Below are 40,925 nucleotides of genomic sequence, written 5' to 3'. Positions count from 1 at the left end.
CTCGTGCTGCTTGCCCACGTCCGATCCGCCTTCACGCTCTCGCACGAGACGTATGGCAGCCCGCGCATGACCCACGAGTTGCGCGAGCAGGGCCTGGCGGCAGGCCGGCGGCGCGTGGCCCGGCTGATGCGGGAGAACGGGCTCAAAGCCCGCCAGCCGCGCCGCTTCCGGCGCACGACGGACAGCGGCCACGCCTTTCCGGTCGCGCCCAACCACCTCGACCAGGACTTCACGGCGGCCGGGCCGGACCGCAAGTGGGGAAGCGACATCTCCTACATCTGGACGCGGGAGGGCTGGTTGTACCTGGCGGTGGTCCTCGATCTGTACTCCCGACGGGTCGTGGGCCGGGCGGCGGGCGACCGGCTTCACAAGGAGCTCGCGCTGACCGCGCTGCGACGTGCCCTTGTCGTCCGACGGCCCGGACCAGGTTTATTGCATCATTCCGACCGCGGCAGTCAGTACTGTTCGAATGAGTATCAGGCGGAACTACGAGGACATGGCATCGTGATCTCGATGTCCGGCAAGGGAAATTGTTATGACAACGCGATGGTCGAGACGTTCTTCAAGACGCTGAAGAGCGAGTTGGTCTGGCGCACCGCGTTCCAGACGCGAGCCGAGGCCACCATCGCGCTGGCCCGTTACATCGATGGCTTTTACAATCCCTGCCGCCGTCACTCGGCGCTGGGCTTCACAAGCCCCACCCAGTTCGAGAGGGGTATCAACCACCAAGCTGCTCTCCACTGAACTGAAGCAAGTCCATCGAGCGCCTCGCGCTTTGTTCTGTGCGCTGCTGGCGCGGCCGGTGGCGGTCGGTCTCGCAGACGCAGCGAGCTGTCCGTTGCCGATCACGCGGAGCGATCTCGCGGTCGCGATGGGCCAGACCAGCGTGCACATCAACCGCACGCCCCAAGAGCTGCGCGGCCAAGGTCCGATTACCCTGCGCAGTCGCCGTCTGACCATCCACGATCCAGAGGCCCCGGCTCGGCCCGCACATTTCGATCGGCCTCTCTTCACCTGGCGGCACACGTTGAGCCTGCTGTTCCAAGGCCCGCATGAACCGCACGCACGCGTTCTGACTTAGCAGAGATACCCGGCATCGACGTAGGCGCGGCATGACAGATCCCGATGACGCGGCGGACCAGCTCGCCGCCCTGCGCGCCGACAATGTGCGCCTGCGCCGGCTGCTCGATGAGGCGGGTATGCCCGATAGCCTGCGCCACGGCGTGCGCAACACCATGGCGATGCTGCGTACGATCATGCATCGGTCCGCGGAGAGCGCTGAGGAGATCGACACCTACGTCGCCCACCTGGACGGACGCCTGGGCGCCATCGCCCGGGTGCACGCCATCACGGATGCGTTCGGCGAGGCCAGCCTGCACACGCTCGTCTCGGACGAGCTCATGGTCCACCTCGTGCGCGAAGGCGAGCGGGCCACGATCGCCGGCCCCCCTGTAAGACTTCGGCCTAAAGCAGCGCAGGTGCTGGCGATGGCGCTGCACGAGCTGACGAGCAACGGGATCGAACACGGATCCCTCGCGCTCCCGCAAGGGCGGGTGACGGTGGCATGGCAGATCAGACCGAGTGAGCCGGAGCCGATCCTCGCGCTGATGTGGAACGAGACGGGCGGGAGAGAGGTGGCGCGGCCCACACGTCGCGGCTTCGGCACGACCGTGATCGAGGACGTGCTCGCCTACGAACTCGAAGCCCGGTCGGCCCTCAATTACGAATTGGATGGCCTGCACTGCAGCCTGCTCATCCCGTTCACCGACCAAGTCGGACGCATGGTCATCACGGAGGCCTGGCGGGATGCAGGCGATGGACGCGACTGAGAACACCCGGAGAACTTCATCCCCGGCACCCCCGGCACCGCGCGCGCGGTGCTCGGACGAACTGGGCCGAGCGCGGCCCTCGATGCTCCAACGAGATCGGTCATGATGAACCGCGACATCATCGTCATCGGGGGCTCCTCCGGCGCGACCGCACCACTCAAAGCGATCCTCGGGGCGCTACCGGGAGACCTGCCGGCGGCGGTCTTCGTCGTCGTGCACATCCCGGCCCGCAGCCTCGGCCTGCTCGCGACGGTCACAGCCGCGGCCGCGCATATGCCGGTCCACGCCGCGCGGGACGGCATGGCTATCGCGCCCGGCAACATCTACCTCGGCGTGCCCGACCATCACCTGATCGTTCGCGACGGCCAGATGAGGCTCGGTCGCGGCCCCCGCGAGAACATGGCCCGCCCATCCATCGACCCGCTGTTCCGCTCCGCCGCCGCGGCCTACGGCTCGCGGGTCATCGGCGTGCTGCTCAGCGGACTGCTCAACGATGGCGCCGCCGGGCTGGAGGCGATCAAGCGCTGCGGCGGGATCGCGATCGTGCAGGACCCGGCGGACGCGATCGCCGACGAGATGCCGCTCAGCGGGATGGCTGCGGCCAGCGTCGACCTCGCCCTTCCGAGCGCCCGCCTCGGCGACGTTCTATCCGAACTCGTGCGGGAGCCGGCCGGACCGCGGCTGCCGGTGCCGCCCGAGATCCGCCTGGAAATCGACATCGCCGCGGGCGAGCGCATCGACAGCGCTATGCTGCGCCGGATCGCCGATCCCGCGGCGCTCACCTGTCCGCACTGCAGCGGCGTCCTGTCCAAAGTCCGCGACGCCAAGCCGCTGCGTTTCCGCTGCCAAGTGGGTCACGCCTACACGGCGGAGGTGGTCGCCAAAGAGCAGGAGAACGCCGTCGACGAGGCCCTGCGCGTCGCGCTGCGCATCATCGAGGAGCGGGCCGAACTCGTCGCCCGCATGGCGCAGGATGGCCGAAATTCCGGACGCCCGGCGGTGGCGGATATGTACGACGATCGCGCCGCCGAGTACCGAGGCTACGCGGAGACGATCCGGCGCGCGGCCCTGCTGTCCCTACCCGAGCCCGAATCGTCCGGAAGCGAGGGCGCGCAGGAGGAGTAAGGCATCCAGCCTCGGTCACGTTGCGGCCCCGCCGTGGTACACGGGCCCGACATTTCACGCACGAGCTGCTCGCAGCGGGACCGCCGCTGTCACCGGGCCTCGCATCACGGCGATCCAGCATGACCGAACCCGATGTGAGCTCGCCGAGGACGACCGCCTACCTCGCCCTGAGCGCGTCGGCCGCGAGCACCGGATCGCTGCAGCACATTCTCACCCGGATGCCGCGACTGGATGGCGTGGCGGTGATCGTGGCCCTGCAGCACCGGGACGCCCTCGACGAGGAGGGGTTCCGGCGCGCCCTGGCGGCGGCCGGGCTCGAACTGGCGGATGTCCGGGACGACGCCCTCATCGAGGCCGGACGCACCTACCTGATCGGCGCCGACCTCGTCGTGGACGTCCAGAACGGACGCTTCCGCACGCGTCCAGCGGACGAGGTCGGCGGACGGGGCATCATCGACAGCTTCCTCGTCTCACTCGCCCGCGACGAGGACGGCCGCAGCATCGCGGTCGCGCTGGCGGGAACTGCCGGGGACGGGACACTCGGCTTCAAGGCGATCAAGGAGGCGGGTGGCCTCACGCTCGCCGAGGAGACCGCCGAGTCCAGGGCCGGCGAGCTGACCTCGAGCGATACCCCGGCGGCGCTGGCCGACGCCGTCCTGTCCCTCGACGACCTCATCGAGCGCGTGGCGTCCGCCGCCCGCCAGCTCGCCGCCGAGGGCGTTGCCACCCCGGCCGTCGCCAAGGCGGCGCTCACGGCGATCGCAGGGGTGCTGCGCAACAGGACCGGTCACGACTTCCACGGCTACAAGCCGGGAACCTTCCTGCGCCGGGTCCAGCGCCGAATGCAGGTTCTCTCGGTGGTGACGGTCGAGGGCTACGTCGAGGCGCTGCGCAACCAGCCGGACGAGGCCCAGGAGCTCTTCAACGATCTCCTGATCGGCGTCACCCAGTTCTTCCGTGACCCAAAGGAGTTCGAGATCCTGGAGCGGGACGTGATCCCGAAGCTGTTCGCCGACAAGGGACGGGACGATCAGATCCGGGTCTGGGTGATCGGCTGCTCGACCGGCGAGGAGGCGTACTCGCTGGCAATCCTGCTGCGCGAGCACATGGCCACCCTCGACGTCGTTCCCCAGGTCCAGATCTTCGCGACCGATCTCGACGGTCGAGCCCTGGCTTCGGCACGGGCCGCCCGCTTCGCCAGCACGATCAGCGAGGCCCTGTCGCCCGAGCGGTTGGCCCGCTGGTTCGTGAAGGAGGGCAACACCTACTGCCTCGTGAAGGAGCTGCGCGAGATGTGCATCTTCTCGCAGCACTCGATCATCAAGGACCCGCCGTTCTCACGACTCGACCTGATCTCGTGCCGCAACCTGCTCATCTACCTCGACGCGGAGTTGCAGGGCCGGGTCATCCCGCTGTTCCACTTCGCCCTGAAGTCCGAGGGCGCCCTGTTCCTGGGCAACTCCGAGAACGTCTCGCGCCACACCGAGCTGTTCGCGCCCATCGACGGTCGCTCGCGCATCTTCCGTCGCCGGGAGACCGGCTCCCGCATCTTGCCGGACTTCCCGTTCGCGGCGCCGGATCGCCGGATCGGCGTGTCCGCCACCGCCGAGGAGCGGGTCCGGCCGAACGGGGTGACGCTGACGCGGCGCGCGGAGCGGCTGGCGGAACGCTACGCCCCCGCCTACGTGATCACCGACGCCTCGTACAACGTTCTGCACTTCTCCGGGCGGAGCGGGCGCTACATCGAGCCCGCCGGTGGCACAGCCAGCCTGAACCTACTGCAGCTCGCTCATCCGGACCTGCGCCTCCACCTGCGCGCCGCGCTGGCGAAGGCCGATGAGACCGCTCAGAGGGTGCAGATCGATGGCTTGCAGATCGGCCGGAACGGCGCGAGCCTGTCGGTCGACCTCGTCGTCGAGCCCATGCGAGACGATCCGGCCGCGCGCGGCTACTTCGTGCTGTTCAAGGAGGGCGGTCCGAAGGCGGTCGCCGGCGGCGACAGCGCCGCAGGTGGCTCAGGCGCGTTCGAGCACACCCGACGCCTCGAGGCCGAGCTCGGAGCCACGCGCGAGCGCCTGCAGGCCACCATCGAGGAGCTGGAGAGCACCAACGAGGAGCTGAAATCCTCGAACGAGGAGTATCAGTCCCTCAACGAGGAGCTGCAATCGACCAATGAGGAGCTGCAAACCTCGAAGGAAGAGCAGCAATCCGTCAACGAAGAACTGACCACGGTCAACGGCGAGCTCGGCCATCGGGTTCAGGAGCTGGGTCGAGCCAACAGCGATCTGAAGAATTTTCTCGAGAGCACGCAGATCGCGACGATCTTCCTCGACAACGAGCTGCGGGTGACCAAGCACACGCCCGCCGTCACCGAGATCTTCCATCTCATCGAGACGGACGCTGGCCGCCCGATCGGTCATATCAAGTCGCGCATCGCCTATGAGAAATTGCAGGACGATGCCCGACGCGTTCTTCGCACCTTGAGCGTGGTCGAGCGCGAGATCACCAACTCGACAACGGGCGCGCAGTACCTCGTCCGGGTCCTGCCCTACCGCAGCGTCGACAACTTCATCGCCGGTGTCGTGATCACCTTCGTCGACATCACCGAGCGCAAGCGGGCCGAGGAGCGTCAGCGCGCGAGCGAGCGGCGGCTCCTCGCCCTGATCGAGGGTATCCCGCAGCTGGTCTGGCGGGCGGCAGAGGATGGAAAGTGGACTTGGGCGAGCCCGCAATGGTCCGCCTATACCGGACAGACGGACGCGCAGAGCCGGAATCACGGCTGGCTCGACGCCCTGCACCAGGACGACCGTGGTCCAGCTATCGAGGCTTGGCGCGATGCCACGCGAACCGGCGTCCTGCAGATGGAAGGCCGTCTGCGCAACGCCGGCAATGGCAGCTACCGGTGGTTCCAGACGCGCGCGATGCCGGTCCGCGGCGAGCGCGGGGAGGTGGTCGAGTGGCTCGGCACGTCGACCGACATCGACGATCTGCGCCGAATGCAGGAGCAGCAGCACGTCATGGTCGCCGAGTTGCAGCATCGCACCCGGAACCTGCTCGGCGTGGTGCAGTCGATCGCGCAGCAGACCGTCGCGGCGAGTGACACGCTAGAGGCGTTCGATTCGGCGTTCAACGAGCGGTTGGCCGCCCTCTCGCGCGTTCAGGGACTGCTCTCGCGCGCCGGCGAGGAGCCGATCACGCTATCGGCACTGATCCGGAGCGAACTCGACGCGCTCGCCGCCGCGAACCTGCAGGAGCGGATCGTGCTCGACGGACCCGACGTTCGCGTCCGCAAGGGGGCGGTGCAGACCGTCGCGCTGGCCCTGCACGAACTGGCCACCAACGCGCGCAAGTACGGCGCGTTCTCCAACGCACATGGCCAGCTCAGCGTGAGGTGGCGGATCCGCGAGAGCGACGGGCAGATGCCGCGGCTCGTGCTCGAATGGGTCGAGACCGGCATTGACCGCCGACACGGGACAGGGAGCGGTGCGCCGAAGAACGGCTACGGCCGGGAGCTGATCGAGAACGCGCTTCCGTACGCGCTCGATGCCACGACGCGCTATGAACTCGGGGAGGCTGAGGTACGTTGTCTGATCGAGCTTCCATTGGCCTGAGGCTTCCAGAGGCGTAGATGACGATGGGCACACCGAGCGATGATCTGGACGCTCTGTCAGGCCACAAGGTGCTCTTGGTCGAGGACGATTACTTCATCGCCGACGCGATGCGGCGGATGCTGTCGAGGACCGGCGCAGAGGTGCTCGGTCCCGTGGCAACGGTCGATAGAGCCTTGGCGCTGATCGCGGCGAGTTCCAAGATAGACGTGGCCGTCCTCGACATCAATCTGCGCGACGTGATGGTCTTCCCCGTCGCGGACGCTCTGGAGACCCGCGGCGTGCCGTTCGTCTTCGCCACGGGCTATGAGGGCACCGGTATTCCCGCGCGCTACGCGCACGTTCAACGCTGTGAGAAGCCGGTGGGGATGGCCGCCCTCGCGAACGTCTTGTCGAACGAGATCAACACGGGCCGAGGGGCGCTCCTCTGAGCGCAGCGGCGTTCCTGGCGGTGGCACAGCCCGCTCCGAACGTGTCAGCCTGCCTGTCGCGCGCGAGATCTCCACAAAACCGCTCGGCACATGCCGGCGAGGGGAGATGATAGCTGAACTGGAGCCAGGACAGGGATGGGGTGAAGCGGACGACCGCTCGCGCCCAACGCGGCCGCCCAGCTGGTTCCGGCGAAATCACGTAAGCGGGCGCGTGTCGTCTCCATCGGCCCTCCCCGTGGAGGAGAGAGGCTCACTGGTCGGTGATCGTGATGCTGATGCGGGCACACATCACGCGCCGCCCAAGCTCGTCGCGCGCGCTCGCGGCGAACTCGTCGATACCTCGCTCTTCGCCTTCGTCGCGGAGGATTTCCGTCAGGGCGGTGCGAAGCAGGCAGCGCAGTGCCGCCCTGTCCGGGAGCACGGTCCCCTCCTCGTCGATCGCATCCACGTGGTCGAACGTGTCGATGAAGTAGCGCGGCACCCACGCCTCCCTGATCGGATGCTCTTCTCCAAGCTAACCGAGGTTAGAAGGGATGGTTCGCCCCGTCTGTGCTGATGTGGCCTGGAGGCGGTGATGACGCTTCCCAACCTGACTAGTCGTACCGATCTCGATCGATGCCGCAGAACGCTGGAGATCGTCGGGGCGCGACGCTCCTCCGGCAGGACCAGCCTGAGCCGGCTTCGGATCGTGTCGCCGTCTGATGTAGCCTGTAGCCGGAGGGCAGGCCGTCGATCCGCTCGAGAGCGGAACCGACGGACGCGAGACGCAGCGTCTCGGCGTCCCGGATCCACAGAACGTTCGACGAAGCGCCTGCGAACTGACGGAAGCGCTCCTCACTCCCGCGCCGCGCTTCCTCCGTCTGGCGCCGCTCGGTGATCGAGTCCCGCTGGAACGAGCCAGCGCCGATGTATTTCGCGGCGCCGGAACAGCATATGGAGTCTATCTCAACGACGGGCCAGGCGCCTCCCGCAGGAGCGCCGGGACAATCCTCGGGATGGGGCAGCTTCCCGAGCGGGCCCACGATCGGCACCTCGGTACGACCCGCAGCAATCCGCGATCGCGCGAGGACGAGAGCACCGGCGGGCCGGGTTCGGGGCCGCTGAATGACGCCCTTCGACGCCTCGGCCGTGATGCCGGATTGCGAAGCCCGCGATACGGCAGGCGACGTGGTCACAGGTGTCCAGGACCGGCCCGTCACGGCGGCAATCCACCCTGCGTGATCGGGCGCCGGACCATTCACAAGCCACAGGCGGGGGCCGTTGGAACCGCTGACCGTTGGTCAGTTTAACCTGGGTAAGAAATGCGTAGGACCGGTCGGATGAGCTTCACTGTTGTGAACGGCAGAGACGACCACGAGCTGGAGGACGCGGTCCGTCGAGGTGTCGCCGACGGGTTAGCCCGGTTGCTGCGGGTGCCCGGACACCCCGACAGCGTCCAGGCGATGCTCGACAACGACGCGCGCGCCGAGAGAGACGGCCCGACGCCTTGTCTTCGAGCCCCCGCGGACTCGGATCAAAACGCCTGACGCGCCGTCTCGCCCGGTTCTCAGCATTGCCGCCCGAGAGCGGACGGGCAGAAACCTCGCCGTTTCCACCACCCTGCCTCACCGAGCCTCCCGCGAGCGGACGCTCCCGGGTTCTGCAAGGGGGCTCGCGAGGCCGGGACGGCGACGCCCGCTCGGCGAGCCCAGGGAAGCGGCCAGCGGAACATCAACCCTGGGCGGCCTGCGAGATTTGAGTCGGTCGACAGCGCGTCGGCGCCCAAATCCGACCTGAGGCTTCTTAACCGGATCGCGGCCCACGGATCATCGCAATCGCGGAGAAGCATGGGGCACGAATGAGCGAGGCGGCGGCATCGCGATCCATCCACCGTGGGCGCTCGTGAACTTGAGCGACACGAGCCACCGAAGCTGGGCCAGTTGTGGGCCCGGCCCTTCACCGGGGATTCGAGCCACGCTCCGACGGGCGCCCCGGGGCCACCCGTAGCCGCACGATCGGCGCGCGAAAGGCGGCTCGCGATCGCGCGGCGCGTCAGTGCCGCATCGGCCGGGTCATGGGCATCGCGGGCTGGGACGATTGCGGACTGGATGACGGGGGCGTCGCCGGCATCATGTTGGAATTCATGTTGCTCATGATCCAGACCGAGCCGCCGATCAGCAGCACCACGAACAGGACGCCGAAGGCCAGTGCCATGACGTTGTTGATGTTGTCCGGCCCGGTCGTGATGTGGAGGAAGAACACGAGATGCACGCCCATCTGGGCGATGGCGAAGACGATCACGGCCACGGGGACCGCCGGCGCCCACACGAACTTGGCGTGCACGACGGCAAAGGAGCAGACCGTCAGCAGGGTCGCGAGCGCGAGGCCGATGAGATAGCCCCGGATGCCCTTGCCGATATCCTCCTCGGCAAACTCCTCCCCCGATGCGACCTCGGTCTGGTGCCGATCGAGATCCCGGAGGTGGATCGGCGCCCGCTCCCGCAGCGCCCGGGCGATGCCGATGCGCTGGCGCTGGTCGCCCGAGAGGCGGGCGCCGCGCTCGCCCACGATGGTGTCGTAGCCGTTCAGCAGCCGGCGCACGAAACCGTCGCAGGCCGCCGCCCGCGCGGCCGCGACGATCGCCGCCGCGTCGGCGTCGGGCCGATCCCCTCACCCACACTCCGGCCTTGAGAGACCAGCATCCACCTGCCGCCGCTCGGCGACGGCGTCCTCTGGCTCGCGCCGCTTCGTTCCCCCGTGTCCGCCCCCGTCCCGGCTCGGAAGCCATACGTCGGGGCGGACCACCTCATCGGGAGCGGATCAGGCGGGGCTGAACATCGCCCCGCACCGTCGGGATCCCGCCAACGGGGGATCGGCATCCTGCGCCTCGGGCCGCGTCGCGTACGGGCCCTGCCCGCAACGCACGGCACCGAGCCCCGTCGGCCCGCGGGCAGATCGGGCGCCGCGGCTGGCCGCCGTCACCGCGGCATCGACCGGACCGCCTGCTGCGGAACGCGCTCTCCGGCCTCGGCCATTCGGCCCGATCGCGACTGGCCGAAGCGTCCGCCGTTCCAGACCAGATAGCCGAGACCGGCGGCCACTCCGGCGAGCGTCGCGATAAGGGCGAACTCGCTCGACATGCCGCCCGCCACGGTGCCTCGCCGCCGCGACTGAAGGGCGCTCGTCTTGGCTCGCACGAACGCCCGTGTGGCAGCGGCAACCTCCTCGGGCGCGAGAAGCATCTGCGCGGCGGGGATCAGTTCATGCACGTGACGGTGTAGGTGCTGATCCACCAGGAACGTGACATCTTCGAAGGTGTCGAGCCAGCCGGCGGAGGCCGTCTTGCGGCGACGGGCGAGTTGCTGGAGCTGTCGCCTGAACTCCGCGTGGCCGCGGTTCAAATCTTCGATCAGCGTGCGCGTCCGGCCCTCCCGGCTCAAGGGTCCGTACAAGCTTGCACCGAGCCCGGTCGCGTGCAGATCAAGCTCGTCCATGAGGTCAGCCAGCATCTGCTCGCGGCTGCCGACCGCTCTGGGGTCGTTGAGAGCGTATGGTATCTCACGGATCAGGCCACCGATGTTCTCGTGGTCGCGCTCAATGAGTTGCCAAACGTCCATGCACGTCTTCCTCACCGGTGAAACTACCAGTTCTGAACACCGTGTGCCCGCTGAGCGTTCCTGATCGAGGTCGTACCGACCCAGGCCACCCCTCAGATGCGTGCCCGAGGATAGGGCGACGGCGTGCCGGAGTACCGCTTCGGGTCCCGCGGACAGCCGGTATGCACCCTGCGATGGCTGAACTTCCGATTGCCGTTCGCGGCGTACGATCCCGAGAGCACCGAGGCGCTGGGGCAGGACGGGCAGCGCGTCGGCGCCATCACGGGGGCGCTCCCGGCCTCAGCGACGCTGATCTGGCGCCAGACACCCGCGATCTTCGCTTCACAGGTCCGATCATCGAGCGTCGCCACGCTCGCGGGGTGCCAGGCCGGGACGGATTGCGCCAGCCCGCGATCGTACGAACCGGCGCGACGGAATGCCGGCGCTCAGGTCATCCGCGGAGGTCGTTCCCACACGTCCCGCAGGGCGAGCTCGCGTCGGACCGCGCGGCGCCGCTGCCTGCCGGCGCATCCTGTCCGAAGGGGCGGCAGAGGCGTTCGACGCTCGTGCGAGCGGCCGCAGGGCGGCCCCGGCTTGTCCGAGCGCCGGTGGGTGGGTGCAAGACCGCCCTCACCCGTGCAAGGCAACCCCGCTTCTGGCCGCATGGCCCAACGGTCACGCTTGCCGTAGCCCGTGGGATGGCTTCCAGTTTCGCACCCACCATGCTCCCCGACGCCGCCGCCCTGTGGCGCAGCGCTATCGAGGACCTGTCTCCGCACGTCTCGCCGTGCCGGTATCTCGTCCCGGCCCGCTGGGCGCCGATACGTGAGGCCGCCATCGATTTCTGCGACCGTCTCGGCGCCGAGGCGCACGCGCTCGGCTGGACGGCGGCCGAACTGTTCGCGCTTCACCCCGAGCACGGGACGCTGCGGATCGAGGTCTGCGGGGTGATGATGATCACCGGCAACCGGGCTCAGGCTGTCGAACCGACGCGGGTGGTGTTCGAGCGCGGCTCGGCCTACCGGACCAAGCAGGGGCAGGTCTGGGGCATTCCGGTCTGGGAGTTCGCGAAGAAGGGCCGCTAACGCGCGACGCAGGGAGCGCTCCGCGGGCCCGATCGTTGCACCCGGATGCGCACAGCCCTCGTCGTCCTGATCATGCTCGTTCGCTTCGGCCCCGACCTCGTGTACGCGGCGAACGCCACGCTTCCGCAGCCGGACCCGTCGCACCAGGCGGCAGCGCAGAAGTGGATTGTCAGCCCGCCCGCGGTGGTGGTGATCCGGCCACCGCAGCGAGTGCGCTGATCCCGGTCAGTCGCGCCTCGCCTCGGCGCTCGCGCGTTCGACCACGGCCCGCAACGCTGCGCTGCCTTCCACAGCGAACCAAGCGCGCAGCATGCTGGAGGTTTCGGGTGTGTCGTCCGACCGCTCGCGAAAGAGGTCGGCGTAGCGGGCCAGCTCGCGCTGCACGAACATGTCGAGGTAGGCGGCACCGCGCGTCCTGGCGAGATCTGCCAGGGCGTCTTCCAGAACGCGCTGCATCATCTCACCGACCATGGCGGAGACGTAGATCGCCGCCTCGCTACCCTGTTCGAGCTCTTTCAACCAAGCCTCCTACTCCCGTGGCAGCCCGGTCCTAAGCTTGACCGGAGGCACGATGCAATGCTGGCTGAACGGACCGGCGGTGAAGCGGGCCGTCGGCAGCGGCACCCTCAGGCCCGCCCCGCGGGTTTCCAGTTCGAAGAGCGTGCGTGAAGCCCATGACCTACACCGTCGAACAACTCGCGCCCGGCAGCTATGACGTGCTGCTGGATGGCGTCGTGATCGCAGCGCTGGTTCGGGTCGTCTCCGGCACGGAGCCGAGCGATGCGTGGCAGATCGAGTTGCTCGATGAGGTGCCACAGGCAGACCGGCCGGCGCCGTTCACATCACAGGGGCACACCTTCAGATCGCGGGCGGCCGCGCTGGAGTGGCTCGGCACCGGCGAGCGTCCCGGAGATCGGACCCGCGGCTCCTGATCGCGGGTGCCTCTGGAACAGCCGGCCGCGGCGACCCGTTCAGGCGTCACGGCCCGTCACGTGGGCGAGCCGGTGACGACCAGGATACAGCCATGGCTACAGGCACCGTGAAGTGGTTCAACGAGACCAAGGGCTACGGATTCATCCAACCCGACGATGGCGGCAAGGACGTGTTCGTTCACATCTCGGCCGTCGAGCGTGCGGGCCTTCGCTCCCTCAACGAGGGTCAGAAGATCGCCTATGACGTCGAGGCGGACCGCCGCAGCGGCAAGGAGAGCGCCGCCAACCTGAAGGCGGGCTGATCACCGCGCGACGAGTGGCCTGTGCAGGGGCCGCTCGTCACAGATCGGGCTTCGAGCTGGGAGCCGGAGACCGCATCAGGCGCTCGATCTCGCGCTTCGGCCTTCCCGATTTGCGGGCAATCTCCTCTTCCTGCTCGCCGATGAGGACGCGCGCCGGCTCATCGCCGTCGAGGCCACCCAGGATCTCGGCCGGCACGCGTCGATTCGAGGCGCGGCTGCCGTCGGCGTAGGTGACGTCGAACAGCACGAACCCCTGCACCTTCGGCAGAGACTTGGTACGCTTGGCCATGGGAGGTGATACCGGCTTCTCGGACGAGGCGAACGCCGTCGCGGCCCGTGCTCGATGCGAGCGCGGCGCGCGGTCAGGAGCGCGTCTCATAACTCATCCTTCCCGTTTGCCGGAATAATCGAAGCGCCGGCCCACAGAGGGACGCCCGTGACATCGTGGATGCATATCGACACCGGCATCGTTCCCGGCGGCACGCCGTTGCACCTGATGCGGCGGGGCCAAGAGTTCTCGATCGTCGCCGACACGATCGAGTTGATGAACAGCACCCGAGGCGCCTCCGAAGAGGCGCTGGCGATTCTCGCCTGCGGCCGTGTGCGCGGCCGGGGTGCGGCGCGCGTGCTGGTCGGCGGTCTCGGAATGGGGTTCACCCTGCGCGCGGCCCTGCGCAACCTCGGGCCCGAGGCGAGCGTCACGGTCGCCGAGCTGGTGCCGACGGTAGCGGCTTGGGCACGCGGACCGCTCGCGGGCGTCTTTGCCGGCTGCCTCGACGACGCGCGCGTCGACCTGCGCGAGGCCGATGTCGACGACCTCATCCAGTCCGGTCCGGCCGCGTGGGACGCGATCCTGCTCGACGTCGACAACGGACCAGAAGGATTCGTGCGCCCGGAGAACGATCGCCTCTATGGCGGCCCCGGCTTGGCGTTGGCGCGGCGGGCGCTGCGACCGGGCGGCGTGCTCGGCGTCTGGTCGGCGACGCCCGACCGCAAGTTCAAGGCGCGCCTCCAGCGCTCGGGTTTCGTCGTCGAGGAGGTTCGGCCCCACGCGAACGGGCACAGCGGCCCGCGGCACGTGGTGTGGATCGCGACGTCCGTCGGCCCAACAGCCTGACCATTCCGCCTCTGCGCCTGAATGAGCGCGCATTGCGGCGCTGACGGCACGGCCTCGGCAGGGGGCCTGCGTCTTCCGCACGCGATCCTTCGCGTCCGCCTGCACCGGTTCGCCGCGGACGGCAGCGACCGCGGCACGGCCCTCATCCGGGTCCGAGACGACGCGGAGGCACGGGATCGGGCCGACAGCCTGGCCGAAGGGTTGCTGGCCGAGCTGTGGTCAGGGGATCGGCTTCTGGATCACCTCGCACCGGCCGGCCACCCCGTCGCAGATCGCATCCGTCCAACCCGCGATGGCCCTCGAGCCCGCGGACGCGCTGGCCTGCCGGCGATGAGGGCAAGATCCTGTTACATTATTGCATGCCCTCGCGAGAGGTGCGATACGCCGCGGATGTCAGTCGAGGCCACGCTCTGGGATCTGGTGACCGCCGAGCGTATCGCCATTGAAGATGTCGGCGCCGCAATCGACGCCTATCTGGCCGAACCGACCACCCAGGATCACTCGATCGGTCCAGACCACGTGCTCGATCTTGCGGCGGCTGTCGCGGCCCACCCCTCCGCGCCCGCGATCGTGGTTGACGCCGAGGCCAACGAGCCGTCGCGCCGCATGGCGGTACGGGCGGCCCTGCTCATGAGCCGCCCCACCACCCGCTCGAACAGCGACGAAGACCGCACCGACGATCAGCTGTCCACCCAATGACCGGCGGCGCAAGCGCGGCTATTGATCGTCATCGTCATCGTTGACTTCGACGAGATCGCTGGTGTCGTCATCGTCCTCATCGACGACGAGGTTGTCATCGTCGACTTGCTCACCGTCGTCTTCGATATCGAGAGCGTCATCGTCTTCAGCATTGCTGTCCGTGTCTTTCTCGGCCTCTTCAGCCTCGACCTCGTCCAGCGATACGAGCTCGGGGCCCTCCGTCTCATCCTCTTCGTCGCTCGGCGCCTCTTTGCGGGCGACAACGGGAGCGCTCCCCCGCGAGTACGATGTCGCCGCAGCGATCGGCACGACCTCGCCTGAATAGGGCGAGATCACAGGATTCTTGCCGAGGTCGTAGAACTTCCTACCCGTCGTCGGGCAAACACGCTTCGTACCGAGGTCCGGACGCGCCACTGCAACTCTCCCTGAGGGCCATGAGACGCTGGATCGCCAGCGCGCATGCGGTGAAGTCTACCACAGTCAGCGGCCCACCGCCCGGCATCTTCACGCCGGCCGAGGCGTGTCTGAGCGTCGGAGGCGTCGAGCCGCGCTGGATCGACTCACCGGCTCCGGATGGCGGCGCCGCGCGCCTCGACCATGTCGCGCGTTCGCGGGGCAGCCGACCTGCGACGGGCGGTGGGGAAGCGCTGGGCGGGGCCGTATTCCGCAGGTGCCGAGAACGGTCGCCCGACCGCGAGGGGACGGGCGGCGCTCGGTCGCGTCTCGACAGTTCAGCCGTGCCTCATCGAGGGTGGACGGGCGCTGCCCGCCGCCCACCTTCACTTCGCGGCGCAGGCGGCATCGTCAGGCCGAACGCCGAGGCGCGATCTGAGCCCTGGCCCACGCGGCCCGTGCCCTCTGGGCAGCAGCCATCTCGGCGAAGGCCCTGGCGGCGCCCGTCGCTTCCATGGCCCGCATCTTCTCGGCCAGGATCGCCGCCTTCATCGCTTCGGTCTCGGCCACGATCGCTTGGGCAACGAACGGATGAGTCAGGGGCATCGGCTTCCTTCGGGCTCGGCCGGCCCGGAGGTCTGCGCGCAGATGGTTACTGAGACGTTGATCGACCCCGGTAGCAGGACTGCCTGCCGGAACAGGCCCACGGGGTTGCCCGGACAGGTCCCGGAGCAAGACATGATTACGGGCGGCCTTCTGTGGTTCTCGGTGGGCCGATCCCTGTCCTGATCTGGTTCTTCTCCCTGCGCGACCAGTAACGCGCAGCATCGTACGCAGAAGCCCGCGCCGGAGGACCGGGCGGGCTTGCTAGGATCCGCTCAGCGGGGAGTGTCAGAAGCCGCCGCGGCGCCCGTAGCCGTAACCATGGCCGGGCCCATATCCACGGCCGTAGCCGCGCCCATACCCGCGCCCATAGCCGTAGCCGCGCCCACGGAAGTGCGGGCCACCGTAGCCCCGGCGACCGTAACCGAAGTGCCGTCCGAAGCGCGGGCCGCCGTAGCCATACTGGACGTCTCGCACCGCGGAACCGGCCTCCGGAACGGCTCCGATGCCGATCTGGGCCGCAGATGCCGGGGCGGGGGCGAGAAACATGCTGGCTGCGAACAACCCAGCCGTCAGTGCGGGTACTTTGAACAAGGGCTCTCTCCTGGCCACGGCCGCGAGCCTGCGGCAGTCGCTTCAGGCCAACCGGACGGGCGCAGTCACTGTTCCGTATCGCCCGTCCGCCTTCGCCATCCGACGCCCGTGGTTCAGCACGATGTCGCGGACGCGGTGAGCCGGCGGCCAAGCCGTCCGCCACCCAGGCAGAGCATCATCCGAATAGGGGTAGTGTTCTGCAGCACATCGCGACGTGATGTAAGGTACTCAAACAGGTCTCGCACCATCATCGCCGATGGGACTGTGCGGCGAGGTGCTGGAGGGTCTCCACCATGTTGACTCGCACCGTCGTCAGCCTCGCCGCCCCCGCCCTCCTCGCCACCGCGTGGGCCGCTCCGTCCTCGGCACAGCCAGCCGCGAACGGCGGGCCGAAGTTTCTCATCCACGGCAACTACTGCGGCCCCGGCAACAACGCTCCTCTGCCGCCTGTCGACGCCCTGGACGCCGCTTGCGCCCGTCACGACGCCTGCACGCCGGATGTCGGCCTCCCGACAAAGGCCTGTAACCTTCGGCTGGAACGGGAAGCCGCCGCGGTCGCTCGAGACCCGCGACAACCGGACGATGTACGTTCCCTGGCCGGCTTCGTTGCCTCGTTCGCGGCGTCGAACGCGTCCCGCCCGGCGCCGACAATGCTCCCCGCGAAGCTGGCTCGCTGAGAAGCCGACGTGTCGGCCTCCTCGCCCGTGCGATCGTCAGGCCCCGGCCCGGATCAGATCCCGTGAGAGTGCCGGAAGCTGAGGTCCCTTCCACCTGCGCCCTCTGCCGCCCACGGTCTTGCACGTTGCCGCAGAGCAGGGATCCGGTGGCGGAGACGTCGCACGTGGCAGCCCGCCGCGGCGGCCTGAGCGCGCTGAGATACGCGCGCGTGAGAGCCTACCGTCCGCTGGGCGCGGCGTAGCTGCCGGTGACCCCGTTGCCCCGGCTGCTGCCGCCCGGAGCGCCGGGCGTCTTGTTCCGGACGAAGCTCGCACCGGGATAGCGCCGCTGGATCCGCGACATCGAATGGCGCCGCACGTGATGGCGCCTCATCCGAACGTCGGTGAGCATGTCGGACGGTGACGAGATGCCGGTCACGGGACCGGCTGGCACGGCCGAGGCGGGGACGGCCAGGACGCCGAGGCTCACACCCGCGAGCGCGGCAAGAACTGGAATACGCATGGAGATCCTCCGTGCCTCGGCGAAGTTGGATCGCGTCGGCTTTCAGGCAAAACCTGAAGCACGCGTCTGGTTCAACGATCGGGCCCTGTGAGCGCGATCTGCCGCCCGGTCTCGAAGCCGCGGCGGAGGCAGCCTGTTCGCGCGCGGTCACAGCAGCGCCACCGCCCCGATTAATCCCGGACGCTGCGTGCGCAGCGGCACGCCGCCACGGGACAGCCGTCCCCATATCGGTATCACGCAAGAGAGAGCAGACCGAACATCTCGGACTGTACTGCGCAAAGGAGCAAGGATTAGTTCATGAAGACCCGCATCGCCGCTGCCGTCACTGCCCTCGCACTCACCGCAGCACCGATCTCGTCCGCGATGTCCTACGACCGTCCCGCCTGGACGGGCTACGCGCCCTACGATGTGGAAACCACGGGCTCGTTCGACGCCCCGTTCGGCAGCCGCTTCGACCGCGACCCCTCGACTTGTCCGCAGAGCTCGGCTGCCGAGGGCAATGCCAACCAGCAGAACTTCCCAGTCAAGCAGTACGGCCAGACCGCGGGCGGCAACCGCTGCTGAGCGCCGGGCGTCATGATGCGCAAGGCCATATGCGCAAGGCCATGTCCTGCGCGATGATCGGCGCCCTCGCTGCCGGTCCCGCGGTGACGGTCACGGGCTTGGCTGGGGTGCTCCGCCCGACGTGTCGCAACCGATCACGCGCAGGCGCATTATCACAGCGGCGCGCCCGCACAGGTTGCAGGCGCCGGATACCGGGCGGTGTCCAACCACATACCTTGGGCAGGTTCGGGTGTTCGTTTCGCTTCCTCCAGCGGTCGCGTACCTGCGACCGTTTACCTGGGGCCGGAGCGCAGCAATGACCGAAGAACGAACCACAAGCGGCAGCATCCTGCGGCGCATCGCTGCAGCGCTCGGGGACGACGTCGCGATCTTCCGGGACAGGCCCGCAAGCGTCAGAGCGGCGGAAGAAGCGCTCGCGCTCTTGACCGCCTTCGAGCGCGTCGTCGATCGCGATGATCGCCGCTCCTGTATTGACTTCGTAAGTTCTGTCGCCGCCCAGCAGGATAGGCATCGAGGAAACTGTTAATTCAGTTGGCGTGCGGTTCGCTTCATCTGGCCGGCCAGAAGCTTTCCGAACTCCAAGAGCGTCGCGTCGATCAGCGTGCGCAGGAGAGGCGAACCGACTTCTGCAACCAGCGGGCGGACCGCGATCAACGCGTCGACGACTCGATCGATCGCTCGAAGCCGCTGGGCTGAAGCGGTCAGGTCGTCCTGGCTGCCATCCCCGAGATCCAGGACGACGCCGAGGCAGCGTTGCCCCTGGCCGCGCGCGTCAACCTCGACCCGGCCTCGTGCAGCGACGCGACGCACGCCACCGGGACCATCGTTGGTCTGGAACTCGGCCTCGAAGCGCCCTGCCGTGTGGTGTGCCTCGTGCACCAGATACGCGACCCGCTCGCGATCGTCGGGATGAACGCCTTCCAGAAACGCCGTCACCGGGACGCCCGCCGCGGCACGCTGCTCGTCGAGGCCGAGCAGGTTGGGCAGAGCCCCCGTCATCGCGACGGTCTGTGTGGCGAGGTCCGTTTCCCAGAAGCCGACATAGCCGGAGGCGGCCAAGGCAGATTGCAGGGACGGCGTCACGGGCGATCTCCCCGGTTGTTCTCGTTCAAGCAACGCAACTTGAGGGTTCAACGAGCCGCGATCTCCATCCGTTCCCCCCGGCACAGTCGCGCAGAAGCGGGATGAGGTCATGGTCGCGATAGACGTCTTCACGATCGCCCCGACAGTGCCGTTGCTCGCGGGATTGCGACCGCTGTCGTCAATCCCGCCCGTCGATCACAAGCATCAATGTCGTCACTTGCAGGCCTGAAGCCGCGCCATGAGGACATCGATCTCGATCACAGGCTCCGTCGACACGCTCGCCACAGACTTTACGCGACGTCTCTACCCGGAGCGGATGCCAGTTCTCCGAGACCTGTACCTCGGCGGATCGGCCGCGCCAGACGACGTCCGGCGGGGTGCGAGCGACGCCGGCTTCCTGGCGGTGCCGGACCGCGAGCCCAACCGCAGGACTGCACCGCGCTCGGCCGCATCCATGCCGGCACGATGATCCGCGCGCCGACCGAGATTGTCCGGAAAGGGCCGGCCGACATGCGCTGCGTCATCGCGGCGGCAGATCCCGGGAGAGCATCTCGGCTCTCCGCCGGCCGGAGGCGAGCTTCGGGCAGCTCCCACCGACGCTTCTGTAAAGAGGTTGGGTCAGACGCAGGATGGTCGCTCTGGGTGGTTACGCGACGGTCCGCTTGCGCGCGACAATTTCGGGGCGGCGGATGTCGTCGCCACGCCTGTCCCGACCCGAAGCAGGCCCTCCCGACGTCCGCCTCGCGTCGTTCCGACGTGTCGGCCTGCTACGACCGGTTCGATCGAGAACGTCGCTTTGCGAGGTCTCACGGCACAGCCGGACCCGACCGATGGCGTTGGCTCGCCGCGTCGATGCCCACGATGAGCCGGCATCAGGTTCGATGCCGGAATCACGGCGCGCTGGATCGAACAGCGACCGGGCGACGTTCCTCACCGCCTAGACTGGCCAAACAGGAGGAACGGTCATGCGTATTCGCCATCTGCTGCCGCTCGTCGGCTTGCTCACGCTCACGGCCTGCAAAGACGAGAAGAAGGCCGAGGCCCCCCCGCCTCCGCCACCTCCTGCCAGCACGGCGCCGGCAAACCCTGCGCCTCCGGCAACGACGACGAACCCGGCTCCGGCCAACAAGCCGTAGCCAACGAGCCTTGAAGGTGGCGGGCCCCGTCGCGTAGTCTCGAGAAACGGGCCCGGCCCTTCGCAACCGGGCTGAGGGCGCGGCTCTGTTCATGAAACGCGCACCCACACCGGACCGCTTGGATCGACTGCTCCGGGTGGGACGCTGCCCGTCCGCTTCTGGGCGCCAGAGGCCAGAAGCGGACGGGTCGGAATCAGCTTTGCCGTCGCGCTACGCCGCTGTCAGCGCCGCTCGTTGCGCCGTCTCGCCGGTGTTGGGCGCGTCAGGACACAGGCCAGCTGAGCGCTTGTCCCACGTTCGCTCGATGATGCCGCCGGCCGAGTGCGCGGTGGCCTCTCGGTATCCGGGCGCGGATCTCGTGGACGCCTTCGCGGTGACGCTGCCCGGGCCGGGGCCGCATGACCTGTCAAGGCTGGCTCAAGAAGCGCTCTTGAACCCGGCCCCCTGGATCACGGCAGCCATGGCACTGCGCGACGCGGCTGTGCGCCTCTTCGGGGTTGAGACGTCGGGGGCGATGAGGGTCCGCCTCAAGGCCGACGGCCGGGACCGGATCGACTTCTTTCCGGTACTCTCTCGGTCTGAGCGCGAGATCGTCCTGGGAGAGGACGACCGCCACCTCGATTTTCGCCTGTCGCTTCTTCTCAGCCAGCGCCCGGACGGGCGGGAGGACCTCGTCGCCACCACGGTCGTCCGCTGCCGTAACCGCCTCGGACACGCCTATCTCGCGGCCATCATGCCCGGGCACATCCTCGTTGTCCGCTCCGCGCTGAGAAGGGCCGCGGCATGCCAGGCCGGCCGGATGGCTGTTTGACGGACATCGCAGCCCATCGGCACCGCCAGGGCCGCTCCTGAGTGTGCGGGGCGGCGGATCCCGATCCCACCGCGAGCTGCTGAACCGCTCTCCACCCCGCCCGGCCGTTTCCAGGACCTCCGCGCGGGCTCGGCACGGCTTTCGCGATATTCGAATCCTATCGGGATCGCGCGGCGCCCTACCCTGCCCTGCCCTGCCCTGCGTCGATGCCACGCGTCGCGGCGTCGACGATGGCTGGCCCGGTCTAGGTGGGCCGAAGCCCCTCCTGATCGGAGGCTCTGTTCCGGCTCAGGCCGTGAACCCCCGCCAGCCCCGGTGCCGAGAGGCCGGTCGCGTTCTCGATCCATCATCGTTCTCGAGAACGAGTCCGTCGGCCCACGATGACAGCGATCGGCGTCCCGCACCCCGGAAGCCGTCGGCTCGACCTCCACCCGACGGCGACGCCCGGCGGCGCATCGGCGCCCGTCGAAGCTTGCCGGAAGGGGCTCATCCGCTCCGGAGACGTTGTCCGGAGAGGTGGTCGCAGGCGGTTCGTCAGCCTGAGCTGAGCGCCATGACCACTGCTGGATGAGAAGGACGGTGTCGGCCGTTCTCCTGCAAGGCCCGCCTCCGGGATTGCCCATCCTTGTTTCGACGACGCACGGTTCCGACGCTCGACACTGCCTCCCGTCCCGCCGCCTCGCGGCTGGTGGTCTCGGGCGTGAGCCGGCGGTTCGGCCGGACGCTCGCCCTGGACCGCGTCTCGTTGACCCTCGAGCCGGGCGAGATCGTGGCGGTGCTCGGCGCCTCCGGCTGCGGGAAGAGCACGCTGCTGCGGCTCATCGCCGGCCTGGACGCGCCGGACGCGGGCGAGATCGCCATCGGCGGCCGGCGCGTCGCCGGCCGCGGCCGCAACGAGTCGCCCGCGACCCGCGGCGTCGGGCTCATGTTCCAGGACTACGCGCTGTTTCCCCATCTCACCGTGCTCGCCAATGTTCGCTTCGGCCTCGCCCATCTCGGTGGCGCGGGGGCGGAGCGCGTCGCCCGCGAGCGGCTCGAGCAGGTGGGCTTGGCGCACCGGGCCGACAGCTATCCGGGCACCCTGTCGGGCGGCGAAGCGCAGCGGGTGGCGCTCGCCCGCGCCCTGGCACCGCGCCCGCGGGTCCTGCTCCTCGACGAGCCGTTCTCGAACCTCGATGCCGGCAACCGCGATCGCGTTCGCGCCGACACCCTCGCCGTCCTGCGCCGGGACCGGACCGGCGCGCTCCTCGTGACCCACGACGCTGCGGAGGCCGTGGCCTTCGCGAACCGCATCGTCCTGATCCACCGCGGCCGGATCGTCCAATCCGGCACGCCCGAGGCGATCTACGGCGCGCCGGAGACGCCCTTCGCCGCCAGGGCGCTCGGCGAGATCATCGAGATTCCGGGCCGGGCGGCGGCCGACCGCATCGCGACGCCGCTCGGTCCGCTGCCCCGGCCTGCCGCCCTGCCGGACGGGGATGTGACGGTGTGCCTTCGCCCGGAGGCGATCCGTCTGAAGGCCTCGCGCGGACCGGCGGGGAACGGGGTGCGCGCCTCCGTCCTCGGCCGCACCTTCGCGGGACCGCGCCTGCGCCTGGATCTCGCGGTGACCGGCCTCGACGCGCCGCTGCGCCTGCACCTCCCGCCGGCGGCCGTTCCCGGAGACGAGGTCGGCATTCACCTTGTGCCGGAACAGGCTCACATCTTCCCTGCAGCAGGCGCCAGCGAAGACGAGCCTGCACTGAATTAGAATATTTAAAAACAAAACTTTCTTGCGATATAATGATTACACGTATACCGCCCTACGCATCGTTTGATGAAGGGGGTTTTGCCGTGTCGTCTCTCTCCGGAAAGTTCGCCTGGTCTGGCCTCGTCCTTTCGCTCGGCCTCGGCGTGACTGCCCACGCGGCGGAGGTGAACCTCTACACGACGCGGGAACCGGGCCTGATCCGCCCCCTGCTCGAAGCCTACACCGCCAAGAGCGGCGTCAAGGTCAACACCGTCTTCGTGGAGAAGGGCCTCGCCGAGCGCGTCGCCGCCGAGGGTGCCCGCTCCTCCGCCGACATCCTCATGACGGTCGATATCGGCAACCTGATCGAACTCGTGGACCGCGATCTCGCCCAGCCGGTGCGCTCGCCCGCGCTGGAGGCGGCGGTGCCCGCGCCCCTGCGCGACGCCGAAGGCCGGTGGTTCGCCCTCTCGATGCGCGCCCGCGTGCTTTACGCCGACGAGACTCTCTCGGGCCTCACCGCCGCGACCTACGAGTCCCTCGCCGATCCGCAGTGGACGGGAAAGGTGTGCCTGCGCTCGGGACAGCACCCCTACAACACCGCCCTGATCTCGGCCTTCCTCGTCCGCCACGGCGCGGAGAAGACCGAAGCGTGGCTGCGCGGGCTGAAGGCCAATCTCGCCCGGAAGGCGGCGGGCGGTGACCGCGACGTGGCCCGGGACATCGCCGCCGACCTCTGCGAGGTCGGTCTCGGGAATTCCTACTATGTCGGGCTGATGCGCTCGGGGCGCGGCGGACCGGACCAGCAGAAATGGGGCAAGGCGATCAAGGTCGTGCTCCCGACCTTCGAGGGCGGCGGCACCCATGTGAACGTCTCGGGCGCCGTCGTCGCCAAGGCGGCGCCCAATCGCGAGGAGGCGGTGAAGCTCCTCGAATATCTCGTCTCCGACGAGGCGCAGGCGGTCTACGCCAACGCCGACTACGAGTATCCCGTGAAGGCCGGCGCCGCGATCGACCCGCTGCTCGCGAGCCTCGGCACCCTGACGATCGATCAGACGCCGCTGCTAGAGATCGCCCGCAACCGCAAGGCGGCGAGCCTGCTCGTCGACAAGGTCGGTTTCGACAACTGAGCCCGTGCGGACGAGGATGGCGGCGACGCGCGGTCTCGGCTGGGCGGGCGCGGCGGCGCTGGCGGCGTTGCTGCTCTCGCCGGTCATCTCCCTGGGGATCGCGGCCCTCGGTGGCGGCAGCGAACTCTGGCCGCATCTGGCCGCCTACGTGTTGCCGCAGGCGATCCGGGACACCGCCCTCCTGCTGGCGGGCGTCGGCCTCCTGGTGATCGGGCTCGGGACCGGGGCCGCGTGGCTGGTCTCGGCCTTCGACTTTCCCGGCCGCCGCGTCCTAGAAGGCGCGCTGCTTCTGCCGCTGGCGATGCCGACCTATGTCGTGGCCTACGCCTATCTCGACCTGTCGCATCCCCTCGGGCCGCTTCAGGCCGGGCTGCGGAGCCTGCTCGGCCTGTCGAGCCCCCGCGACCTGCCCCTGCCGGACCTGCGCTCGCTACCGGGCTGCATCCTGCTCCTCGGCTTCGTCCTGTACCCGTACGTCTACCTGCCGACGCGGGCGCTGTTCCTGATGCAGGCGGGCACGTTGCTGGAGGCCGCGCGGGTGCTCGGCGCCGGGCCGTTCCGCAGCTTCCTGCGGGTCGCCCTCCCGCTTGCCCGCCCGGCGGTGGCGCTCGGCACCGGCCTCGCCCTGATGGAGGCGCTGAACGATGTCGGTGCTGCCGAGTTCCTGGGCGTGCGCACCTTGACCGTACAGGTCTACGCGACTTGGGTGAACCGCTCCGATCTACCCGGCGCGGCGCAGATCGCGCTGGTGATGCTCGCCTGCGTCGTCGCCCTCGTCGGCCTGGAGCGGCTGGCCCGGGGCGGGCGCGGCTATGCCGGCAGCGCCCGCCGGAACGCGGCGGTCACGCGGCGTCGGCTCTCCGGCTGGCGCGCCGGAACCGCCGTGGCCCTCGGCGCGACGCCGGTCGTCCTCGGCTTTCTGCTGCCTGCGGGCCACCTCGCCTGCGAGGCATGGCGGCGGGTCGCGGGCGGGGGGTGGCCCGACACGCTGGCGGTCCAGACCGGCAACACGATCCTCTACGCGAGCCTCGCGACGGGGGTGACGGTGGTGGTCGGCCTGCTGGTGGCGGCGGCGCCGTTCCTGTTGAGCGCCCGCGCCGGGCGCGCGCTGATTCGCGCGGCGGGGCTCGGCTATGCCATGCCCGGCACCGTGCTGGCGGTGGGGTTGCTCGGCCCCCTGGCGCTGATCGATTCCGGGTTGCTCGAGGCGGGCTTCGCCACCGTCTCGGTGGGGCTTGGGACGGGCGCAGCCCTGGTCATCGCCTACGCTCTGCGCTTCCTGACCGTGACGGTGGGCGCCAGCGAGGCCGGCCTGGCGCGGATCCCGCACACCATATCGGACGCGGCCCGGGTCCTGGGGCGCGGGCGGCTCGCCACGCTCGCCACCGTGCAGATCCCGCTGGCCTGGCCCGCGATGCTGAGCGGCGGGCTGCTGGCGTTCGTCGACATCGCCAAGGAGCTGCCGGTGACGCTGCTCCTGCGCCCTCTCAACGTCGAGACATTGAGCACGTTTCTCTACGGCGAGGCGGCGCGCGGCACGTACGAGGATGGCGCCGTCGCCGCAGTTCTCATCGTGATGATCGGTCTCGTGCCGGTCACGCTGCTCCTGAGGATCGACGAGAACGCGGTGTGGCGACGGAGATAGGTCGTCTCGAGCGGATCGGCGGCGCGTGATCGGGGCGACCATCCACGGCTTCATGCTCGCGAGACCGTCCCGGCAACGCGCTGGACGCGGGGCGCATGGCGCGGGCAGGCCAGGGTCGAGGCAATGTTCACCTTCGCGACGGCCGCCTCCGCCTCGATGCGGCGGCCGGTGTACCAACGACGGCCGTCGCCGGTGCGGCACCCGTTCCGACGCCTCGAACCGTCGCCGCCGTCAGATCAGGACGTCCGCAGCAGCCTGCCCAATCCTTGCCGCACGGTGAGACAGGGCGGTCCGGTCGTGGCGTTCGAGGAGGGCTGCGGGCGCTCAGCCGGGCGCGGGCCCTGCTCAGCCATGCGGGGGGCGATACCGTCGAGGTCGGAGCGCTGATCAGGGCTGAGGTGGCGGCGCACGCGAGCGGAGCCCGGGACCGACCGACGATTGCGGGACCGCGGGTCTCTCGGAAGGCGCGGCAGATCCAGAGCTTCGCCCTGGCCCTGCACGAGCTGACCACCGATGCGGTGGAGTCCGGTGCGCTGACGGTCGAGACCGGCCGACTCGACGCGACCTGGGAGTCGTCCTCGACCGGCGCGGATGCCGGCGACGGGCCTGGGGCTGGGTCGAGAGCGGTGTCGCCATCAATCCGGAGGCGACGACGCGCCGGAGCTACGGCACGGAGCTGATCCTGGAGGGCGTGGCGGGAGCCTTCGACCGGATCGGGGACACGCGTTTCGCGGGGGAGTCGGAGAGCCTCATTTCTCACGAAAAGCGCGTCGGGCCTGATCGACGAGCGGCTTCGTGAGGTAGGAGAGAACGGTTCGGTCGGCAGTTCGGATGAAGGCCTCTACCGGCATGCCGGGCATCAACTTGGCCCCGTCCAGCCGATTCAACTCCTCCTTCGTCACGCCCAGGCGAACAAGATAGTAGAAGCTGCCGGTCCGCTTGTCTTCGCTCACGTCCGCGGCGATCCGGACGACCCGGCCGTTCAGTTCCGGCGTTGTGCGCTGGTCGAAGCTCGGGAAGCGAAGTCCGGCGGCTTGGCCGGTCTGCAGCCGATCGATGTCTTGCGGCGCGACCCGAACCTCCGCGACGAGCGAGTCCGCATTCGGCACGATCAGCATGATCTGCTCGCCCGGGGAGATCACGCCGCCACGGGTGTGGACCGCGAGTTCGTGCACGTAGCCGGTCTGCGGCGCGCGGATCTCGATGCGCTGCAGCTGGTCGAAGGCCGTGATCCTCTGCTCGGTCAGCGTCGCGGCCTTCGCGCGGTTCTCGGCCAGTTCCTTGGCGACGTCGCTGCGCAGATTCTGCTCCAGCTGGATGATCTGAAGCTCGGTCTCCGAGACCTTGCCCTTGGTCTGCGCGATGTTCGCGACGAGGACGCCGCGCTCACCCTTCAGGCGGGACATGTCGCGCTGGAGGCTCGTGAGCCGGGTCAGCTGGATGAGGTTCTTCTTCCAGAGATCCTCGACGCCCTCGTATTCCCGCCCGATGATCGCGGTCTCCTGCTCCTTGGCGGCGGCCTGCTCGGCCAGACCTTTGATCTCCTCGTTCAGCTGACCGATCCGCTCGCGAAGCTGCGCCTTCTGGCCCTGGAGCGCGTCCCGTCGGAAGCGGAACAGCTTGCGCTCGCCGTCGACGATCCGGGCCACTTCCGGTCCGGCTCCCTCGAGCTCGGGGGCGATGGCGAGGCTGTCGCGGCCGTCGCGTTCCGCCTCCAGTCGGGCGTTGCGCGCCGCGATCTCCCACAGGCTCTTGGTGACGCTGTCGTAGGTGGCCCGGGCGGTGGTCGCGTCCAGGCGCACCAGCAGGTCGCCCGCCTGGACGCGCGCACCCTCCTGGATCGGCAGTTCGGCGACGACGCCGCCGGTCGGATGCTGGACCTTCTTGATGTTGCTCTCGACGACCAGCGACCCCGTGGCGATGATGGCGCCGGACAACTCGGTCGCCGCCGTCCAGGCTCCCGCGCCCGTGGCGACGACGATCACGGCGACGACGCCGGCGACGTGCCGCCGCAAGGAGCGCCGCGTCTCGCGGGTCGGATCCGCCCCCGGCCCGATAGGCGTGTGACCCGTCGTCATGCAACCCTCGTGGGCGTCCGTCGCGTCAGGGCATTGAGCTTCGACAGAACGTCGTCGCGCGGACCGTGCAGCTGCACGCGCCCCTCCCCCAGGACCAGGATGCGATCGACCGCCGCCAGGGCACTGGGCCGGTGGGCGATCACCACCACGATGCCGCCGCGGGCGCGCACGCCCTGCACGGCGGCCGACAGGGCGCGGTCGCCGTCGACGTCGAGATTCGAGTTCGGCTCGTCGAGGACCACGAGGAAGGGATCGCCGTAGAGCGCCCGCGCGAGCGCGATCCGCTGCCGCTGACCGCCGGAGAGGCCCAGGCCGCCGGAACCGACGCGGGCATCGTAGCCGCCCGGCAGGCGGAGCACGACCTCGTGCACGCCGGCGGCCTGGGCGGCCGCGAGCAGGGCCTCGGGGTTGGGCTCGGGATCGAAGCGCGTGATGTTCTCGGCGATCGTGCCGTCGAACATCTCGATGTCCTGCGGCAGGTAGCCGACCGCGCGCCCGAGGGCATCGGAGTCCCACTGATCGATCGACGCGCCGTCGAGGCGGATCACGCCGCGACTCGGGCGCGCCAGCCCGACGAGGGCACGGGCGAAGGTGGACTTGCCGGAGCCGCTGGCCCCGATCACGCCGAGGGCGCTGCCGGGGGCGAGGGCGACGTTGACGTCGTGGAGCACCAGGGTGTCGGTTCCGGGCGCCGCGATCGACAGGGCCGTCACGCGGACGCTCTCCCGCGGCGCCGGGAGCGGCGTGAGGGCGGCGGGCTCCCGCCGGGGCAGGAACGCGACGAGGCGGCCCCAGGCCTGTCGGGCGCCCGAGAACGACTTCCAGTTGGCGATCGCCAGGTCGACCGGCGCGAGGGCGCGGGCGGACAGGATCGTGGCGGCCAGCATCACGCCGGCCGTCGCCTCCTCGCGCACCACCAGGAAGGCTCCCAGACCGAGGATGCTGGATTGCAGCACCGTGCGCAGCAGGCGTGCCGTCGTGCCGAAGCCGATGGCCAGATCGTTCCCGTACGCCGCGACGTCGAGGTTCCGCCGGGACCGGACCTGCCAGAGTTCCGCCATGCGGGACCGCATCCCGAGGGCCGAGAGCAGCGGTGCCGTCCGGTGCGCCATGTCGGTGAAGGACCGGCGGTCACCGGCCGTCCGGACGGCTTCCTGAGTGGAGGTGGACGAGGCCCAGTCCGTGAGGACCGTCAGCACGCACAGGAACAGGGCGCCCCCGGCCACCGCCGCGCCGAGCCAGGGATGGAACAGGAAGCAGACCGCGACGTAGAGCGGCACCCAGGGCAGGTCGAAGAAGGCGCTGACCGCCATGCTCGACACGAAGCCGCGGACGGTATCGAGATCGCGCAGGGCCTGGGGTCCGTCGTCGCCGCGCGGCATCTCGGCGCCGCGGGCCAGCAGGGCCCGGAAGATCCGCGGCCCCAGGCGCTCGTCGACGAGGCGACCGAAGCGCGCCAGGATGCGGGCCCGGAAGATCTCGAAGATGCTCTGGATCACGAGCAGCATCAGCGTGATGCCGGCGAGACCGACGAGCGTCGCGATGCTCCGGCTCGGCAGCACCCGGTCGTAGACCTGCAGCATGAAGATCGGGGCCGTGAGCATCAGCAGGTTGATGAGACCGCTGATGATCATCACGGTGATCAGGCACGTGCGTCCGGCCCGAACCGCGGACCAGAACTCCCGGCGCCTCGCGACACGCAACACGCGTTCGTCGGTCACAGATCGATCCCTCGGCTTTGCAGGTCAGCGAAGCGGTTCAGGCCGACGCGACGCGGGCCGCAGCGTCGGGACGGCCCCGCCGCGGAAGCGGCGGGGCCGGATCTCACAGGCCGAGCAGATGCAGGCCGCTCGTGGCCGCGTGGGGAGTCGGGTCCGCGTGCTGAACCTCGGCGTGGCCGCCGAGATCGATCGTGGCGATGCCGAGATCGACGCTGACGCCCTGAGCGGCACCCGCCCCGGCCGGCGCGGCGGATGTCGCCGACACCGCGTCCACGAGGTGGCCGACGAGGGAATCGGCGCCGCCGCCGGTCTGCGGCAGGTGGATGCTGTCGCTGCCGAGCAGGTTCGCCGTGGCCAAACTCGGCTGATCGGCACTCACCGCGATCGCGCTCACCTCGACGGCGTGCGCCGGATCGGCGGAGGGCGTGAGCACGGCGACGTCCGCGACTGGGGTCGCGGTGGTCGGCCCCGCCGACACGTCGATCAACGGGTGGGTCCCGGCTCCCGCCTCACCCGATGGGCCGCCGGTGAGATCGCCGAGCAGGCTCCCGACGGCGCCGCCCGCCGCACCGGCATCGCCCCCGCCCAGGACCGTGGTGACGGCCGCGACGCCGCCGTCGACCGGAGTGCCGGTCTGGTGACCGTCCCCGCCGGCTGCAGGAAGGATTCCCGCGACCGAACCCAGCACGCTGCCGACCGCACCGGTCACGGATCCGACGTCGCTCGCCACCTGCGCCACCGCGGGTGCCCCGTCGCCGGCCAGCACCGCGCCCGGCAGGTTGACGACATCGGTCACGAGATTGCTCGACTCGCCGAGTTCTCCCAAGCCGACCGCGGTTCCGAGATTGATCACGGCGTGGAGCGGGTCGTTCAGGGCCGGCACAGCGTGGCCGACCTGTTCCAGGCCGGCATGGACGCCGTCGATCAGCGTATTGGCGACATCCCCGACCGGCTGCAGCGGCGCGTCCGTCCCGAGGAGCGCACCGGTCACGCCGGAGCCCGTGCCGCCGTTCAGGCCGCCCAGGAGACCGTCGACGGCACCGGTACCCTGGCCACCCGTGGGGCCGCCGAGCGCGGAGGTGACCGGTGCCAGGAGGCCACCGCTCGGCAGGCCGGCTCCGAGACCGCCGCCGGCCGTGTCGAGGAGACCGGTCGCCGCGCCGACAACGCCGCCCAGCGCGTCCGCCACGTGCCCGAGATCGTCGGCGACCTGAGCCACGCCGCCAGGCCCGTTTCCGGTCAGGATCGCGCCGGACAGGTTGATGGTGTCGGTGAGCAGATTGTGGGTGTCGCCGAGTTCACCCAACCCGACCGTGTTGCCCAGCGCGATCACCGCATGGAGCGGGTCGTTGAGGATCGGCACATCGTGTCCGACCTGCTCCAGCGTCGCGTGAACGGCGTCGATCACGGTGTTGGCGACATTGCCCACCGGCTGCAGCGGTGCGTTCGGCCCGAGCAGAGCCCCGGTTCCGTCCAGGGCGCCGCCGGTCACGCCGCCGAGCAGGCCGTCGACCGCGGCGGTGACGGGGGCGAGGAGACTCCCCGTGCCCGGCGCTCCCGCACCCCCCAGGTCGCCGACGATGCCGGTGACGCCGCCGAGCAGGCCGCCGGCAGCGCCGGCCACCGCGCCGACATCGCCGAGGATGGGGACAGCGCCCCGAGCCCCTGGCCGCCCAGGAGGGCACCGGGCAGGGCCGCGGCGTCGGTCAGCAGGTTTCCGGCCTCGCCCAGATGGCCGAGGCCGAGGGTCTCGCCGAGATTGGTCAGGCCGTGGACGGCCCCGTTCAGCAGCGGGATCTCGTGCCCGAGGTTCTCGAGGGTCATGTGGACGTCGAGGACGGCGGTGTTCGCGAGGTTCGTGATCGGGGCGAGAAGGCCGCCCGGCGCGAGCAGGCCGCCGGCGGTCGCGGTGCCTGTGACGGCGGTGATCAGCGTGTCGGTCGCTCCGAGAACGGGACCGAGATCCGTGAGGACCGGACTGGCCGAGGCGAGGCCGCCGCCACTCAGAATCGATCCCGGCACGGCGAGCGTGTCCGTCAGGAGATTGCCTGCCGCGCCGATGTGACCGAGGCCGACCGTCTCGCCGAGGCCGGTGAGGGCGTGAATCGGCGCGTTGAGCACCGGGATCTGGTGGCCGGCATCCTCGAGCGTCGTGTGCAGGTCGAGGACGGCTTGGTTGAGGATCCCCGTCACCGGCGCCAGCGTGCCGCCGGAGCCGACGAGCCCGTTGCCGGCCACGGGCAGTGCCGTGACGGTATTCAGCAAGGTTCCGGCAGCCTCGGCGGCCTGGCCGGCATCGCTCAGCACCGGAACGACGGCGCCGCTCTCGGTCGGGTTGGCGACGGCGCCAGACAGATCCGTGATCAGGTTGCCGCGCTCGCCGATATGACCGAGCCCGATCGTCTCGCCGAGATGAGTCAGCCCGTGGAGCGGACCGTTCAGCGCCGCGATCTGATGACCCGTGTCCTCGAGCTGGGCATGCGTGTCGAGGACGATCCGGTTGGCGGTGTCCGTCAGCGCGTCGGGGAGCAGCGACCCACCCTCGTCCGCGGCGCCGACATCGACGGCACTCTCGACGAGGGAGGCAATCGGGCCGAGGCTCGTCAGCTGCCCGGTCGAGAGTGCGGTGGAGGACAACAGTGCGCTCGACCCGACGAGCCATTCGAGCGAGCGTGACGACGGGTTGAGCGCGGCGAGCGAGGACGACGTCATGAGCACCTCCGGTTTTGATGCGTAACCGGCAGTACAATTTTGGGTTGCAAAAGCGCGCGTCAGTAGTGATTACCGAGCCGGGGCCTCCCGTTGCTGCGCGCTGCCTTTCGGAAGGCCGATGGACGGAGCCGGCCGACCCTCTCGACTTTCGGCCTCAGCCCGAGACTGCCCGCCTCCTCAACGAAGCCTTTGACTCCTGCGAGCCGTCTCCGAAGCGATCTGATACTGGAGGTGGGCGGGGTCATACGCGTGCTCGCTTCAAACGGGCGGGACGCCTGTCGCCCTGAGGCCCGAGCCGGCGCCTCATCCAACGCAGAGTATCGCCGCACAGAACCCGCGCGCGCCGTCGCTCCGCGCGCAGCGACAGCGGCACCCCGCGTGCCGTGCCGTCCCCGAAACCGTGCGCGCCATCACGGCCGGAACCGGCCCACGGTTCCCGTATTACAGCTTATGATTGTACAATCCGGTACAACCGCTCCGGTGCGTGCGGCGACTGTGCAGGTGACCCGTGGGTATCGATCCGAGCAATCTCGCCCAGACAGCGACCCTCACGTACAGCGAGGACTTCGACAGGCTGACGCTCTGGGACGGCACCGCGGGTCTCGACACGTCCGGCGGCCCGCAATGGAGCATCCACGTCACGTCGACCGGAACGCTCCCCTTCAATCAAGAGCAGCAATGGTATGTCCGCGCCGATCAGCCCGCCGGCAGCGCGCTCGCGAGCCCGTTCAGCGTTCACGACGGCATCCTCAGCATCACCGCCGCGCCGTCCGACCCGTCTCACCTCCAGGAGCTGGGGGGGCAGCCCTACACCTCGGGGATGATCAATACCTCCCACAGTTTCAGCCAGACCTACGGCTACTTCGAGATGCGGGCCGAGCTACCCGCCGGTCAGGGCTTCTGGCCCGCCTTCTGGTTGCTCCCGGAGGACGGTTCCTGGCCGCCCGAGATCGACGTGATGGAGATGCTCGGCCACGATCCCGGCACGCTCTACACCACGGTGCACAGCCTGGCGCCCGGCCAGACCCCCGGCAACCACACCGTGAGCCAGGGTATCTCCGCCGTCGCCGACATGAGCGGCGGCTACCACACGTACGGCGTCGATTGGCAGCCGGACACGCTGACCTTCTACTTCGACGGACAGGAGATCTACCGGACACCGACGCCGGCCGGTCTGGACAAGCCCATGTACATGATCGCGAACCTGGCCATCGGCGGCTCGTGGCCGGGCGACGCCGACGCGACGACGCCGTTTCCCGCGCAGATGAACATCGACTACATGCGCGCCTATCAGGCTAATCCGGGCGCCCCCGCGGCGCTGGAGCCGGTGTTCCACTTCTATGACGCGGCCACCGGGCAGCATTTCTACACGGCGAGCGCGGCAGAACGCGCGCATCTGGAGAGCACCCAGTCGGGTTATGCCTATCAGGGCGTCGGCTGGGCCGCCCCGGTGTCGTCGTCGGCCACCGACGACGTCTTTCGATTCACCAACCCGACGACCGGCGACCACTTCTACACGACCAGCACCGCGGAGCGCGACGGGCTTCTCTCGGACGGCTCCGGCTACCACTATGACGGCGTTGCGTTCGACGCCTACGCGAGTTCGGCTGCCGCCGGACCGGGCGCGTTGAACATCGAGCGGTTCGTCAACACCGAGAGCGGGCGCCACTATTACGCTTCCAGCGCCGACGAGATCAGCTACATCGAGCAAGGTCACGCCGGAAGCGGCTGGATCGATGAGGGCCATGCCTTCACGCTGCATGCTCCGACGACGAGCATGTTCGGCATGTGACGATCGATCCCCGACGCTCGACGGGTTCAGAACGCAGGCTCGGACAACGCGGGATCGCGTTCGGGCCGCGAATCGCGCTCGGCCTCGTCAGCCAGGGGTTCCCATCACCGCGGCGCATCGGTCACGGTGGCGCCGGAAGCCGCAACGGCGCCGGTTCTCGGGACGAGAGCCGCCCGGGGGATGGCCGCTCTCGGAGATTGCAAAAGGCCTCCGGAGCGGGTGGTATGGGCGCGAGGCCGAGCCGCGCCACGTGATGCGGCGAGACGGCCGACGCGGCTGGCACCACGCCCGGACAGCGCCTCGTGCGCCCGCGTAGACCGCCGCGCAGGATCCCGCGTGAACCCGGACGAGAGCCACGACGAGGATGAGGGCGACGATTGGCGCTCCGTCAGCACGCGCCGCCCCGACCCGAGAAGCCTCAGCCTCGCCCAGAGCCGCGCGCGCGAACCCGGGCGCGGTCGAACCGCAGATGATCCTGCCCAAATCCCGGCTGTGGGATGGAAGGACGTCCTCTTCAGGGTCGTGTACTCGTTCCCGCGCGATCGCGTGCTCGCCACGGCCGGCGGCGTCGCCTTCTTCGCGCTGTTGGCGACTTTCCCGGCCCTCGCGACCGTCGTGTCGGTCTACAGTCTGTTTGCCGACCCGCACGCCATCAGCCAGCACGTGAGCCTCCTCGCGGGCGTGCTGCCGAGCGGCGTCCTCGACCTCCTGTCCGACCAGCTGATACGCGTTGCCCAGCAGAGCACCGGTGCGCTCAGCACAGCCTCGCTGGTGAGCGTCTTGATCGCCTTCTGGAGCGCGAATTCGGGGGTGAGCGCCCTCTTCGACGCGCTCAACGTGATCTACCGGGAGCGCGAGAAGCGTTCGCTGATGCGCTTCTACGCCACCACCTTCCTGTTCACGCTCAGCGGCATCCTGTTCGCCCTGACAGCCACCAGCTTGGTCGTCGTCCTTCCGATCGCGCTCAACCAGCTCGGTCTGGGCGCCCTGACGGACGCTCTGCTGCGTCTGGTGCGCTGGCCGGGACTGCTCATCCTCGTGAGCCTGGGCCTGGCCGTGACGTATCGGTACGGACCCAGTCGGCGCGACGCCAAGTGGCGTTGGGTGAGTTGGGGCGGCGCCGCCGCGGCCGTCTCCTGGGTCTGCGCCTCGGTCTCGTTCTCGTGGTACGTGGCCAGCTTCGACAGCTACAACAGGATCTACGGCTCGCTCGGCGCGGGCATCGGATTCATGACGTGGATCTGGTTCTCGGTCGTGATCGTGCTTCTCGGGGCCAAGTTGAACGCCGAGATCGAACGTCAGACCGCGCGCGACAGCACGACCGGGCCGCCGAAGCCGCTCGGGTCCCGCGAGGCCCATGCGGCCGATACCGTTGGCCCGCCAGATGGTTGAACGCGGGTCGGTGAGGCGACGGGATCGCGGCCTGGACGCGAAGCCGCTGCGCCGGCCGGCCGAGAGCGGAACGGCCGCTCCCTTTCTCGCTGCTCAGGACAGAGACGGGAGCGGGCCGGTGAGGTCGGGCCGCTCCTCGATCGTCCAGACGGCGTCGAGGATACGGCGAACCGCGCGCGTGCCGAGACGCTCACCGGCATCCATGCGAACCTCGCGCTCGACGGCATCCCGGGTCATCGGCCGTGCCACGAAGCCCGTGCCATCGTCGGCCTGGCGGCCGATCTCGCGCCCGTCCGCCGGTGCGGCGGTCACGCGGTTCGGCACCGTTCCCGGCTGCGTGGTCGTCAGGGCGGCCTCCTCGGCCGCGGTGATCCGGTCGATGAGCGCCAGCGGGGACGGGTCGCGGAGTCGGTCTTGGGCTTAGCTGGCGCTGGGAATGGCGACGTCGAGCATCGCCCGCGCGGATAAAGGGCTGGCCGTGGTCGGCCGTGTCCCTTGTCGTGGGGCGCCACTTCTCGTGAAGCGGCCGGCGGTGACGTAGCCGCGATGCATCGCTGCCGGGTCGGACAGGTCCCGACACGGCTTACGGGATCTCGGCCCGTCGAGCGGGGAGCCCGCCTCCTCGCGTCGGCGAGCCTCCTCACCCCGTCCTCGCGCGCATGATCGTCGGGCCGAGCACCGGCGACCGCCGCTCCTAATCCCGGCACGCACATGCAGGCGCCGCATGCCTGGCGTGAGGAATGTGGCATACCAAGACGGCGTGTGCAGTGCGATATCGCCGTCACGCACCGCACAACAGGACGCCGATGACCCTCTTCACCGCTCTCGCGCTTCTCCCCTTCGCCGCCATCGCCAACTTCGCGCTCGTGGTGGCGCTGGCCAATCAGTTCGACGACGACCGGCCGGCCGCGGGCTTCCCCGGCGCGGTCCCGACCCTCGCCTGAGCTGTGCCCAGCCCGCCTCACGCGGGTGAGATCTAGCCTCCCCCGGAACCTGGTCCGGGCGTCAAGGAGCCTCCGGGACTTCCCGGAGTTGCTCCTGTCAGTGGTCCACCTCCGACGCGCGCTCGCGAGCCGTGGCGGCCGGGTCGGAATTTGCGAGGCGTCGAGCCGCCCTGAGCCGCATCGGCACGATCGTCGCTGTCGGGGTGCCTCCGGTCCCGGGCGCCCTCACGGCCCTCGGCCAGGGTCGGAACGGCGAGGCCTTCCGGCACGCCGGACGCAGGTGCGCCACCGCGTCCAGAGTCTCGTCACCGGAATGGGGCTGAAGTCGGCTCTCGGATTGAGCGAGAGCGCTTCTCGCGTGCGGCAATCGACGACCGTCGGGATCCGGAGCGGACGCCCGTCGAACGGGCGGACCTGAAGTCCATCACCCAGACCACGTCGGGGCCGCCGGATCTCCGGCAGACCGCGTCCGCCATCGCACCGCTCCCCGCCTGCCGCAGGGCGGAAGCGATCGGCTGCCTCGCGAGGTGGTCGGGCGGCACGGCATCCATCCCCATCGGGATCCGGGATCACCCGAAAATTCGCCCTCAACGCGGACCGGTCTGCCGGGTCAGGGCCAGGAGCGGTTCCCGACGCGGACCCAGGCCGCGTCTTCAGCGCGACGCGGTGGTCTTCGCGGCCTGCAGCTCGGAGCCCGCGTCCGAGGCGTAGGCGTTGATGATCCCCGCCAGCAGACCGGGAAAGCGTGCCTCCACCTCGAGCCAGCGGGAATGGTTGCGCACCTCGACGCCGTGGCGTTCGCTGCGGATCAAACCGGCCTCGCGCAGCACCTTGAAGTGGTTGGACAACGAGGATTTCGGGATGACCCGGTCCCCGACCGCCGAGACGGCCGAGCAGGCCTCGACACAGCCCGCCTGCATGATCTTGGCGAAGATGGCTGCCCGGCTCGGGTCGGCGAGCGCGTGCAGGATCGCCTCCGGACGCACGTCCTCGATAGCGGGGTGAAACAGCGGTCTCATATTTCGTCCCTATGGGGTCTTGAACGACGCTCCGTTAGTTCCGAAGTTCCGAACTATGGGTCGATGGCTGCCATACCGGAGCCGGCCCATATCGGAGATAGCACACATGTCGAAGCTTGCGGGCAAGGTCGCCGTGGTGACCGGGGCATCCAAGGGCATCGGTGCGGGGATCGCCAAGGCGCTGGCACAGGATGGCGCCGCTGTGGTGGTGAACTACGCGTCCAGCAAGTCCGGGGCCGACGCCGTCGTGGCGGCGATCACCTCGGCCGGCGGCAGGGCCATCGCGGTCCAGGGGGACGTCTCCAGAGCGTCCGAGGCGCAGGGGGTGATCGAGGCGGCGGTGCGGGAATTCGGGCGGCTCGACGTGCTCGTCAACAATTCCGGCATCTACGAGTTCGCGGCGATCGAGGAGGTCACCGAGGAACACTATCGCCGCCAATTCGACGTCAACGTGCTCGGCATCCTGCTGGCGACGCGGGCGGCCGCGAAGCATCTCGGCGCGGGCGCGAGCATCGTGAACATCTCCTCGGCGATCACGCACGTGCACACGCCGACGGCGGCGGTGTACGCGGGCACCAAGGGCGCGGTGAACGCCATATCGGGGGTGCTCGCCAACGAGCTGGCCCCGCGCAAGATACGCGTGAACGTCGTCAGCCCGGGCTTCGTGGTGACTGAGGGCACGCACACAGCGGGCGTCGTCGGCTCCGAGATGGAAACCGGTCTCGTCGCGCAGACGCCGCTCGGCCGTGCCGGTCAGCCGGACGACATCGCCACGGTCGTGGCCTTCCTCGCGTCCGACGACGCGCGCTGGCTCACCGGCGAGAACATCACCGCCAGCGGCGGCATCCGCTGATACACGACGACGACACCTGCGCGCAGGGTCCAGGCAGACTGCGCGCAGGGGCGGATGCAGGGCGGCGATGAGCGGGCCGGTGCCGAGGACGGCCCTCAGCCGCACCGTGCCGCGGACGGATCTACGGCGTCGGAAGTCGATCGCGGCCGACAGCAGGACCGTCCGCGGCAGGCCCTGGCCCAGGACGTCCCTGCCGGTCGGCGCCCAGTGGGGTTGCCCGACACGTTGACGACGTTCGCCGGCAGGGTCAGCGCCCGGTCCCGGAACGTGGGAGCGCAGCGCAGGCCGACATCGCGGGTCGCCCCGTCCGGGATCTTCTGGCTCTTGGCGCGGTCGTGGTATTGCGCCGACGTGTCGATCACCCGGCCGGTGAGCGTCAGGCCTGGAACGCGGCCCGGCGGCAGGTCGTACCCGCCGTAGAGGTTGAGCGGCAAGGACGCAGGGCCCGCACCGGCACGCCGTCGAGCAGGCTGACCCCGACCGGGACACGGATGCCCGCCACCGGGGAGACGAGAACCCGCTGAGGGCCGGCCGCAATCCCGTCTCTCAAACGGGCCGAGCACTCTGGAGACGGACCATGGCGACGCCAGCTTCAAGCCAGCCCCCGGTCGGACCGGACCGCGTCCTGGCCGAGGCGCCGTACCGGATCGGTACGGTGACCCTCGTCGTGCGCGACCTCGGCGCGCTCACGCGGTTCTACCGGGACATCCTGGGGCTCCGCATCCTCTCGGAAGCCGACGGTGCCGTGCAGCTCGGGACGGGCGACGCCACGCTCCTCGTCCTTCGGCACGACCCGGATGCGCGGCCACGGGCGCCACGTGAGGCCGGCCTGTTCCACACGGCGTTCCTGCTCCCCGGCCGGGGCGACCTCGGAGCTTGGCTCCTGCACGCGGAGAAACACGGCATCGCGCTCACCGGCGGCGCCGACCACCTCGTGAGCGAGGCCGTGTACCTCGACGATCCGGAAGGCAACGGCGTGGAGATCTACGTCGACCGCCCCGCCTCCGCGTGGCAGCGCGCCTCGGACGGTACGGTCGTGATGCGCAACGAACGGCTCGACCAGGCCGGGCTCGTCGCGGCCGCGACACGTCCCTGGTCGGAGATGCCGGCCGCTGCCCGCGTCGGGCACGTCCATCTCCAGGTGGGCGCGCTCGAAGCTGCGGAGCGCTTCTACGCGAAGCTGCTCGGTTTCGACGTGATGTGCCGCTATCCCGGTGCCCTGTTCCTCGGCTCCGGCGGCTATCACCACCAGCTCGCCGGCAACGTCTGGAACAGCCGAGGTGCGGCCGTCCGATCCGAGGGGCTGACGGGCCTCGCCGAGGTGGCCCTGCTGGTCGATGGACCGACCCTGGCATCGGCAAGAGACCGGCTGCGCGAGGCCGCCGGGGTGCTTGGCGGAGCCGGCGGCACGCTCGTCGTCCGCGATCCTTGGGGCATCCCCGTGCGGCTCGTGCCCGCGGATTGACAGCGCCGCTGGCGCGCGATCGGACGGATACCTGCGGTGCGCGATCTGGACAATATTCGCTGCCTGAGGATCGCCTACGGCTGAAGCCCGATAGTCTAGCGATCTGCGCCTCTGCCCTCTCCGCAGGAACCTTCCTGATCGTGACTGACTGGTCGAAGATCGCCGCTGTTCATCCCGTCGAGACGCCCGAGTCCTCCGTCTCGTCGACGTCGAAGCCGCCGTCGCGTTGAGACGCGGTCCCGCGCCGGACATGCAACGCGCGAGAGGCTTGCGCCACGACCGTTCGGCTCGGAGGCGCGATGCTGGATCGGCATGCCGAGATGTAGCGGCGGGAGGAGCGCGGGGCCGGCTCGGGCAACAGTCGGAGATATGAGGACCGGCGCGTCCGGCCCCGGAGAGCGATCACCTCGGATCTCCCGCCGGACGCCGGCACCGCGGTCAACCTTCAGAAGGCGCTGGGCCTACTGCCGACATCGCCGGCGGTGCCGACGTCGCGGGCCGTGATCCAGGCCCACCGCGGATCGGGCCGATCCGCGGTGGACCGCCTGTCCGTCATAGAACCCGGAGATCGCCATGCGCCGGCCGGCACGCGAGATCGCCGGCCGCTCCCTCGATCCTGTGATCCACCTTTCCATATATCTCAGTATAACATGAATATATTCGAGTCATTGCGTCAGAGACGATCGACGAGAGCGCACAATATATGTCGTTAACTCAAAATTTGCGGTCTGCTTATAGATGTTTATAGAGATCGTGACTCTGAACTGCGTGGCTTTCTGCTCCCTTTGACGGGAGATGATGGCCAAGGCAGTCCCGCGGGTGTCCCGGTCTCGGCAAGGTTCGCGCGGATCAGCACCGGAGACATCCGCTCGCTGCAGTCCGCGCGCTCCGCTCTGTCCGTGCATTTCGCGTGCGAGGGTCCGATCGTCCCATGACTGCCCTGGATCCCGCGGAGATCTTCCGCGCCGAGGCCGCCGAGCTGCTCGCCTGCCTGGAGACGACCCTGCTCGACCTCGGCGACCGGCCCGAGGACCGGGCCCTGATCGACACCGCCTTCCGCGCCCTGCACACCATCAAGGGCTCGGGCGCCATGTTCGGCTTCGAGCAGGTCGCCGCCTTCACCCACGACTTCGAGACCGCCTTCGACCGCGTCCGCCGCGGCGAGGTCCCGGTCGGCCGCGACCTCGTCAACGTCTCCCTCTCGGCCAAGGACTTCATCCGCGGCCTCATCGAGGAGCCCGAGGCCAGCGCGCCCATCATCGGCGAGGCCATCCTGGCCGAGCTCGAGCAGCTCCTCGGCGCCGCGGGCGCCGACGCAGCCCAGGCCGCTGCCGCTGCCGATGCCGCTGCCGATGCCGCTGCCGATGCCGCTGCCGCTT

Annotated in this window: 41 protein-coding genes and 1 pseudogene; 26 read left to right on the top strand and 16 right to left on the bottom strand. The window is 69.4% G+C overall.

Annotation, left to right across the window (positions count from 1 at the left end):
- The 6 genes and pseudogenes from ME121_RS25165 to ME121_RS25145 form a co-directional block, all read left to right on the top strand.
- Nucleotides 1-744, top strand: a pseudogene (locus ME121_RS25165) (IS3-like element ISMra4 family transposase); the annotation flags it as partial.
- Complete coding sequence (locus tag ME121_RS34315) at nucleotides 647-1,081, top strand: helix-turn-helix domain-containing protein (protein ID WP_089231408.1); 435 nt, start codon at nucleotides 647-649, stop codon at nucleotides 1,079-1,081. The pseudogene ME121_RS25165 and the gene ME121_RS34315, both read left to right, overlap by 98 nt.
- A gap of 31 nt (nucleotides 1,082-1,112) precedes the next feature.
- Nucleotides 1,113-1,829 carry an HWE histidine kinase domain-containing protein gene (locus ME121_RS25160; RefSeq protein ID WP_012329971.1) on the top strand — a complete coding sequence of 239 codons (717 nt, stop codon included), beginning with the start codon at nucleotides 1,113-1,115 and terminating at the stop codon, nucleotides 1,827-1,829.
- 102 nt (nucleotides 1,830-1,931) lie between these two features.
- Entirely contained in the window at nucleotides 1,932-2,954 is a 1,023-nt protein-coding gene (locus ME121_RS25155) for a chemotaxis protein CheB (protein WP_059409821.1), read from the top strand.
- Between the two features lie 119 nt (nucleotides 2,955-3,073).
- Nucleotides 3,074-6,565 carry a CheR family methyltransferase gene (locus ME121_RS25150; RefSeq protein WP_059409820.1) on the top strand — a complete coding sequence of 1,164 codons (3,492 nt, stop codon included), beginning with the start codon at nucleotides 3,074-3,076 and terminating at the stop codon, nucleotides 6,563-6,565.
- Between the two features lie 17 nt (nucleotides 6,566-6,582).
- Entirely contained in the window at nucleotides 6,583-6,993 is a 411-nt protein-coding gene (locus ME121_RS25145) for a response regulator (protein ID WP_012329974.1), read from the top strand.
- Nucleotides 6,994-7,243: 250 nt separating this feature from the next.
- Here ME121_RS25145 and ME121_RS25140 read toward each other — a convergent pair whose 3' ends face one another.
- Complete coding sequence (locus ME121_RS25140; protein WP_043074943.1) at nucleotides 7,244-7,474, bottom strand: DUF6894 family protein; 231 nt, start codon at nucleotides 7,472-7,474, stop codon at nucleotides 7,244-7,246.
- An 838-nt stretch (nucleotides 7,475-8,312) separates the two neighbouring features.
- Between ME121_RS25140 and ME121_RS25135 the strand changes: the two genes are divergently transcribed.
- Nucleotides 8,313-8,519, top strand: a complete 207-nt coding sequence (locus ME121_RS25135) for a hypothetical protein (RefSeq protein WP_012329976.1) — start codon at nucleotides 8,313-8,315, stop codon at nucleotides 8,517-8,519.
- A gap of 505 nt (nucleotides 8,520-9,024) precedes the next feature.
- Here ME121_RS25135 and cyoD read toward each other — a convergent pair.
- From cyoD to ME121_RS34310, 3 genes are all read right to left on the bottom strand, one after another.
- Nucleotides 9,025-9,573: a cytochrome o ubiquinol oxidase subunit IV gene (gene cyoD, locus ME121_RS25130; protein ID WP_089231406.1), complete on the bottom strand. Its 549-nt coding sequence runs from the start codon at nucleotides 9,571-9,573 to the stop codon at nucleotides 9,025-9,027.
- A 377-nt stretch (nucleotides 9,574-9,950) separates the two neighbouring features.
- A complete protein-coding gene (locus tag ME121_RS25125) occupies nucleotides 9,951-10,589 on the bottom strand; it encodes a hemerythrin domain-containing protein (protein ID WP_012329978.1) in 639 nt (212 codons plus the stop codon).
- A gap of 92 nt (nucleotides 10,590-10,681) precedes the next feature.
- Nucleotides 10,682-10,939 carry a hypothetical protein gene (locus ME121_RS34310; protein ID WP_488168465.1) on the bottom strand — a complete coding sequence of 86 codons (258 nt, stop codon included), beginning with the start codon at nucleotides 10,937-10,939 and terminating at the stop codon, nucleotides 10,682-10,684.
- 327 nt (nucleotides 10,940-11,266) lie between these two features.
- Between ME121_RS34310 and ME121_RS25120 the strand changes: the two genes are divergently transcribed.
- Nucleotides 11,267-11,653, top strand: a complete 387-nt coding sequence (locus tag ME121_RS25120) for a hypothetical protein (protein WP_029359785.1) — start codon at nucleotides 11,267-11,269, stop codon at nucleotides 11,651-11,653.
- 45 nt (nucleotides 11,654-11,698) lie between these two features.
- Nucleotides 11,699-11,872 carry a hypothetical protein gene (locus ME121_RS34305; RefSeq protein WP_012329980.1) on the top strand — a complete coding sequence of 58 codons (174 nt, stop codon included), beginning with the start codon at nucleotides 11,699-11,701 and terminating at the stop codon, nucleotides 11,870-11,872.
- Nucleotides 11,873-11,878: 6 nt separating this feature from the next.
- On the opposite strand, the gene ME121_RS25115 is transcribed toward ME121_RS34305, so the two are convergent.
- Entirely contained in the window at nucleotides 11,879-12,172 is a 294-nt protein-coding gene (locus tag ME121_RS25115) for a hypothetical protein (RefSeq protein WP_059409819.1), read from the bottom strand.
- 155 nt (nucleotides 12,173-12,327) lie between these two features.
- Here ME121_RS25115 and ME121_RS25110 point away from each other — a divergent pair, with 155 nt between their 5' ends.
- Both ME121_RS25110 and ME121_RS25105 read left to right on the top strand, forming a co-directional pair.
- A complete protein-coding gene (locus ME121_RS25110; protein WP_059409818.1) occupies nucleotides 12,328-12,585 on the top strand; it encodes a hypothetical protein in 258 nt (85 codons plus the stop codon).
- A 92-nt stretch (nucleotides 12,586-12,677) separates the two neighbouring features.
- Nucleotides 12,678-12,887: a cold-shock protein gene (locus ME121_RS25105; protein ID WP_012329983.1), complete on the top strand. Its 210-nt coding sequence runs from the start codon at nucleotides 12,678-12,680 to the stop codon at nucleotides 12,885-12,887.
- Between the two features lie 37 nt (nucleotides 12,888-12,924).
- On the opposite strand, the gene ME121_RS25100 is transcribed toward ME121_RS25105, so the two are convergent.
- Nucleotides 12,925-13,176 (bottom strand): hypothetical protein, encoded by a 252-nt coding sequence (locus ME121_RS25100; protein ID WP_058608117.1) that lies wholly within the window; start codon nucleotides 13,174-13,176, stop codon nucleotides 12,925-12,927.
- A gap of 159 nt (nucleotides 13,177-13,335) precedes the next feature.
- On the opposite strand from ME121_RS25100, the gene ME121_RS25095 reads away from it, so the two are divergent.
- Both ME121_RS25095 and ME121_RS25090 read left to right on the top strand, forming a co-directional pair.
- On the top strand, nucleotides 13,336-14,004 hold the full coding sequence (locus ME121_RS25095; protein WP_059409817.1) for a polyamine aminopropyltransferase: 669 nt from the start codon (nucleotides 13,336-13,338) through the stop codon (nucleotides 14,002-14,004).
- A 390-nt stretch (nucleotides 14,005-14,394) separates the two neighbouring features.
- Complete coding sequence (locus tag ME121_RS25090; protein ID WP_012329986.1) at nucleotides 14,395-14,703, top strand: hypothetical protein; 309 nt, start codon at nucleotides 14,395-14,397, stop codon at nucleotides 14,701-14,703.
- A gap of 18 nt (nucleotides 14,704-14,721) precedes the next feature.
- Here the strand turns inward: ME121_RS25090 and ME121_RS34300 are convergent, their stop codons facing one another.
- Entirely contained in the window at nucleotides 14,722-15,117 is a 396-nt protein-coding gene (locus ME121_RS34300) for a TIGR02300 family protein (RefSeq protein ID WP_012329987.1), read from the bottom strand.
- Nucleotides 15,118-15,507: 390 nt separating this feature from the next.
- Entirely contained in the window at nucleotides 15,508-15,702 is a 195-nt protein-coding gene (locus ME121_RS25080; protein ID WP_029359789.1) for a hypothetical protein, read from the bottom strand.
- An 884-nt stretch (nucleotides 15,703-16,586) separates the two neighbouring features.
- Here ME121_RS25080 and ME121_RS34295 point away from each other — a divergent pair.
- Complete coding sequence (locus tag ME121_RS34295) at nucleotides 16,587-16,970, top strand: phospholipase A2 family protein (RefSeq protein ID WP_012329990.1); 384 nt, start codon at nucleotides 16,587-16,589, stop codon at nucleotides 16,968-16,970.
- 217 nt (nucleotides 16,971-17,187) lie between these two features.
- Here the strand turns inward: ME121_RS34295 and ME121_RS25075 are convergent, their stop codons facing one another.
- The gene (locus tag ME121_RS25075; RefSeq protein ID WP_029359791.1) at nucleotides 17,188-17,472 is read right to left on the bottom strand and encodes a hypothetical protein; all 285 of its coding nucleotides are present in this window, start codon (nucleotides 17,470-17,472) and stop codon (nucleotides 17,188-17,190) included.
- A gap of 297 nt (nucleotides 17,473-17,769) precedes the next feature.
- Between ME121_RS25075 and ME121_RS25070 the strand changes: the two genes are divergently transcribed.
- Both ME121_RS25070 and ME121_RS34290 read left to right on the top strand, forming a co-directional pair.
- Entirely contained in the window at nucleotides 17,770-18,036 is a 267-nt protein-coding gene (locus ME121_RS25070; protein WP_012329992.1) for a hypothetical protein, read from the top strand.
- A 295-nt stretch (nucleotides 18,037-18,331) separates the two neighbouring features.
- Nucleotides 18,332-18,562, top strand: coding sequence for a hypothetical protein (locus tag ME121_RS34290; protein ID WP_058608122.1), 231 nt, complete (start codon nucleotides 18,332-18,334; stop codon nucleotides 18,560-18,562).
- On the opposite strand, the gene ME121_RS25065 is transcribed toward ME121_RS34290, so the two are convergent.
- On the bottom strand, nucleotides 18,559-19,119 hold the full coding sequence (locus ME121_RS25065; RefSeq protein ID WP_024827416.1) for a PAS domain-containing protein: 561 nt from the start codon (nucleotides 19,117-19,119) through the stop codon (nucleotides 18,559-18,561). The two genes, ME121_RS34290 and ME121_RS25065, sit on opposite strands and share 4 nt — an antisense overlap.
- Nucleotides 19,120-20,559: 1,440 nt before the next feature.
- On the opposite strand from ME121_RS25065, the gene ME121_RS25060 reads away from it, so the two are divergent.
- The 4 genes from ME121_RS25060 to ME121_RS25045 all read left to right on the top strand — a co-directional run bounded on the left by ME121_RS25060 (nucleotide 20,560) and on the right by ME121_RS25045 (nucleotide 25,570).
- Nucleotides 20,560-21,066, top strand: a complete 507-nt coding sequence (locus ME121_RS25060) for a DUF2867 domain-containing protein (protein ID WP_059409816.1) — start codon at nucleotides 20,560-20,562, stop codon at nucleotides 21,064-21,066.
- Between the two features lie 700 nt (nucleotides 21,067-21,766).
- Nucleotides 21,767-22,816 (top strand): ABC transporter ATP-binding protein, encoded by a 1,050-nt coding sequence (locus tag ME121_RS25055; RefSeq protein ID WP_052516987.1) that lies wholly within the window; start codon nucleotides 21,767-21,769, stop codon nucleotides 22,814-22,816.
- Nucleotides 22,817-22,899: 83 nt separating this feature from the next.
- A complete protein-coding gene (locus tag ME121_RS25050; RefSeq protein ID WP_012329997.1) occupies nucleotides 22,900-23,925 on the top strand; it encodes an extracellular solute-binding protein in 1,026 nt (341 codons plus the stop codon).
- 16 nt (nucleotides 23,926-23,941) lie between these two features.
- Nucleotides 23,942-25,570, top strand: coding sequence for an ABC transporter permease (locus tag ME121_RS25045; RefSeq protein ID WP_058608125.1), 1,629 nt, complete (start codon nucleotides 23,942-23,944; stop codon nucleotides 25,568-25,570).
- A gap of 749 nt (nucleotides 25,571-26,319) precedes the next feature.
- Here the strand turns inward: ME121_RS25045 and ME121_RS25040 are convergent.
- The 3 genes from ME121_RS25040 to ME121_RS34285 form a co-directional block, all read right to left on the bottom strand.
- Nucleotides 26,320-27,648, bottom strand: a complete 1,329-nt coding sequence (locus tag ME121_RS25040; RefSeq protein ID WP_043074934.1) for an HlyD family type I secretion periplasmic adaptor subunit — start codon at nucleotides 27,646-27,648, stop codon at nucleotides 26,320-26,322.
- Nucleotides 27,645-29,354, bottom strand: a complete 1,710-nt coding sequence (locus ME121_RS25035) for a type I secretion system permease/ATPase (RefSeq protein ID WP_348648836.1) — start codon at nucleotides 29,352-29,354, stop codon at nucleotides 27,645-27,647. The genes ME121_RS25040 and ME121_RS25035 overlap by 4 nt, the downstream gene beginning before the upstream one ends.
- Before the next feature lie 118 nt (nucleotides 29,355-29,472).
- Nucleotides 29,473-30,993, bottom strand: a complete 1,521-nt coding sequence (locus tag ME121_RS34285; RefSeq protein ID WP_280951368.1) for a hypothetical protein — start codon at nucleotides 30,991-30,993, stop codon at nucleotides 29,473-29,475.
- A gap of 1,596 nt (nucleotides 30,994-32,589) precedes the next feature.
- On the opposite strand from ME121_RS34285, the gene ME121_RS25025 reads away from it, so the two are divergent.
- Both ME121_RS25025 and ME121_RS25020 read left to right on the top strand, forming a co-directional pair.
- Nucleotides 32,590-33,873: a family 16 glycosylhydrolase gene (locus ME121_RS25025; RefSeq protein WP_059409815.1), complete on the top strand. Its 1,284-nt coding sequence runs from the start codon at nucleotides 32,590-32,592 to the stop codon at nucleotides 33,871-33,873.
- A 336-nt stretch (nucleotides 33,874-34,209) separates the two neighbouring features.
- Nucleotides 34,210-35,265, top strand: a complete 1,056-nt coding sequence (locus ME121_RS25020; RefSeq protein WP_059409814.1) for a YihY/virulence factor BrkB family protein — start codon at nucleotides 34,210-34,212, stop codon at nucleotides 35,263-35,265.
- 93 nt (nucleotides 35,266-35,358) lie between these two features.
- Here ME121_RS25020 and ME121_RS25015 read toward each other — a convergent pair whose 3' ends face one another.
- Complete coding sequence (locus ME121_RS25015; protein ID WP_089231412.1) at nucleotides 35,359-35,577, bottom strand: hypothetical protein; 219 nt, start codon at nucleotides 35,575-35,577, stop codon at nucleotides 35,359-35,361.
- 494 nt (nucleotides 35,578-36,071) lie between these two features.
- Here ME121_RS25015 and ME121_RS34280 point away from each other — a divergent pair, with 494 nt between their 5' ends.
- Nucleotides 36,072-36,209, top strand: coding sequence for a hypothetical protein (locus ME121_RS34280; RefSeq protein WP_164891414.1), 138 nt, complete (start codon nucleotides 36,072-36,074; stop codon nucleotides 36,207-36,209).
- Nucleotides 36,210-36,862: 653 nt separating this feature from the next.
- On the opposite strand, the gene ME121_RS25010 is transcribed toward ME121_RS34280, so the two are convergent.
- Nucleotides 36,863-37,228 carry an ArsR/SmtB family transcription factor gene (locus ME121_RS25010; protein WP_029359805.1) on the bottom strand — a complete coding sequence of 122 codons (366 nt, stop codon included), beginning with the start codon at nucleotides 37,226-37,228 and terminating at the stop codon, nucleotides 36,863-36,865.
- Nucleotides 37,229-37,334: 106 nt separating this feature from the next.
- On the opposite strand from ME121_RS25010, the gene ME121_RS25005 reads away from it, so the two are divergent.
- Nucleotides 37,335-38,081 (top strand): glucose 1-dehydrogenase, encoded by a 747-nt coding sequence (locus ME121_RS25005; RefSeq protein ID WP_012329512.1) that lies wholly within the window; start codon nucleotides 37,335-37,337, stop codon nucleotides 38,079-38,081.
- Nucleotides 38,082-38,176: 95 nt separating this feature from the next.
- Here ME121_RS25005 and ME121_RS34275 read toward each other — a convergent pair whose 3' ends face one another.
- A complete protein-coding gene (locus tag ME121_RS34275; RefSeq protein ID WP_179239998.1) occupies nucleotides 38,177-38,515 on the bottom strand; it encodes a hypothetical protein in 339 nt (112 codons plus the stop codon).
- A gap of 143 nt (nucleotides 38,516-38,658) precedes the next feature.
- On the opposite strand from ME121_RS34275, the gene ME121_RS25000 reads away from it, so the two are divergent.
- Nucleotides 38,659-39,546, top strand: a complete 888-nt coding sequence (locus tag ME121_RS25000; RefSeq protein ID WP_059409812.1) for a VOC family protein — start codon at nucleotides 38,659-38,661, stop codon at nucleotides 39,544-39,546.
- 931 nt (nucleotides 39,547-40,477) lie between these two features.
- Nucleotides 40,478-40,925, top strand: a 448-nt coding sequence (locus tag ME121_RS24995; RefSeq protein WP_491892886.1) for an Hpt domain-containing protein, incomplete at its 3' end; no start/stop codon positions are given.

This window comes from Methylobacterium sp. ME121 (assembly GCF_000974725.1).
In the GTDB taxonomy this organism is placed as follows: Bacteria; Pseudomonadota; Alphaproteobacteria; order Rhizobiales; family Beijerinckiaceae; genus Methylobacterium; species Methylobacterium radiotolerans.
The sequence above is the reverse complement of the archived record's forward strand: the minus strand, read 5'-3'. Positions and strand labels throughout refer to the sequence as shown.

What these genes read in the sequence shown, in the direction of transcription:
- ME121_RS34315 (WP_089231408.1), top strand. Translation starts at nt 647, where the DNA reads ATGGCTTTTACAATCCCTGCCGCCGTCACTCGGCGCTGGGCTTCACAA.
- ME121_RS25160 (WP_012329971.1), top strand. Translation starts at nt 1,113, where the DNA reads ATGACAGATCCCGATGACGCGGCGGACCAGCTCGCCGCCCTGCGCGCC.
- ME121_RS25155 (WP_059409821.1), top strand. Translation starts at nt 1,932, where the DNA reads ATGATGAACCGCGACATCATCGTCATCGGGGGCTCCTCCGGCGCGACC.
- ME121_RS25150 (WP_059409820.1), top strand. Translation starts at nt 3,074, where the DNA reads ATGACCGAACCCGATGTGAGCTCGCCGAGGACGACCGCCTACCTCGCC.
- ME121_RS25145 (WP_012329974.1), top strand. Translation starts at nt 6,583, where the DNA reads ATGACGATGGGCACACCGAGCGATGATCTGGACGCTCTGTCAGGCCAC.
- ME121_RS25135 (WP_012329976.1), top strand. Translation starts at nt 8,313, where the DNA reads ATGAGCTTCACTGTTGTGAACGGCAGAGACGACCACGAGCTGGAGGAC.
- ME121_RS25125 (WP_012329978.1), bottom strand. Translation starts at nt 10,589, where the DNA reads ATGGACGTTTGGCAACTCATTGAGCGCGACCACGAGAACATCGGTGGC.
- ME121_RS25120 (WP_029359785.1), top strand. Translation starts at nt 11,267, where the DNA reads ATGGCTTCCAGTTTCGCACCCACCATGCTCCCCGACGCCGCCGCCCTG.
- ME121_RS34305 (WP_012329980.1), top strand. Translation starts at nt 11,699, where the DNA reads ATGCGCACAGCCCTCGTCGTCCTGATCATGCTCGTTCGCTTCGGCCCC.
- ME121_RS25110 (WP_059409818.1), top strand. Translation starts at nt 12,328, where the DNA reads ATGACCTACACCGTCGAACAACTCGCGCCCGGCAGCTATGACGTGCTG.
- ME121_RS25105 (WP_012329983.1), top strand. Translation starts at nt 12,678, where the DNA reads ATGGCTACAGGCACCGTGAAGTGGTTCAACGAGACCAAGGGCTACGGA.
- ME121_RS25100 (WP_058608117.1), bottom strand. Translation starts at nt 13,176, where the DNA reads ATGGCCAAGCGTACCAAGTCTCTGCCGAAGGTGCAGGGGTTCGTGCTG.
- ME121_RS25095 (WP_059409817.1), top strand. Translation starts at nt 13,336, where the DNA reads ATGCATATCGACACCGGCATCGTTCCCGGCGGCACGCCGTTGCACCTG.
- ME121_RS25090 (WP_012329986.1), top strand. Translation starts at nt 14,395, where the DNA reads ATGTCAGTCGAGGCCACGCTCTGGGATCTGGTGACCGCCGAGCGTATC.
- ME121_RS25080 (WP_029359789.1), bottom strand. Translation starts at nt 15,702, where the DNA reads ATGCCCCTGACTCATCCGTTCGTTGCCCAAGCGATCGTGGCCGAGACC.
- ME121_RS34295 (WP_012329990.1), top strand. Translation starts at nt 16,587, where the DNA reads ATGTTGACTCGCACCGTCGTCAGCCTCGCCGCCCCCGCCCTCCTCGCC.
- ME121_RS25075 (WP_029359791.1), bottom strand. Translation starts at nt 17,472, where the DNA reads ATGCGTATTCCAGTTCTTGCCGCGCTCGCGGGTGTGAGCCTCGGCGTC.
- ME121_RS25070 (WP_012329992.1), top strand. Translation starts at nt 17,770, where the DNA reads ATGAAGACCCGCATCGCCGCTGCCGTCACTGCCCTCGCACTCACCGCA.
- ME121_RS34290 (WP_058608122.1), top strand. Translation starts at nt 18,332, where the DNA reads ATGACCGAAGAACGAACCACAAGCGGCAGCATCCTGCGGCGCATCGCT.
- ME121_RS25060 (WP_059409816.1), top strand. Translation starts at nt 20,560, where the DNA reads ATGATGCCGCCGGCCGAGTGCGCGGTGGCCTCTCGGTATCCGGGCGCG.
- ME121_RS25045 (WP_058608125.1), top strand. Translation starts at nt 23,942, where the DNA reads ATGGCGGCGACGCGCGGTCTCGGCTGGGCGGGCGCGGCGGCGCTGGCG.
- ME121_RS25040 (WP_043074934.1), bottom strand. Translation starts at nt 27,648, where the DNA reads ATGACGACGGGTCACACGCCTATCGGGCCGGGGGCGGATCCGACCCGC.
- ME121_RS34280 (WP_164891414.1), top strand. Translation starts at nt 36,072, where the DNA reads ATGACCCTCTTCACCGCTCTCGCGCTTCTCCCCTTCGCCGCCATCGCC.
- ME121_RS25010 (WP_029359805.1), bottom strand. Translation starts at nt 37,228, where the DNA reads ATGAGACCGCTGTTTCACCCCGCTATCGAGGACGTGCGTCCGGAGGCG.
- ME121_RS25005 (WP_012329512.1), top strand. Translation starts at nt 37,335, where the DNA reads ATGTCGAAGCTTGCGGGCAAGGTCGCCGTGGTGACCGGGGCATCCAAG.
- ME121_RS25000 (WP_059409812.1), top strand. Translation starts at nt 38,659, where the DNA reads ATGGCGACGCCAGCTTCAAGCCAGCCCCCGGTCGGACCGGACCGCGTC.